The sequence below is a fragment of the Paraburkholderia sejongensis genome (assembly GCF_020880815.1).
GTDB classification, from domain to species: Bacteria; Pseudomonadota; Gammaproteobacteria; order Burkholderiales; family Burkholderiaceae; genus Paraburkholderia; species Paraburkholderia sejongensis.
On sequence record NZ_JAJITD010000004.1, the window covers coordinates 1 to 54,187 of the forward strand.

Annotated in this window: 58 protein-coding genes and 3 pseudogenes (1 of these 61 cut by a window edge); 35 read left to right on the plus strand and 26 right to left on the minus strand. The window is 63.0% G+C overall.

The annotated features are described in order from the left end of the window. Nucleotides 1-183: pseudogene (locus tag LJ656_RS34955) on the minus strand (IS3 family transposase); the annotation flags it as partial. 42 nt (nt 184-225) lie between these two features. Here LJ656_RS34955 and LJ656_RS08680 point away from each other — a divergent pair. The 5 genes and pseudogenes from LJ656_RS08680 to LJ656_RS08700 all read left to right on the plus strand — a co-directional run. Further along, nucleotides 226-585 (plus strand): annotated as a pseudogene (locus LJ656_RS08680) (hypothetical protein); the annotation flags it as partial. A gap of 119 nt (nt 586-704) precedes the next feature. Continuing rightward, on the plus strand, nt 705-926 hold the full coding sequence (locus LJ656_RS08685) for a hypothetical protein (RefSeq protein WP_230508880.1): 222 nt from the start codon (nt 705-707) through the stop codon (nt 924-926). A 358-nt stretch (nt 927-1,284) separates the two neighbouring features. Next, nucleotides 1,285-2,991, plus strand: a complete 1,707-nt coding sequence (locus LJ656_RS08690) for a purple acid phosphatase family protein (protein WP_230508881.1) — start codon at nt 1,285-1,287, stop codon at nt 2,989-2,991. A 306-nt stretch (nt 2,992-3,297) separates the two neighbouring features. Further along, a complete protein-coding gene (locus LJ656_RS08695) occupies nt 3,298-3,741 on the plus strand; it encodes a hypothetical protein (protein WP_230508882.1) in 444 nt (147 codons plus the stop codon). Between the two features lie 112 nt (nt 3,742-3,853). After that, nucleotides 3,854-5,350 (plus strand): argininosuccinate lyase, encoded by a 1,497-nt coding sequence (locus LJ656_RS08700; protein WP_230508883.1) that lies wholly within the window; start codon nt 3,854-3,856, stop codon nt 5,348-5,350. 65 nt (nt 5,351-5,415) lie between these two features. Here the strand turns inward: LJ656_RS08700 and LJ656_RS08705 are convergent, their stop codons facing one another. The 3 genes from LJ656_RS08705 to LJ656_RS08715 all read right to left on the minus strand — a co-directional run bounded on the left by LJ656_RS08705 (nt 5,416) and on the right by LJ656_RS08715 (nt 7,816). After that, nucleotides 5,416-6,582: a radical SAM protein gene (locus LJ656_RS08705; protein ID WP_230508884.1), complete on the minus strand. Its 1,167-nt coding sequence runs from the start codon at nt 6,580-6,582 to the stop codon at nt 5,416-5,418. A 79-nt stretch (nt 6,583-6,661) separates the two neighbouring features. Then, entirely contained in the window at nt 6,662-6,970 is a 309-nt protein-coding gene (locus tag LJ656_RS08710; RefSeq protein ID WP_230508885.1) for a DUF4148 domain-containing protein, read from the minus strand. Between the two features lie 237 nt (nt 6,971-7,207). After that, nucleotides 7,208-7,816, minus strand: a complete 609-nt coding sequence (locus tag LJ656_RS08715; protein WP_329958838.1) for a LysR substrate-binding domain-containing protein — start codon at nt 7,814-7,816, stop codon at nt 7,208-7,210. An 18-nt stretch (nt 7,817-7,834) separates the two neighbouring features. On the opposite strand from LJ656_RS08715, the pseudogene LJ656_RS08720 reads away from it, so the two are divergent. Both LJ656_RS08720 and LJ656_RS08725 read left to right on the plus strand, forming a co-directional pair. After that, nucleotides 7,835-8,107 (plus strand): annotated as a pseudogene (locus LJ656_RS08720) (zinc-binding dehydrogenase); the annotation flags it as partial. A gap of 156 nt (nt 8,108-8,263) precedes the next feature. Then, a complete protein-coding gene (locus tag LJ656_RS08725) occupies nt 8,264-8,557 on the plus strand; it encodes a DUF1330 domain-containing protein (RefSeq protein WP_230508887.1) in 294 nt (97 codons plus the stop codon). A gap of 52 nt (nt 8,558-8,609) precedes the next feature. Here the strand turns inward: LJ656_RS08725 and LJ656_RS08730 are convergent, their stop codons facing one another. The 3 genes from LJ656_RS08730 to LJ656_RS08740 all read right to left on the minus strand — a co-directional run bounded on the left by LJ656_RS08730 (nt 8,610) and on the right by LJ656_RS08740 (nt 11,743). Next, on the minus strand, nt 8,610-9,461 hold the full coding sequence (locus tag LJ656_RS08730; protein WP_230508888.1) for a carbohydrate ABC transporter permease: 852 nt from the start codon (nt 9,459-9,461) through the stop codon (nt 8,610-8,612). After that, nucleotides 9,458-10,348, minus strand: coding sequence for a carbohydrate ABC transporter permease (locus LJ656_RS08735; RefSeq protein ID WP_230508889.1), 891 nt, complete (start codon nt 10,346-10,348; stop codon nt 9,458-9,460). The genes LJ656_RS08730 and LJ656_RS08735 overlap by 4 nt, the downstream gene beginning before the upstream one ends. Nucleotides 10,349-10,510: 162 nt before the next feature. After that, nucleotides 10,511-11,743 carry an ABC transporter substrate-binding protein gene (locus tag LJ656_RS08740; protein ID WP_230508890.1) on the minus strand — a complete coding sequence of 411 codons (1,233 nt, stop codon included), beginning with the start codon at nt 11,741-11,743 and terminating at the stop codon, nt 10,511-10,513. Nucleotides 11,744-12,126: 383 nt separating this feature from the next. Here LJ656_RS08740 and LJ656_RS08745 point away from each other — a divergent pair, with 383 nt between their 5' ends. The 6 genes from LJ656_RS08745 (at nt 12,127) to LJ656_RS08770 (ending at nt 18,232) form a co-directional block, all read left to right on the plus strand. Further along, nucleotides 12,127-12,900 (plus strand): SDR family oxidoreductase, encoded by a 774-nt coding sequence (locus LJ656_RS08745; protein ID WP_230508891.1) that lies wholly within the window; start codon nt 12,127-12,129, stop codon nt 12,898-12,900. Between the two features lie 72 nt (nt 12,901-12,972). After that, nucleotides 12,973-14,055: an ABC transporter ATP-binding protein gene (locus tag LJ656_RS08750; protein WP_230508892.1), complete on the plus strand. Its 1,083-nt coding sequence runs from the start codon at nt 12,973-12,975 to the stop codon at nt 14,053-14,055. A gap of 109 nt (nt 14,056-14,164) precedes the next feature. Beyond that, nucleotides 14,165-15,025 carry a MurR/RpiR family transcriptional regulator gene (locus tag LJ656_RS08755; protein ID WP_230508893.1) on the plus strand — a complete coding sequence of 287 codons (861 nt, stop codon included), beginning with the start codon at nt 14,165-14,167 and terminating at the stop codon, nt 15,023-15,025. A 207-nt stretch (nt 15,026-15,232) separates the two neighbouring features. Continuing rightward, nucleotides 15,233-16,192 carry an MBL fold metallo-hydrolase gene (locus LJ656_RS08760; protein WP_230508894.1) on the plus strand — a complete coding sequence of 320 codons (960 nt, stop codon included), beginning with the start codon at nt 15,233-15,235 and terminating at the stop codon, nt 16,190-16,192. A gap of 25 nt (nt 16,193-16,217) precedes the next feature. Continuing rightward, nucleotides 16,218-17,999, plus strand: a complete 1,782-nt coding sequence (locus LJ656_RS08765) for an FAD-dependent oxidoreductase (protein ID WP_230508895.1) — start codon at nt 16,218-16,220, stop codon at nt 17,997-17,999. 23 nt (nt 18,000-18,022) lie between these two features. After that, nucleotides 18,023-18,232 carry a DUF2783 domain-containing protein gene (locus tag LJ656_RS08770; protein WP_230508896.1) on the plus strand — a complete coding sequence of 70 codons (210 nt, stop codon included), beginning with the start codon at nt 18,023-18,025 and terminating at the stop codon, nt 18,230-18,232. 13 nt (nt 18,233-18,245) lie between these two features. Here LJ656_RS08770 and LJ656_RS08775 read toward each other — a convergent pair whose 3' ends face one another. Further along, nucleotides 18,246-18,980: a 4'-phosphopantetheinyl transferase family protein gene (locus tag LJ656_RS08775; protein WP_230508897.1), complete on the minus strand. Its 735-nt coding sequence runs from the start codon at nt 18,978-18,980 to the stop codon at nt 18,246-18,248. A gap of 12 nt (nt 18,981-18,992) precedes the next feature. Beyond that, complete coding sequence (locus tag LJ656_RS08780) at nt 18,993-19,472, minus strand: hypothetical protein (protein WP_230508898.1); 480 nt, start codon at nt 19,470-19,472, stop codon at nt 18,993-18,995. A gap of 379 nt (nt 19,473-19,851) precedes the next feature. Between LJ656_RS08780 and LJ656_RS08785 the strand changes: the two genes are divergently transcribed. Then, nucleotides 19,852-21,090 (plus strand): YbfB/YjiJ family MFS transporter, encoded by a 1,239-nt coding sequence (locus LJ656_RS08785; protein WP_230508899.1) that lies wholly within the window; start codon nt 19,852-19,854, stop codon nt 21,088-21,090. A gap of 58 nt (nt 21,091-21,148) precedes the next feature. On the opposite strand, the gene LJ656_RS08790 is transcribed toward LJ656_RS08785, so the two are convergent. Genes LJ656_RS08790 through LJ656_RS08800 form a run of 3 tightly spaced genes read right to left on the minus strand, consistent with a single transcriptional unit; the run spans nt 21,149 to nt 24,289 of the window. Further along, nucleotides 21,149-21,901, minus strand: a complete 753-nt coding sequence (locus LJ656_RS08790; RefSeq protein ID WP_230508900.1) for a class I SAM-dependent methyltransferase — start codon at nt 21,899-21,901, stop codon at nt 21,149-21,151. A gap of 16 nt (nt 21,902-21,917) precedes the next feature. Next, complete coding sequence (locus LJ656_RS08795; RefSeq protein WP_230508901.1) at nt 21,918-22,979, minus strand: glycosyltransferase family 2 protein; 1,062 nt, start codon at nt 22,977-22,979, stop codon at nt 21,918-21,920. A gap of 35 nt (nt 22,980-23,014) precedes the next feature. Beyond that, nucleotides 23,015-24,289 (minus strand): glycosyltransferase family 87 protein, encoded by a 1,275-nt coding sequence (locus LJ656_RS08800; protein WP_230508902.1) that lies wholly within the window; start codon nt 24,287-24,289, stop codon nt 23,015-23,017. Between the two features lie 611 nt (nt 24,290-24,900). Between LJ656_RS08800 and LJ656_RS08805 the strand changes: the two genes are divergently transcribed. The 12 genes from LJ656_RS08805 (at nt 24,901) to LJ656_RS08860 (ending at nt 34,546) form a co-directional block, all read left to right on the plus strand. Further along, a complete protein-coding gene (locus LJ656_RS08805; protein WP_230508903.1) occupies nt 24,901-25,149 on the plus strand; it encodes a hypothetical protein in 249 nt (82 codons plus the stop codon). 96 nt (nt 25,150-25,245) lie between these two features. Continuing rightward, on the plus strand, nt 25,246-25,416 hold the full coding sequence (locus LJ656_RS08810; RefSeq protein ID WP_230508904.1) for a Flp family type IVb pilin: 171 nt from the start codon (nt 25,246-25,248) through the stop codon (nt 25,414-25,416). Between the two features lie 68 nt (nt 25,417-25,484). After that, on the plus strand, nt 25,485-25,655 hold the full coding sequence (locus LJ656_RS08815; RefSeq protein ID WP_230508905.1) for a Flp family type IVb pilin: 171 nt from the start codon (nt 25,485-25,487) through the stop codon (nt 25,653-25,655). Between the two features lie 69 nt (nt 25,656-25,724). Next, complete coding sequence (locus LJ656_RS08820) at nt 25,725-25,895, plus strand: Flp family type IVb pilin (protein WP_230508906.1); 171 nt, start codon at nt 25,725-25,727, stop codon at nt 25,893-25,895. A 40-nt stretch (nt 25,896-25,935) separates the two neighbouring features. Then, nucleotides 25,936-26,478, plus strand: a complete 543-nt coding sequence (locus LJ656_RS08825; protein ID WP_230508907.1) for an A24 family peptidase — start codon at nt 25,936-25,938, stop codon at nt 26,476-26,478. A gap of 33 nt (nt 26,479-26,511) precedes the next feature. Then, a complete protein-coding gene (cpaB, locus tag LJ656_RS08830) occupies nt 26,512-27,345 on the plus strand; it encodes a Flp pilus assembly protein CpaB (protein WP_230508908.1) in 834 nt (277 codons plus the stop codon). Between the two features lie 99 nt (nt 27,346-27,444). Beyond that, nucleotides 27,445-29,445: a type II and III secretion system protein family protein gene (locus LJ656_RS08835; RefSeq protein WP_230508909.1), complete on the plus strand. Its 2,001-nt coding sequence runs from the start codon at nt 27,445-27,447 to the stop codon at nt 29,443-29,445. 21 nt (nt 29,446-29,466) lie between these two features. Beyond that, a complete protein-coding gene (locus LJ656_RS08840; RefSeq protein ID WP_230508910.1) occupies nt 29,467-29,781 on the plus strand; it encodes a hypothetical protein in 315 nt (104 codons plus the stop codon). 108 nt (nt 29,782-29,889) lie between these two features. Beyond that, nucleotides 29,890-31,101, plus strand: coding sequence for a CpaE/TadZ family protein (locus LJ656_RS08845; RefSeq protein ID WP_230508911.1), 1,212 nt, complete (start codon nt 29,890-29,892; stop codon nt 31,099-31,101). A 56-nt stretch (nt 31,102-31,157) separates the two neighbouring features. Continuing rightward, entirely contained in the window at nt 31,158-32,525 is a 1,368-nt protein-coding gene (locus LJ656_RS08850) for a TadA family conjugal transfer-associated ATPase (RefSeq protein ID WP_230508912.1), read from the plus strand. A gap of 12 nt (nt 32,526-32,537) precedes the next feature. Further along, the gene (locus tag LJ656_RS08855) at nt 32,538-33,515 is read left to right on the plus strand and encodes a type II secretion system F family protein (protein WP_230508913.1); all 978 of its coding nucleotides are present in this window, start codon (nt 32,538-32,540) and stop codon (nt 33,513-33,515) included. 62 nt (nt 33,516-33,577) lie between these two features. Beyond that, a complete protein-coding gene (locus LJ656_RS08860) occupies nt 33,578-34,546 on the plus strand; it encodes a type II secretion system F family protein (protein ID WP_230508914.1) in 969 nt (322 codons plus the stop codon). Nucleotides 34,547-34,555: 9 nt separating this feature from the next. Here the strand turns inward: LJ656_RS08860 and LJ656_RS08865 are convergent, their stop codons facing one another. From LJ656_RS08865 to LJ656_RS08900, 8 genes are all read right to left on the minus strand, one after another. After that, nucleotides 34,556-35,200 carry a trimeric intracellular cation channel family protein gene (locus LJ656_RS08865; RefSeq protein WP_230508915.1) on the minus strand — a complete coding sequence of 215 codons (645 nt, stop codon included), beginning with the start codon at nt 35,198-35,200 and terminating at the stop codon, nt 34,556-34,558. Then, nucleotides 35,197-36,474 carry a M20 family metallopeptidase gene (locus LJ656_RS08870; RefSeq protein WP_230508916.1) on the minus strand — a complete coding sequence of 426 codons (1,278 nt, stop codon included), beginning with the start codon at nt 36,472-36,474 and terminating at the stop codon, nt 35,197-35,199. The genes LJ656_RS08865 and LJ656_RS08870 overlap by 4 nt, the downstream gene beginning before the upstream one ends. Before the next feature lie 64 nt (nt 36,475-36,538). Next, nucleotides 36,539-37,000, minus strand: a complete 462-nt coding sequence (locus LJ656_RS08875; protein ID WP_230508917.1) for a MarR family winged helix-turn-helix transcriptional regulator — start codon at nt 36,998-37,000, stop codon at nt 36,539-36,541. Between the two features lie 110 nt (nt 37,001-37,110). After that, the gene (locus tag LJ656_RS08880; protein ID WP_230508918.1) at nt 37,111-37,638 is read right to left on the minus strand and encodes a GNAT family N-acetyltransferase; all 528 of its coding nucleotides are present in this window, start codon (nt 37,636-37,638) and stop codon (nt 37,111-37,113) included. Continuing rightward, nucleotides 37,635-38,267: a helix-turn-helix domain-containing protein gene (locus LJ656_RS08885; protein WP_230509404.1), complete on the minus strand. Its 633-nt coding sequence runs from the start codon at nt 38,265-38,267 to the stop codon at nt 37,635-37,637. Before LJ656_RS08885 ends, LJ656_RS08880 begins: the two co-directional genes overlap by 4 nt. A gap of 153 nt (nt 38,268-38,420) precedes the next feature. Then, the gene (locus LJ656_RS08890; RefSeq protein ID WP_230509405.1) at nt 38,421-38,873 is read right to left on the minus strand and encodes a hypothetical protein; all 453 of its coding nucleotides are present in this window, start codon (nt 38,871-38,873) and stop codon (nt 38,421-38,423) included. 24 nt (nt 38,874-38,897) lie between these two features. Continuing rightward, on the minus strand, nt 38,898-39,299 hold the full coding sequence (locus tag LJ656_RS08895; protein WP_230508919.1) for a hypothetical protein: 402 nt from the start codon (nt 39,297-39,299) through the stop codon (nt 38,898-38,900). Further along, the gene (locus tag LJ656_RS08900) at nt 39,296-39,667 is read right to left on the minus strand and encodes a tlde1 domain-containing protein (RefSeq protein WP_230508920.1); all 372 of its coding nucleotides are present in this window, start codon (nt 39,665-39,667) and stop codon (nt 39,296-39,298) included. Before LJ656_RS08900 ends, LJ656_RS08895 begins: the two co-directional genes overlap by 4 nt. 684 nt (nt 39,668-40,351) lie before the next feature. On the opposite strand from LJ656_RS08900, the gene LJ656_RS08905 reads away from it, so the two are divergent. Further along, a complete protein-coding gene (locus LJ656_RS08905; RefSeq protein ID WP_230508921.1) occupies nt 40,352-42,568 on the plus strand; it encodes a beta-glucosidase in 2,217 nt (738 codons plus the stop codon). Between the two features lie 133 nt (nt 42,569-42,701). On the opposite strand, the gene LJ656_RS08910 is transcribed toward LJ656_RS08905, so the two are convergent. After that, nucleotides 42,702-44,024, minus strand: a complete 1,323-nt coding sequence (locus tag LJ656_RS08910) for a metal-dependent hydrolase family protein (protein WP_230508922.1) — start codon at nt 44,022-44,024, stop codon at nt 42,702-42,704. A gap of 550 nt (nt 44,025-44,574) precedes the next feature. Here LJ656_RS08910 and LJ656_RS08915 point away from each other — a divergent pair. After that, nucleotides 44,575-45,441: a MipA/OmpV family protein gene (locus tag LJ656_RS08915; RefSeq protein WP_230508923.1), complete on the plus strand. Its 867-nt coding sequence runs from the start codon at nt 44,575-44,577 to the stop codon at nt 45,439-45,441. Between the two features lie 117 nt (nt 45,442-45,558). Here LJ656_RS08915 and LJ656_RS08920 read toward each other — a convergent pair whose 3' ends face one another. After that, nucleotides 45,559-46,098, minus strand: a complete 540-nt coding sequence (locus LJ656_RS08920; protein ID WP_230508924.1) for a thioredoxin family protein — start codon at nt 46,096-46,098, stop codon at nt 45,559-45,561. A gap of 1 nt (nt 46,099) precedes the next feature. Continuing rightward, the gene (locus tag LJ656_RS08925) at nt 46,100-46,825 is read right to left on the minus strand and encodes a cytochrome c biogenesis CcdA family protein (RefSeq protein ID WP_230508925.1); all 726 of its coding nucleotides are present in this window, start codon (nt 46,823-46,825) and stop codon (nt 46,100-46,102) included. Between the two features lie 530 nt (nt 46,826-47,355). Here LJ656_RS08925 and LJ656_RS08930 point away from each other — a divergent pair. From LJ656_RS08930 to LJ656_RS08945, 4 genes are read left to right on the plus strand one after another with little or no spacing between them, the layout of a single operon-like run. Beyond that, nucleotides 47,356-47,574 carry a hypothetical protein gene (locus LJ656_RS08930; protein WP_230508926.1) on the plus strand — a complete coding sequence of 73 codons (219 nt, stop codon included), beginning with the start codon at nt 47,356-47,358 and terminating at the stop codon, nt 47,572-47,574. Beyond that, nucleotides 47,571-47,957 carry a M35 family metalloendopeptidase gene (locus LJ656_RS08935; RefSeq protein ID WP_230508927.1) on the plus strand — a complete coding sequence of 129 codons (387 nt, stop codon included), beginning with the start codon at nt 47,571-47,573 and terminating at the stop codon, nt 47,955-47,957. The genes LJ656_RS08930 and LJ656_RS08935 overlap by 4 nt, the downstream gene beginning before the upstream one ends. A gap of 4 nt (nt 47,958-47,961) precedes the next feature. After that, on the plus strand, nt 47,962-48,276 hold the full coding sequence (locus tag LJ656_RS08940; RefSeq protein WP_230508928.1) for a M35 family metallo-endopeptidase: 315 nt from the start codon (nt 47,962-47,964) through the stop codon (nt 48,274-48,276). Beyond that, complete coding sequence (locus LJ656_RS08945; protein WP_230508929.1) at nt 48,276-48,782, plus strand: OmpA family protein; 507 nt, start codon at nt 48,276-48,278, stop codon at nt 48,780-48,782. Before LJ656_RS08940 ends, LJ656_RS08945 begins: the two co-directional genes overlap by 1 nt. A 203-nt stretch (nt 48,783-48,985) precedes the next feature. Here LJ656_RS08945 and LJ656_RS08950 read toward each other — a convergent pair whose 3' ends face one another. After that, the gene (locus tag LJ656_RS08950; protein WP_230508930.1) at nt 48,986-49,975 is read right to left on the minus strand and encodes a LysR family transcriptional regulator; all 990 of its coding nucleotides are present in this window, start codon (nt 49,973-49,975) and stop codon (nt 48,986-48,988) included. A 188-nt stretch (nt 49,976-50,163) separates the two neighbouring features. Here LJ656_RS08950 and LJ656_RS08955 point away from each other — a divergent pair, with 188 nt between their 5' ends. The 3 genes from LJ656_RS08955 to LJ656_RS08965 all read left to right on the plus strand — a co-directional run bounded on the left by LJ656_RS08955 (nt 50,164) and on the right by LJ656_RS08965 (nt 52,764). Further along, entirely contained in the window at nt 50,164-51,198 is a 1,035-nt protein-coding gene (locus LJ656_RS08955) for an alpha/beta fold hydrolase (protein WP_230508931.1), read from the plus strand. A gap of 331 nt (nt 51,199-51,529) precedes the next feature. Next, entirely contained in the window at nt 51,530-51,880 is a 351-nt protein-coding gene (locus LJ656_RS08960; RefSeq protein WP_230508932.1) for a DUF4148 domain-containing protein, read from the plus strand. A 95-nt stretch (nt 51,881-51,975) separates the two neighbouring features. Further along, on the plus strand, nt 51,976-52,764 hold the full coding sequence (locus LJ656_RS08965) for an alpha/beta fold hydrolase (RefSeq protein WP_230508933.1): 789 nt from the start codon (nt 51,976-51,978) through the stop codon (nt 52,762-52,764). Nucleotides 52,765-52,851: 87 nt separating this feature from the next. Here LJ656_RS08965 and LJ656_RS08970 read toward each other — a convergent pair whose 3' ends face one another. Next, complete coding sequence (locus tag LJ656_RS08970) at nt 52,852-53,325, minus strand: Lrp/AsnC family transcriptional regulator (RefSeq protein ID WP_230508934.1); 474 nt, start codon at nt 53,323-53,325, stop codon at nt 52,852-52,854. A 794-nt stretch (nt 53,326-54,119) separates the two neighbouring features. Next, nucleotides 54,120-54,187 carry the 3' portion of an SDR family oxidoreductase gene (locus tag LJ656_RS08975; protein ID WP_230508935.1) on the minus strand. The gene runs 733 nt beyond the window's last position, so the window shows 68 of its 801 coding nt (coding positions 734-801); its start codon lies off the right edge, out of view; it ends in the stop codon at nt 54,120-54,122.

Here is a 54,187-nt window from a genome sequence, read left to right on the forward strand (position 1 = left end):
CGAATACCTTGGCGCGGCACGAACATAGCCAGCTCGCAAATCATGGCACCGTTCGTACTCGCGATGCCACGCCTTCAGCGAATTCTTTGTCGGGTAACCCAGCTGTCTGATGGTCGCCCTGATGCGCTTGCCCAACTTCAGATAGAGATGAACTGCTCGAATGCGGTCTTCGTACGAGTACACGGACTACCTCCAGGTAGTCCAGGATTTTGTCCGCACCCCCATCCGTCGGCCGCGGCCTGTCCCGCGCTCCGTGAGCTTTTGAATGCGCATTGTGCGACGCTCAAATGCCAGTTCGATGCATTCGCGGACTACGTGAGCGAAGCGGAGAAAACGGGCACTGAGAACTTTCCGCTGTATCAATGGACGCGGCAGACCATCGAGAACCCGGAGAAGAGACACAAGTATCTGCATTCATTCACGATCTACGTGAATGGCGACGAGGTGTATGGCAAGGAGGTCGCCGATGCATTGGAAGCCGGCTTATCGAAACTCGCGGATCGAAATGAAATAGTCAGCTTTTCCCGCTACGACACCAATCCCTCGAATAATCCGCAGCCGCCTGCGCAGCAGCTGCATAAATAGCTATTCGACTGCTTAATTGCCACTGGGTGGTGACTAATGTAAAACCCATTAACATTTAGCGACACCGCCGGAAGTTCGTGAGACGATGCGCTTTCACTTATTTTTTGTGGGAGCGCGTCATGGGACTTCTGGACGAAGTGGGCAAGATCGCGGGTGCGGTCGCAGCCGTTGAGGCAGCGGAAAAAGTCGACCCGGAAGCGGGGCTGCTGACCAAAGGTATCGCGGCGATCGCAGGTTTCGAAGGCGCCGGCAAGCTCGAATCGCTGGTGGAGAAGAAGGAAGAAGACAAGCAGGACGCCGACAGCGCACAAGCCGCGGACGATGCGGGCGCACAGGCCTAAAGTGTTGGTCGGGTAGTCGAGCCGGTTGCATGCGCGCAATGCAATAGTGCGATGCACCGGCCGCCCGACGGTTATTTTTTTCAAATACCCTTCAGTTTCACATCCCCTTCGGTTTTACATCTCTTCACGCAGATCGAAACAGAGCGCCGTTTCGGCTTCCGCATTAATTCATTCGTTTTCCTTTCATAGGCTGTCATTCAGATAATGGCAACCGAGTTCGCTCGCTCATTTTCTGTTCCGCAGTTTCATCGGGCTGTCATCGCCGCGCGGCTACGATCGTGCGTCTTCACCGTCCGCGCTCGCGCCGCGGCGCGTTGTTTTGCGCTGGCATTCTTCCACCTCAACGACAACACCGGACATGTCGAACAGAAAGAACACCAACGCTTCATCCGCCGATGAACAGGGCGCCTCGATCGTTTCGCGTCGCGGCTTTCTGAAATTCGCCGGCGTCTCGGGTCTCGCCTCGGCGGCAGGTGCGCTCGCATCGAGCGCGCGCGCTGCGAATAGCGGTGCGCCCGACGGCACGCCCGAACAGATCCATCTGACATGGGGCAACGATCCGACCAGCGAGGTGACGGTATCGTGGTCCTCGCTCGCGCCCGCGGTCAATCCGCAGGTGCGTGTGAGCGGCAACGGCCGCGACCACGGCCGGCACGTCGTGCACGCGGTGCAAAACACCTACACCGACGGTCTCAATGGCGAGGTCGTATTCAACTATCACGCGCGTCTGCGCGATCTGAAGCCCGACACGAACTACCAGTACGAAGTGACGGCCGATAACGACAGCAAAGCGTCGCAGCCTTTCAGCGCGAGTTTCCGCACCGCGCCGCGCGGCCGCATGCCGTTTCGCTGGACCAGCTACGGCGACCTCGCGACGCCGAATACCAACTGGGTGTTGTCGTCGCCGCAAAGCCGCTTCGCGGTGCAGGCGGTCGAACGCTTCCAGCCGCTGTTCCATCTGCTGAACGGCGACCTGTGCTACGCGAATCTGAATCCGCTGCAGCAACCGGAAGTGTGGCGCGACTTCGGCAACAACGCGCAGACTTCGGCGTCGATGCGGCCGTGGATGCCGTGTCCCGGCAATCATGAACTCGAGTTCAACAACGGCGAGCAGGGACTCGCGTCGTATCTGTCGCGCTATTCGCTGCCCGACAATCACACGCGTTTTCCGGGTCGCTGGTATAGCTTCCGGGTCGGCTCGGTGCTGTTCGTATCGCTCGACGCGGACGACGTCGTCTATCAGGATGCCGCAGCGTTCGTCGCGGGCCCCGCGCCGTTGACGCCGGTTGCGAGTACCGGCAATGCGCCGATTCCCGCTGGCACTTCGCTTTACGTGCGCGGCTATAGCAATGGCGAGCAGACGCGCTGGCTCGAAAAAGTACTGCAACACGCGGCGCACGATAACGACGTCGACTGGATCGTCGTGCAGATGCATCAGGACGCGCTCAGTTCGTCGCAGACCGGCAACGGTTCCGATAAAGGCATACGCGAAGCGTGGTTGCCGCTGTTCGATCGCTATGGCGTGGACCTCGTGGTGTGCGGCCACGATCACGATTACGAGCGCAGCTATCCGGTGCGCGGCTGCAATCACAACACGGGCGCGGACATCGCGACGGGCCGCCCGGTCGATACGCTGCAGCCGAAGCCGGTGATGTCGGCGGTATCGGCCGGTGCGTCGACGTTCGATACGAGTCACGGCACGATTCACCTGATCCTCGGCGGCGGCGGCACCAGCGCGCCGCTCGACGTGTACGGCGTCGATGCCGGCACGGGTCTGCCACAGGCGCGCATCTTCACGAAGCCGAATCGTCCGATACCGTCGACCACGGCTGCGGGGACGTTCGTGCGGGCCAGCGCCGATGCGGTCGAAGACGCAATCTGGTCCGCGCAACGCGACACCGGTACCGGCTACGGCATCGCAGTGTTCGACTACGATCCTGGCGAGCACGGCGGCGAGACCACGATCACGATGAGCTATTACCACGCGCCGGGCGCGGATCACACGCCGACGCCGGACTACGAGCTATTCGAGAAGATCGAGCTGAAAAAGAAGCGGCGCGGATGATAGCGCGTAGAGCAACTGAGCGATCTTTTGAGTGATCCGTATTGAGAGGCCGGCCGCATGATGCCGAGCCACAACTGACGTATAGAAACACGCAGCCATCTGCCGAAAAAGGCCACTCGCGATGAGTGGCCTTTTTCTTTTCGTTGTTTTCACGAGTACCAGCGGGCTGTTCCAAAACCGAAAAAATTACCGGCTCCGCTTCATTTTGTTACAGGTCTTACCGGCGTGGAATCGGCTGGTTACAGTCGGCTTTCGGATGCCCCGTTATACTCGGCGCCGTCTCACTCCAAAACACAAAGAGCCGATATGTCGAAGAAAATCATCCAGATGGTTGCCGTGGCTGCATTGACCGCCGCGGCGTCGTTGCCGGCACTGGCCGGCGATCTGAACAACATGCTTGGCGGCGCGGTCGGCGGTGTGGCCGGCGCGGCGCTCGGCGGCGCGGTCGGCGGCAGCACCGGCTCGGTGATCGGCGGCGCGATCGGCGGCGGCGCCGGCGGCGCGGTCACGTCGAATCGTCGCGAGCGTACCGGTGCGATCATCGGCGGCGCGCTGGGCGGCGGCGCGGGTACCGCGGCCGGCAATGCGATGGGCGGCCGGACCGGCGGCCTCGTCGGCGCGGCGCTCGGCGGCGGCGCGGGTTCGGCACTCGGCGGCAACATCTCGCGCTCGAACTCCTACGCGGACGACTACTCGCGCGGCTATCACGGCGGCAAGCGCCATCATAAGCATCGTCGCTACGACGACTAAAAGCGCTTTACAGCGGCGCTACGTGCTCGCGTCTGAATGACGAGCGGGTACGGGCGCCGCCTCTATAATCGGGCGTGTTCAATTCCAATAACGCGCATTCAATACGCCCGACATGAGACGTTCCTCCTCGCTTTTTTCCGCAGCAGTACTGCTGTGCGCATCTCCCGTTTTCGCCCAACAGGTCACGCCTCGCGACGAATTCTTCTGGCTCGGCGAAATCAACAAAGCCACCCTGGTCATCAATACCGACGAAGGTCTGCTCGATAAATCGATGGCGCCGCGGCTTGCCGCGGGTGTCGCGAAAGTCATTGCAGACGGTAATCAGCCCGGCGCGAAACGTCCGTCGACGGTGATTACGTTCGAACCGCTGTTGATCAAGGCGGCCGGTGAAGACGTCACGTTGCTGCACGCGGGACGTTCGAGCCAGGACATGCATGCCACGTATCGTTCGGCGATTCTGCGCGACGATCTGCTCAATCTCGCCGACCAGTTGAACAAGACCACCGCGACGCTGGTCTCTCTCGCGGACCGCTATTCGTCGACGGTCGTGCCGAACTATACGAACGGCGTCGCCGCGCAGCCGAACAGCTACGGCCACTATCTGCTCGGTTTCGCGGCCGGGCTCGACCGCGACGCGCAGCGCATTCGCGAAGCGTACGTGCGGGTCGATCGTTCGTCGATGGGGACGACGGTGCTGAACGGCACCAGCTGGCCGTTGAATCGCGAGCGCATGGCGCACTATCTCGGCTTCAATGCGATCGTCGACAACGCGTACGACGCGGCGCAGATTTCATCGGTCGACGAACCGGTCGAGGCGAGCGCACTTGTCACCAGCGTCGCGCTGCACACGGGCAGTTTCATTCAGGACGTGATGACGCAATACGCGCAATCGCGGCCATGGATTCTGTTGCAGGAAGGCGGCGCCAATACTTATGTGTCGAGCGCGATGCCGCAAAAGCGCAACCCCGGACTGCTGATTCGCACACGCTCGCAGGCGTCAACTGCGTTGTCGCAGGCCGAGGGCGTGGTGTTGCAGGCGCATAATCTGCCGCCGGGCATGGCCGACCCGAAAGACGAGAAGGCGAACACCGAGATGATCGACAGCGCGATCGCGGCGCTGAAGGATTGGCAAACGGTGATGAATGCGCTGGTCATCAATCCCGACCGCGCGCTCGAAGAACTCAATAGCGACTGGACCGCCTCGCAGGAGGTGGCCGATGTGTTGATGCGCAAGTACAAGCTGCCGTTCCGCGTCGGCCATCATTTCGCGTCGAACGTGGTCGAGTATGCGCGGCAGAAGGATATCAAGCCGCTCGATTTTCCATACGCGGACGCGCAGCGTATCTATCGCGAGACCGTCACGAATACACCGTATGCGGGTGAGTTGCCGATGAGCGAGGCCGAGTTCCGCTCGACGCTCGATCCGGCCGCGATCGTCAATCACCGCGCGACGGTGGGTGGGCCGCAGCCCGCGGAAATGGCGCGGATGTTGAAAGAAGCGAAGGCGCGTATTGCGCAACAGCAGAAGTGGATCGATGGGAATCGCCGGCATATTGACGACTCGCTTGCTAAGCTCGATGGCGATTTTAATCGGCAGTTGGGTCGCTGACGGGCGGGGTGGAAGAGCCGACGTCGGGCTGTTGCGTAAGGACGGCGATGTACCTTCGGCCTGAATTAGCGTGCTCGCAGAAAGTACCGGCGTCCGAAGGTCCGTCGGGCGAGCGATATAAGCGACGCTCGAGGCAATTGTTCAACTGACAACGCCCACAGCGAATACGCAACGCTGCGCTGGAATAACAAACCGACAGCGGCGCCAAGCTCGCCCCTGCCCAGCGCGTACGCCGAGTCAGTCACGGCGATGGCGCCGTGCATCAGAACGCTGGCATGTCGATAGCAGCCCATCATGCAGGCATTGCAGGGTTCGCGTTGATCGGGCAGGCGGTCGAGATCGAAGACCGAGCCCATCGGTTCGGGCCATGCCTCGCAACGCCAGACATCAAGATTCCAGTCGATGTAAAAATACTTGCTGCCGCCGATACACGGAATCAGCTGCGGTTCGTCGCGCACGAACCGGGCGACCTCGGCCAGCGCAGCACTTGGGTCCATGACACGAAAGCGTTTCTTGAGGCGCGCGATTGCGCCCAACGCTTCGAGCAGTTCGTCGGTGTTCAGATCGACGAGTGTCGAGTTTTCGTCGTAAACGAGCGATGTGGATCCGAACGCCTCGCGCCGCGGATAGGAAAAAACGACGGCATCGAAGCCAAGCTCGTTGAGCGTTTCGGGAAGCGCTTCGTAACGGACCAGACGGCTCACCGTAATCGACGCGCAGACCTCGATTCCAAAGGTATGCGCCTGAGCGATGCCCTCGCGAATGCGGGCCTCGAGACCGCGCAGGCCGCGATTGCGCTCGTGCTTGCTCATGTCCGCGCTATCGATGGAAATGAGCAGACGCTTGAGGCCAGCCGCCGCCAGTTGCTTGATGTGGCGGGGGAGAAACCAGCCGTTCGTGATCACGCCGCACTGGATGCCGGCGTTGGTCGCCGAAGCGACGAGCGATGCGATCTCCGGGTGAACTAGCGGCTCCCCGCCCTGCAGCGTCATGTAACGAATCCGGCGTCTGCGGAGAATCGGCAGTGCACGCGCAAATTCTTCAGGGTCGAGATAGCGACGTGGCCCCGCCAGATGCTTGTCGCGAGAGAACCCGCAGAAGTCGCATGCGGCATTGCAGACGTTCGTCACCGATACGTCACACACCGCAGGCAGCGGATTGCGCTGTTCGCTGCCGGCACTTTCGTCGTGCGGCCGATTGCGCCACTTGATGACCCGCTCTGACGCATCCATGGAACCCTCCCGGCCAGCCGACGAATTCGGCACGAGGCTTCTTAGGATACGCTCCATAAGCTGGCCGTGATCCATTGTGTTAACCGCGTGGCGGCGCGCACTCGACCCGATACCAGTAGTCGACCAGACGTTGCGCGGCTTGCAGATCGTCCGGATAGTACGGGTCGTACCACGGCGATGGGTCGTAGCCCGCGCGCCGCAGCGCGGCTAGTTCATTCGCGTTGCGTTGCATGGTGGGTGGGGCGTGTGCCTTGATCGCGGTGAGGTCGCGGCATTGCGCGTCGGTCAGGTTTCTGCCGGGATTGGGAGCGGGATACGTCGCGCACGCGCTGCACAATGCGGCGCCGATCAGCGCGGGCAGTAGCGCCCGGGAGCTTGATGCTTTCATGTTGTGCCTCTTTCCAACGATGCAGTGCAGCAGCGGCCTGCGGTGCAAGGTAGCCGCGGCGCAACTTGCGCAGCGGTGCTCGCGCTGTGAACAGTGAAAAGTCTGGCACAACGTGGGACGCCGCGCAGGCGCGCGAGAGGTTTTGCGCAGCGGTCAAGCCACCCCGTTTTCCCGTTGGGCGGTCGGCTCGAACGTCGGGGCAACCCTACCAGTGCACCAGAGCTCGAAGTCCGGATATCACTCGGCGGGTAACTGCGATGGCAAGGTAGATAGCAGCGCGTCGATCGTGACACGCATCTTGTATGGCAGGAACCGCATACGAGGCCATATCAGATGTAATGGTGTTCTCGCCGAAGGCACCTGCGTGAGTACGCGTACTAGTCGCCCATCGTCCAGGGCCTCGCGCACTCGCCATAAAGGCAGGTGCGCCAAGCCCTCACCGCGGATGGCTGCCTCCGCGATCGTGTCGATATCGTCGAATCCTAACTGACCGGAAAATGCGGGCTGCACTATGTCGCCCCGCTCATCCGTGAACGACCATGGCACCCTCCGTCCTGCATGCATGTAGTCGATACAGCGATGGGAGGTCAGGTCGGAGAGGGTGGACGGCGTGCCATGTGTCTCGAGGTAGGTGGTCGATGCGCAGACGGCCATCACCTGCATGCCCAAGGGCCGTGCTACCAGGGTGTCGCTTTCGGGCAAGGCGCCACTGCGCACCGCGAGGTCGATGCCTTCGTCGACAAAATCAGCCACTCGGTCCGAAAAACTAGCCTCGATCCGCAGGGCCGGATGGCGCCGCGCCAGATCGAGGAGCACCGGCGCGACATGGTGGCGCCCGAATACCACCGGGGCGCTGATGCGCAGGCGTCGGCGGCTCAGGGTGGACGCATATCGGTTATCGGTAATCTGCAAGGTGACGAGCTCCGCGGCAATGTCTACCCCGTTCTGCAAGGGCGCCTCACCATTCAGGGGATCGGTGTGTCGCACCGGCGCGCGCTGCAGGATCTCGTTCGAGCAGTAGACTGGCTTGAACTGAAACCGGTCATCGAGCACGAATATGGTTTCGACGAGGTGCCAGCCGCGCTGGATCACCTTGAGCGCGGCAGCTTTGGCAAGTTGGTGGTCCGGCAGGAATGACGCGAAGCTTCGATTGCGGACGTTGCCCCGACGATGCTGCGCTGCGGGTACGCGTAACCCGCATGCGGGTGCTGCAAGCGCACGAACGGCGAGCCTGTGTTTGCTACTATGTGAAACCCCAGCTGCACGGGCCTCACCAACACACAGGAGATTCGAATGAGCAAAGGTTATTGGGTATCGTCGTACCGCAAAACGAACGACCCGCAAAAACTCGCCGCTTACGCACAACTGGCGCCGGCCGCTGTCGCGGCGGCCGGCGGCAAGTTCATCGTGCGTGGCGTGGCGGACGAGGCTCGCGAGCAGGGTCTGAAAGAGCGCACCGTCGTGATCGAGTTTCCGAGTTACGAGGCGGCGGTCGCCGCTTACGAGAGCGACGAATATAAAAAGGCACTCGCCGCGTTGGGCGATGGCGTCGAGCGCGATCTGCGCATCGTGCGCGGCGTCGAATAACGCTCTCGCGCGGCGCCGCTTCCGCCGGCGCCGCGCGAATCTTCTCCGAAACTCACTTCACCGCGCCGAGCGCGAGTCCCTTGACCATATAGCGCTGCAACCACGCGAATACGACCGACACCGGCAACGTTGCGCACAGCGTCGCCGCCATCACCAGATGCCATTCGACCACGTATTTGCCGGCGACCATATCGGTTACCTGCACGGTCAGCGTTTTGTTTTCCGGCGAACGGATCAGCGTATAAACGACTGCGAATTCATTCCACGCATTGATGAACGTGAAGATCGCGGTCACGACGATGGCCGGCACCGTGAGCGGCAGAAATACCTTGAATACCGCGCGGGTGCGGCTGCAGCCTTCTAGCCACGCGGATTCTTCGAGATCTTGCGGGACGGTCTGAAAGTACGACGACAGCATCCACACCGCGAACGCGATATTGAACGCCGCATACGAGACGATCACGCCGATCTTCGAGTCGACCAGGTTGCCGTCGCCCCACGGGATCATCGCGGCCAGCCGGAACAAACCGACCACCAGCAGGATCGGCGAAAGCATCTGCGTGATCAGCAGAAACTGGCTATAGAGACCGCGTCCGCGAAACGGAAAGCGCGCGAGCGCATACGCGGCGGGCAAACTGACCGCGAGCGCGAGCAACGTGGACAGCGTGCTGATGATCACGCTGTTGCGCAGCGCGACGCCGAAATTGGCCGCGGTCCACATATCGATGAAATTGCGCCATTGCCAGTGCATCGGCAGCCAGCGCGCCGGATAAACGAAGATCTCGGAGGCTGGCTTCACTGCTGTGAAGAACATCACCGCGAACGGAAACAGCACGACGATCACCAGCGGCGTCAGTGCGAGCCAGCACCACAGCGAGCGTTTGGCTTTCGCGCTCAGACTCATGACGGCTCTCCTTGTTTCGCGCGTTGCGCACGCAGATAGGCGACCGAGAACACGAACAGCATCACCAGCATGATCAGCGACACCGCCGCCGCTTCGCCCGGACGGCCGAGCCGGAAGCCGAGTTCGTACAGATAGGTGACGAGAATGTGCGTGCTGTTGTCGGGGCCGCCTTGCGTCATGACCCAGATGATCGGAAACGAGTTGAACACGTAAATCACGTTCAGCAGGATCGCCATGTTGATGAACGGGCGCAGCAGCGGCATCGTCAATTGGCGGAATTGCTGCCACGCGCTGGCGCCGTCGATGCGCGCCGCTTCGTAGATATCGCCTGGCACCGACGAAAGGCCGCCGAGAAAGATCGTTACCGTGAACGGGATCGACACGAGGATGCCGACCCCGATTTCGACCGGAAACGCAAACTCCGGCGTCGCGAGCCAATGAATCGGACCACTGATCAACCCGAGCCGCTGCAACGTCACGTTGACCATCCCGTAGTCGTCGTTGAAGGCCCAGCGCCAGACCACGGCGGTCATCGTCAGCGACACCGACCACGGCAGCATCACGATCGTGCGGGCGATGCCGCGGCCATAAAAGTCCTGATTCAGAATCAGCGCGACAGGTACCGAGATCAGCACCGTGCCGCCGACCACGCACACGGTCCAGACGATCGTGCGGCGCGCGGAAGCGACGAACACCGGGTCCTGAAATACGTTGATGAAATTCTGCAGCCCGGTGAAATCGCGAATCGCGCCGAAGCGCGACACGTCGTGCAGCGATTGCCACACGATGTTGAAAATCGGGTAGCTGATGATGAACAGCGCGAGCACGAGGCTCGGCGCAATCAGCAACCAGGGCGTAAGCGGGCGCGTGGAAACGGAACGGCTCATGCGTGCTCGATCGTGAGACGCGCCTTCTCGAAGAGCGGGCGCGACGGAATGGGCGTCGGAGTACTTTCAGATAGAACCGGTATAGCGCGAAAACACGCGCACCGCCGTCGCAACGGCGGCGCGCGTCACGCCTTCAGACAGTCAGCGCTGATTCGCCGCCTATCAGTGCCCGAGCGACTTGTTCGCCTGCGTCGCCGCGGCATTCAACGCGTCGGCCGGTTGCGCCTTGCCGAGGTAGATCGCCTGCATCGAATCGGTCACGGCTTTCGCGGTGTCTTCCCAGCCGGTCACGGTCGGCGCGAAGTGCGCGGTCGGCAGCAGCGCGATAAACGCTTTGGTGTCCGGATCGTTGAATGCCGGGTCGCTCGCTTCGGCCTTGGTGGTCGGCAGGAACCCTTCGGTTTTGGTGAACTCCACGCGCGGTTCCTTCGTGAACAGATAGTCGAGGAACTTCCACGCGCTCTTCTTCACCTTCGAGTTCTTGAACATCACGATCGAGTCGGTGACCGCGTAAGTGGCGTGGGTGGTGCCCATCGGCACCGGGTCGATCCCGTACTTCAGGTTCGGTGCTTCCTTCGCGATCTGCTTGGCGAGGAACGGCGCCGAAATCACCATCGCGACGCGGCCCTGTTTGAACAGGTTCTGCACGTCTTCGCGGCTATAGCCGGTCACGCCCGGTTGCGTCAGACCCTGATCGATCATCTGCTTGTACATCGTCGCGGCCTTCACGCCGGCCGGCGAATTGAACGCGGCCTTGCCGTCCTTGCCGACCACGTCGCCGCCCATCGTCCACAGCGCGTAGTAATAGTAGACGTCGGTTTCGATTTCCTTGCCTTGCAGACCGAAGCCGGCGACACCCTGCGCTTTCAGCTTCTTCGATGCGTCGATGACTTCATTCCAGGTTTTCGGGCCGTCCGGATAGCCGACCTTCGTGAGCAGGTCCTTGTTGTAGTAGAGCGCGCGCGCGGATGCGGCGATCGGCAGCCCGTAGGTTTTGCCGTTGATCTGGCCCGGCGCGAGGAACGGCGCGATGAAACGGCCCTTGAAGTTCGCATCCATATAGCCGTCGAGCGGTTCGGCGACGTCGTCTTTCACGAAGTCGAGCAGCCAGCGCGTGCCGACGATTGCGAGGTCGGCGTTGGCATTGCCGGAGATATCCGTTTGCAGCTTCTGTTGCAGCGTGTCCCAGTTCACGTCTTCGATCTTGATGGTCGTGCCGGGATTGGCCTTCTCGAAGTTGCGGGCCATTCGTTCGAAGTACGGCGCGGTCGCGTCGCTGTAATGAGCGACGGTGACGCGGACCGTTTCGGCATGAGCCGAGACGGCGATACCAGCAAACGCGAGCGCCACGGCGACTTTGCCTAGCGCGAGGGAAGCACGGGCATGCAACGACATTTCTCTCTCTCCTGTGGGTGGTTGCCGCCGTCGCCGGCCGCCGGGGTGGAATTGTTTGAAAAAATCCTACATGACGAAAAATAGCTTGTCACGTAGGGTCTGCGATATTTTTTCTCGGGCGATTTTGTGCATAAGATGCTGTAAAACATGGAGTATTTCGCACTGCGTGATCGATCGAAAACCCACTCTTCGGGATTGAAAAGCAATTCGCATCGTCAGGTTTGTAGGAAATTTACAGCGCTGTGGTGTCGCGGAAGCGGGCGGCCGAACGCGACGGCAAGAAGTCCGAAGTAGCCGGGAAGCGCGCGCGACGCGGGCGAAAAACGGCGAGTAAAAGTCCGCCGCAGCGACGGGCGAGCGGCGGTCGAATCAGCGAGGCTCAGATGAATCGTGTGGTGTTGATAACGGGCGCATGCGGCGGAATCGGCAGCGTGCTGTGCAAGCGTTTTGTCAGCGAGGGCGACACGGTGCTCGCGCTCGACATCGATGCGGCCGCGTTGCAGTCGCTCGCCGCGCAGCTCGGCGCGGACAAGGTCACGCCGGTCGTCGCCGATCTCGGCGACGCCGCCGCGGTGCAGCAAGCGGTGGCCGCCGCGGTCGCGCGGCAAGGTCCGGTCGACGTGCTGGTCGCGAACGCGGGCGCCGCTTTCGGCACGACGCTCGCGAATACGGACGCGGCCAGCTGGCAGCGCGACGTCCATCTGAATCTGAACGGCACCTATCACACAGTCGAAGCGGTGCGCGCGTCGATGATCGAACGGCAACGCGGCGCGCTGGTATTGATCGGCTCGGTGAACGGCCTGGCCGCGCTCGGTCATCCGGCATACAGCGCGGCGAAAGCCGGTTTGATCAGTTATACGAAAGCATTGGCAGTCGAGCTGGGACGTTATGGGATTCGCGCCAACATCGTGTGTCCGGGCACCGTGAAGACTCAGGCGTGGCAGGCGCGTGTCGACAAGAACCCGCAAGTGTTCGAGGACCTGAAAAAGTGGTACCCGTTGCGCGACTTCGCGACACCCGACGATATCGCCGACGCGGTGCTGTTTCTCGCGTCGCCGATGGCGCGCGTGATCACCGGCGTCGCGTTGCCGGTGGACGGAGGCCTGATGGCCGGCAACCGGCTGATGGCGCAGGAGCTGACGCTCGAATCGCTGTGATCGCAAGCACGCTCGACCCGACGCACTCACCCGACGCCCCAACCCAATCCGCGGCAACACAATGAGGACAGCATGGCAGCAGTGCAACTGAGCGGCATCTTCAAACGCTATGGCGACACGCAGGTGGTGCACGGCATCGACCTCGACATCGACGACGGCGAGTTCGTCGTGCTGGTCGGACCGTCCGGTTGCGGCAAGAGCACGTTGATGCGGATGGTGGCCGGGCTCGAGGAGATCAGCGGCGGCGATCTGCTGATCGGCGGCACGCGCGCGAATGCGCTGCCGCCGCAGCAGCGCAATATCTCGATGGTGTTCCAGAGCTATGCGCTGTATCCGCATCTGACGGTCTACGACAACATCGCGTTCGGCCCGAAAATTCGTCGGGAATCCTCTGCGAGCTTCAAGCCGCGGATCGACGCCGCCGCGAAGATGCTGAATTTGAGCGGTTATCTGGACCGGCTGCCGCGCGCGCTGTCGGGCGGTCAACGGCAACGGGTCGCGATGGGCCGCGCGGTGGTGCGCGAGCCGTCGCTGTTCCTGTTCGACGAACCGTTGTCGAACCTCGACGCGAAGCTGCGCGTGCAGATGCGCACCGAGATCAAGGCGCTGCATCAGCGGCTGAAGAATACGGTGATCTACGTCACGCACGATCAGATCGAGGCGATGACGATGGCCGACCGCATCGTCGTGATGAACGCGGGGCGGATCGAACAGATCGGCCGGCCGCTGGAGCTGTACGACCGGCCGGCGAATCTGTTTGTCGCGAGCTTTCTCGGTTCGCCGTCGATGAACTTCGCCGAAGGGACGATCGTCAACCGTTCGCAGGGCCACGGTCTCGCGTTGAAACTGGCCGACGGCAGCGAGGTTGCGCTCGAGGGGGCGCCCGCGTCGGCGACGCCCGGCGCGAAAGTGACGCTCGGCGTGCGGCCCGAACACATCGAGATCACCACGCAGATTCCGGACGCGGAGCTCGAGGTCGAGGTGGTCGAGCCGACCGGCGCGGAGACGCACCTGTACGGGAAAATCGGCGGCACCACATGGTGCGCGACGACGCGCGAGCGCGCGAAGATCGAACCGGGGCAGCGGGTCGCGCTGCGTTTGCCGGCCGAACATATTCATCTGTTCGATACGGAGAGTGGGCGCAGGCTGGTCTGAACCGCGTGTTGCGGCGAGGTGACGACGCGAAGCGAGCGAAGTCGAAGCACGCCGCACAAACTGCGAGCAACGCGGATTCCATACCTAAACAGCCCCAAAGGAACACCGGGTGTCCGCACCGAACTTGATTCCCCACATCCGCGGCGCATTGACGAGTCTGCGGCCCGCCGAGCGCAAGGTCGCCGAGATGGTGCTGGCCGACGTCGACTTCGCGATGCGCGCGAGCATCACCGAACTCGCGCAGCGCGCCGACGTGTCCGAGCCTTCGGTCACGCGCTTTTGTCGCGCAATCGGCGCGCACGGGCTGCGCGACTTCAAGATGCGACTCGCGCAGAGCGTCGCGGGCGGACTGCCTTATGCATCGACCGCGGTCGCGCGCGACGACGATGTGCAGACGCTGATGGACAAGGTCGGCGAGGCAGCGATCGACGGCATCACGCATGCGCGCGGCGCGCTCGATCCCGCGGTGGTCGAGAGTGCGCTGGCCGCGTTGTCGAGCGCAAGGCGGGTGTTTTTCTTCGGCGTGGGCTCGGGTTCGGGGCTGGTCGCACAGGACGCGGCGCTGCGGTTTCTGCGCATCGACATTGCCGCCGCCGCGTTTACCGACGGTCATTTGCAGCGGCTTTACGCGGGGCTGATGGAACCCGGCGATGTCGCGTTCGCGATTTCGCATTCTGGCCGCAGCGTCGAAGTAAACGAAAGCATTCAGATCGCGAAGGAGCGCGGCGCGACGACGATCGCGCTGACCAATGTCGGCTCGCGGCTTGCGTGGCTTGTGGATATTCCGCTGCTGTTGCGGGTGCCGAGCCCGATCGATCCGAATACGCCGGGCGTGTCGCGGCTCGTGCATCTGTGCATCATGGATGCGCTGGCGATCGGCGTCGCGTTGAAGGCCGGGCCGCGGACGCTGGAGAAGATGCGGCACGCGAAAGCGAGGTTGTTGCCGCATGAGCCGGGGGGGACGGGGTAGGGGAAAACATCGCCGCCAATTTGCACATAACGACGTTTTTCGCTATTGACAAATAACCCGCCCCAGCCACACCATCCCTTAACCCCGCCATCGGCATCGCGACCAAACACAACGCGGGGCGAGACATCTCCCCCGGCATCGCCCGCGCTCCGCTGCAAAAGCGGCCCGGCCGTCTCGCCTCACGTCTTCACCCAGACGGAGACAGGCATGGCAAAAGCATTCGCATCGCAGGCAGATCTCGAAGAAAAGAAGATCACGTGGACCCAGCTATCGGAGAACGCATATGCGTACACCGCCGAGGGCGATCCGAACTCGGGCGTGATCGTCGGCGACGACGGCGTGCTGATCGTCGACACGACCGCGACGCCGGCAATGGCGCAGGACCTGATCGCGAAGATCCGCAGCGTCACCGACAAACCGATCAAATACGTGGTGCTGTCGCACTACCACGCGGTGCGCGTGCTCGGCGCGTCCGCGTATTTCGCCGAGGGCGCGCAGCAGATCATCGCGAGTCGCGGCACTTACGAAATGATCGTCGAGCGCGGCGAGCAGGACATGAAGTCGGAGATCGAGCGCTTTCCGCGCCTGTTTGCCGGCGTCGAAACGGTGCCGGGCCTGACGTGGCCGACGCTGGTGTTCGAAAAGGAAATCACGCTGTTTCTCGGCAAGCTCGAAGTACGAATCGCGCATCTCGGCGCCGGCCACACCAAGGGCGACACGGTCGTGTGGCTGCCGTCGCAGAAGGTGCTGTTTTCCGGCGACCTGGTCGAGTACGACGCGGCCTGCTATTGCGGTGACGCGCAACTCGAACAGTGGCCCGCGACACTCGAAGCGCTGCGCGCGCTGAACGCGGAAAAACTGGTGCCGGGCCGCGGCCCCGCGCTGCTATCGCCGGCCGAGGTGAACAAGGGCCTCGACTACACGAAGGATTTCGTCACGACGCTATTGCAGGCGGGCCGCGACGCGGTCGCCGAAAAGCTCGATCTGAAAGGCGCGATGGCGTTGACGCGCAAGTCGATGGACCCGAAGTTCGGTCACGTGTTCATCTACGAGCACTGTCTGCCGTTCGACGTGTCGCGCGCGTACGACGAAGCCAGCGGCCTCACGCATCCGCGTATCTGGACCGCGCAGCGCGACAAGGAGATGTGGGACGCGCTGCAGGCATAACGCCCCAGCGGGATGGAGACACGAAATGAGCATCGACTATCAGGCGCTGGCCTTCGAGTACCGGCCCTGCCGTGACCAGCAACCATCGCGCGACCCACGGCAAACCGGTCAAGCCGAGCCCGCGCGCTACCCGGTGATCGTGGTCGGTGCCGGACCCGTCGGCCTCGCCGCCGCGATCGATCTCGCGCAGCAGGACATCCCGGTGGTACTGGTCGACGACGATTGTTCGTTATCCAGAGGATCGCGCGCGATCTGCTTTTCGAAGCGCTCGCTCGATATCTTCGATCGCCTCGGCTGCGGGCAACGGATGGTCGATAAAGGCATCAGCTGGAACGTCGGCAAGGTGTTCCTCAAAAGCGAGCTGGTGTACACGTTCAATCTGCAGCCGGAGGCCGGCCATCACCGGCCGGCGTTCATCAATCTGCAGCAGTACTACGTGGAAGGTTTTCTGCTCGAACGCGCGCAGGAACTGCCGAATCTGGAAATCCGCTGGAAGAGCAAGGTAGTCGGCATTCGGCAGCAGGGCACGCCTGGCAGCGCCGACGCGAGCGTCACGCTGGATGTCGAAACGCCGGACGGCACCTATGCGCTGCGCGCCCGCTACGTGGTCGCCGCCGACGGCTCGCGCAGTGCGCTGCGCAAGCTGATGGGCCTCGACAGCAAGGGTGTCACGTTTCGCGACCGCTTCCTGATCGCCGACGTGAAGATGGAAGCGGACTTTCCGATCGAGCGCTGGTTCTGGTTCGATCCGCCGTTCCATCCGAATCAGTCGGTGTTGCTGCATCGTCAGCCGGACAACGTGTGGCGCATCGATTTCCAGCTCGGCTGGGACGCCGATCCGGTGCTTGAAAAAACGCCGGAGCGCGTGATGCCCCGCGTGCGCGCGTTGCTCGGCGCCGACGCGAAGTTCGAACTGGAATGGGTTAGCGTCTACACGTTCGCGTGCACGCGGATGGAGCGCTTCCGCCATGGCAACGTGCTGTTCGCCGGCGATGCCGCGCATGGCGTGTCGCCGTTCGGCGCGCGCGGCGCGAATAGCGGCGTGCAGGACGCGGAAAACCTCGCGTGGAAACTGGCGATGGTGCTCGATGGCCACGCGCCCGACGCGCTGCTCGACACCTACGCGAGCGAACGCGAATTCGCGGCCGATGAAAACATCCGCAACTCGACCCGTTCGACCGATTTCATCACGCCGAAGACGCAGGTCAGCCGCGTGTTTCGCGATGCCGTGCTGAAGCTGTCGCGACACTATCCGTTCGCGCGTCAGCTGACCAATAGCGGGCGGCTGTCGGTACCGGCGGTGTTGCGCGATTCGCCGCTCAATACGCCGGACTGCGCGCGTTTCGACGGTGCGATGGTGCCCGGCGCGGCCTGTGTCGATGCGCCGGTGCAACTCGACGACGAGCCGGGCTGGCTGCTGCGCCAGCTCGGCGAGCAGTTCACCGGTCTGCTGTTCTGCGATGAGCGTGGTATCGATCAGGCCACCCGTACCGCACTGAACGTGCTGCGCGCGGGGCCGCTGGCGCTGAAGCTGGTGGTCGTGTTGCAGGGCGCCGCCCGCGGCGGCAGGTTGACCAACATGCGGGTGGTGCGCGATATCGAAGGTCTGGCGAGCGCGCGCTATGACGCGACGCCCGGAACCTTCTATCTGATCCGTCCGGATCAGCACGTCTGCGCGCGTTGGCGGCAACTCGACGCGCGCGCGGTCGAGGATGCGCTCAGGCGCGCGTTATGTATCGACGCGGCGACCGCGGCGCTGTCCGTGAAGGCGGATGTGAGCGCAGCGGCAACGCCGGTCGCGCATTGACAGAAACCGCGCAGGAGACCGAAATGACAGCGACGCGACTGAACACCGAACCGAATCTCACGCGCCCCGACGATTTCTACGAGGCGCTGATCGACATGCATCGCGGCCTCGACGACGCGCAGAGCCAATCGGCCAACGCACAACTGATTCTGCTGCTGGCCAATCACATCGGCGATCACGAGACGCTATTGGAGGCGATGCGTTGCGCGCGCGACGGCGCGCTCGAAGCCTGACCGAACGCCGCGCCTACTGCATCGTCTTCTTCGGCCAGCCGATCAGCGACACCTCGCTCAACGGCTGCGCAACCGCGACGGCCGCGCGCAACTGGCCGTTCATCGGCAGATCGAGCATGTGCCATTCGCCGTATTGCGCGAGATCGAGCGTGAAGCAGGCGGGCCCGTCGAATGCGAGCACCGTGTGATCGAATTCCACGGGCGCATCGCGCAACGCGCTGCGCAGACTGTCGTGGCGCGCGCGCCGGCGCAGTCGTTGCGGCGTTTCGCCGGGCGCGATGCCCGGCGTCGGCATCACCACGCTCAAACCGAGCGCCGACGTCGCGATGCCGACTACGATCCAGATGCCGCCATACACGATGTCGATCGCGATGCCGCGGCCATCGCGCGGATGATGCGCGCGCAGCTTGTCGCCGCCGTCGTCGAACAGCCGGACCTCGCGCGGCTCGCACTCGAACAGATTCCCGACGATCCAGCGCACGACCACGCGCGCGCTGACGAAGCGCTTGCGTAGCGCGGCGTTCGGATGCAGCCGCGCGCGCTCGCGCTCGGATTTCGACAGCCACGTGTCGCCTTGCGGCACGGGCACCGGCAACCACTCGCAGCGAAAGCGCCACAGTTGCAGCTCGCCGGCGCGCGGCATCGCGGTGTGACGCGGAAAGCGTCGGCTCAACGGGACGGGAGTGAACGGCGGGGCGGCCCGTATTTCCGCAACCGCCGCCGCTTCGAGCTCCGGTTCCAATGACATCGGCGGGAATCCTCAGTGCATGTACGAGACCCGACGCGCCTGCACGTCGAGTTCGATGCCGGCGTCGAGCAGGTCGATCGCGAACCAGCGCAGCAGCTTCAGCACGCCGCTGACAGCGGGCGCGGGCAGCCACTCGGCGAGCATCCGCAACGCGGCACCGCTATGCGTTTTTTGCAGCAACGCGATGGTTTGCAGCACCACCGCCTCGTCCTTGCCGAGCTCGGTCGCGCAGCGGCAGCGCGTGTCGAGCGGACGGTACGACACGCGCATCAGCGAGCGCATCAGCAGATCGAAATGTTCGAGGCCGTCCTCGCGCAACCCGGCTTCGCTGAGAACTTCGCGCCAGTGCGAGCTGCCGCGCGCACTTTCGCACGACGGCCGCAGCCACGTGCGCACCGCGTTGAGCACGGTGCGATCGGGCGCGCTGTCGGTGTCGAACGGACGATCGTCGATCAATTCGGGGCGGCTGCCGTGTTGTGAGCGGAAGTTCATCGAGGCTCCTGAGCGGACACAGTCCGGGAAGTTGCGCCGGCCGGGTTGGACAGGGCCGCGTTGCAGGCCAGCGCATCACGCAGGCGACGGATCGGCGGGAACGCAGCGCGTGCGGCGCGAGGCGAAGGGTGGGTCGGGTGAGTTGCCATGCGCTGAATCATGGGGGAAATTCCGCCTTAATGCAAATCATTCTCATTTGCGATTTGTATGAGACGCCGGCAAAAGCCCTGCGCACCGCATCCCCCATCCGCGACTAACGCTAACAAACGCAACTAACTGTCAGTTCGGTTTAGCCCGGCCCAGCTATGATGGCGATCTGCATGCATCCGTTATCGACCCAACCGGCCAGCAGCGTTCTGGCCGCCGACATACCTCAGTCATGTCCTCCAGCTCGCTCGAGACCGCCCCGCATTCCCCCTCCGCCGCTTCGGCGCAGCGCCTGCCAACCCTGTTGCTCGCCGCCGCGCTGTCGCTCGGCAGCGCGATCGCGCTCGGTTTCGCGCGCTTCGCGTACGCGTTGCTGTTGCCGTCGATGAAGCTCGACCTCGGCTGGAGCTTCGCGCAGGCCGGCGCGATGAACACCGCCAACGCGCTCGGCTATCTGCTCGGCGCGCTGGTGTTTCCGCGCCTCGCGCGCCGTTGGTCGGCGGCCGCGCTGTTCGCCGCCGGCTGCGCGCTCACCGCGCTATTGATGGCGGGCAGCGGCCTGCTGGCCGACACGCATTCGCTGCTGATCGTGCGCGTGATCACCGGCGCGAGTAGCGCGGCGATCTTCATCAGCGGCGGGGTGCTGGCCGCGCGGCTCGCGTCGGCGCGGCCGCGCGACGCCGGCTTGATCCTCGGTCTGTATTACGGCGGCACCGGTTGGGGGATCGTCGCGTCGTCGCTGCTGGTGCCGGTGACGATTTTCAATGTCGTGCACGGCTGGGAGTTCGCGTGGTTCGCGCTCGCGGCCGCATGCGCGCTGTTCGCCGCGTTCGCGATCGGCGCGGCGCGCAGGATCGAACGCGCGCATGCGAGCGCGGTGTCAGCCGCGCGTGCTGCCGATAGCGCCGCCGACGTGCCCGCTTGGCCCCGTTTCGCCGCGGCGCTCGCGGGCTATGGGCTGTTCGGCGTCGGCTATATCGGCTACATGACGTTCATCGTCGCGCTGTTGCGCAACGCGGGGATGAGCGCGGCGGTCGTCACCGGCTTCTATCTGCTGCTCGGCGCGGCGACCGTGGTGTCGGCGCGCATCTGGTCGTCACTGCTCGACCGGATGCGCGGCGGCCAGGCGCTCGCGGTGCTCAACGGTTTGCTCGCGGTCGCGACGCTGCTGCCCGCGCTGTTCTCGCAGCCGTGGATCGCGTTCGTGTCGGGCACGCTGTTCGGCGCGACGTTCCTGTCGGCGGTTGCGTCGACCACAGCGTTCGTGCGCCACAACCTGCCGGCCAGCCATTGGACGAAGGGGATCAGCGCGTTCACGATCGTGTTCGCGTTCGGTCAGATCGTCGGGCCGGTAGTGATCGGCTGGGTGTCGGACGGCGCGGGGCTCGCGCGCGGCCTCGTGTATTCGGCGTTGCTGCTCGCGGCCGGCGCGTTGCTGGCCGCGTGTCAGAAGGCGTTACGCGCGGCCTGATCGACCCTAAGCGACGCCTGAGCGAAGCGCAGCGGCGTCGCCCATTCGAGCCGACGCATCACGACGCGCTAGCGCTGTCGCGCTTGCGCAGGATCGCGAACAGCGACACCCCATAGGGCAGCGGCGCCCGCGCGAGCCAGTGGCGTTCGGCACGGAAGATCCGGTACAGCGCGGCGTTCAGCGGCGCGGGCGGAATCGCGTCGCCGCTCGAACGCCGGCGCCGCAGCACTCGATCGGCCCAGCGCGCGGCGACCGCGAGCGGATACAGCAGCGTGTTGAAATAGCTGATGCGCTCCACCTCGTAGCCGGCCGCGGCCGCGCACTGCTGTAGCGACGCGCGGCTGTAGCGGCGGAAGTGGTGCAAAAACACATCGTGCGCACTCCAAAGCTTTTGCCCGGCCGGCACCGTCACGACGATGCGGCCGCCCGGCGTCAGCAGCGTCTGCATACGCGCGAGCGAAGCGGAATCGTCGGCGATATGTTCGAGGCAATCGAAGAAGCAGATCAGATCGAAGCGCTCGCGCTGGAATGGCACGTCGTCGGGACAATGGCCCGCGCGGATGTCGAACTGGCCGCCGGTCTTGCGCGCGCTGAGCGCGCGGGCGGTCGCATCCATTTCGAGGCCGCTGACGGTGCCGAAGCCGGCCAGCATCTCGAGGTTACCGCCGGTGCCCGAGCCGACTTCGAGCACGCGCGCATCGCGCGGCAGCGTCAAGCGATCGAGCAGCGTGCGCAACACGTCGCGGCGCGCGCGAAACCACCAGTGCGCGGCTTCGGTCTCGGCCATTTCGAGGTAGGCATCGGGAGACATGACGGACTCCTGATAGTCAATGACCGACCACGCGCACGCGCGGCGCGGGCCGCCGCCGGCTCAGCTCGACGCGGGCCGGATGCGGCGCCCGCAAGTCCTGGCGCACGCCCGGCAGCGTGCTGACCTTGCTTTTGGCCTGATAGCGGCGCCGGATCAGATAGACCGGCCGCTCTTTCGACTCGTAGTAGATGCGGCCGATATATTCGCCGACCACGCCCAGACCGATCAACTCGATCCCGCCGATGAACAGCATCACCGAGATCGTCGACGCATAACCGGGCACCGGATTGCCCGACCACAGCGTGCTGCCGATGATGTACCCGCCATACACGAACGCGAGCGTCGCGATCAGCAGTCCGATATAGGTCCAGCTGCGCAGCGGCACCGTGCTGAAGCTCGTGATGCCTTCGAGCGCGAAGTTCCACAGCCGCCAGCCGGAGAACTTCGAGTGCCCGGCGCTGCGCGGCTCGCGCTCGTATTCGACGATCACGGTGCGATAGCCGACCCACGCGAACAGCCCTTTCATGAAGCGACGCCGTTCCGGCAGACTGCGCAGCGCATTGACGACCTGGCGATCGATCAGCCGGAAATCGCCGACGTTTTCCGGCAGTTTCACTTCGGACAGCGCGTTGTGCACGCGGTAATAGAGCCCCGCGGCCGTACGTTTGGCGAAGCTGTCGCAGGCGCGATTGGTGCGTTTCGCGGCCACCACTTCGGCGCCCGCGCGCCAGTGTTCGACCATCACCGGAATCAGGGCCGGCGGATCCTGCAGGTCGGCATCGATCGGAATGACCGCGTCGCCGGACGCTTCGTCGATGCCGGCGGTCAGCGCCGCTTCCTTGCCGAAGTTGCGCGTCAGGTCGATCACCCGAATGCGCCGGTCGTGCGCGCTCGCCTCGAGCAGGCGCGCGAGCGTCGCGTCGGTGCTGCCGTCGTTGATGCAGACGATCTCGAAGCGGGTGCCGTCGATCGCTTCGAGCACCGGCACGACCGCCGCGAAAAAGCGCTCGACCGCGTCCTGTTCATTGTAGAAAGGCGCGACCAGCGAGAGCAGTGGTTTGTTGATATAAGCTGACATGACGCTTCCCCGTTAAGCCGATTGTTTTCGCCTGTTTATATTGCGTGCGAGTAGACGAGTGCTGTGCGTCCCGCGCGTGCATCGGCGCCGAGCCGCACGCGGCGCACGACGATCAGCAGCGTCAGCAGCAGAACGACCGGCCCGATCTGCGGCAACTCGGTGATGCGGTTGAACAACTCGTACACCGGCAGCAGCCACGCAAGCGCGATCACGGTCTGTTCGCCGCGCAGCCAGCCGGTGTCGAGGCCGCGAGCGATCAGGCAGGCGAGCGCGATGCCGAGCCACGCGAGTTCGTAATGCCAGACGTACGGATTGGCGAGCAGCGTCGCGACCATCAGGCCGGCCACGCGCAGACGCATGTCGCGGGTGCCGCGCCACACGTACCACGCCGCTGCGGCGGCGATCAGCGCGACGCTGGCCTGGCCGGCATAGGCCCCGGCGATCGGCACGCCGCTGTCGCGCAGCGCGGCGAATGTAGTGGGCGACGCGAGCCAGTAGGAGCGGCTTTGCTCCAGCAGCGTCGCGCGCGCGAGGCCGGTGTTGACCAGAAACTGCTGCGCCGTTTGCACGCCGCACACCAGCACGCTGAGCGCGCCGAAGAGCACCGCGCTGAGCGCGGCGGCGGCGAGCGTGCGCCACGCGCGCGCCGCGATCAGCACCAGCGGAAACAGCACCGCCATTTGCGGCTTGATCGCGAGCAGGCCGATGCACAAGCCGGCGCGCAGCGGCGCGCGGCGCAGCCAGTGCAACGCGAACACCGCGAGCGCGGCGGTCAGCAACGAGTTCTGACCGAAGATGGCCGGCACCAGTACGCACGGCGACGCGGCGACGATCAACCACGCGAAGCGCGAGCCCCGCAAGCTGCCGGTCAAACCCGACACGCGCAGCGTCCCCGCGCTGCACAGCACGAGGCCGCTGCCGACGAACACGAAATACATCGCGAGCGGCGGCAGCAGCGCGAGCGGCGACACGAACACCAGAAAGGTGGGCGGATACAGCCACGGCAACAGGTTGCTGCGATGCAGGTCATCGAACAGCCTGCGCTGCAGACCGTCGAACCACACATGGTCGTATACCTGCGCGGCCGAGCCATGCCATAGCCCGTACGACGCGGACCAGAAAATCGAAAAGTCGGTACCGGGGGCGGCGACGCCCCGTTCGGCGAATGCGTGGCTCGACCACGCCCATACCGCCATCATCACGATGAACAGCAGCAGCATGCCGACGCTGTAGAACACGATGCGCTCGGGCGTGAGCCAGTTACGAACCCGCTCGCCGGTGCCGCGCATGCGCAGTTGAGAAACGTCCATGATCCCCGCCCCCTGTGTGATCCGGATCGGGTCCGCTGGACCCGCCGTGCATCTGGTTTTTTGTTTCGGATTCTTAAGTTTCAGTGCGCGGCATCGAATGAAAACCTTGTGAGAAGAGTGCCGTTCGCGCTGAACCGGTCAGATCATTGTTGGCGGAAAAACAGCCGACTTTCAAGTTCGCGTTTTCCTGGGCGTTAGCCGCGCAGCGTCGATTTAGCCAAATAGCGGGTAAAACGGCCCGCCGTGTGTGGGCTAACACACCAAAGCGTCTCGCCGATGAGACGCTTTGGACCGCCTGGCCCCTCCGGCACCCGTCATTTACCGGAGATATTTCTTTTTTGCCGAATCAGGGAAATTCCTGGGAAAAAAATGCCGTGCCTACTGCGGCGGGCTTCTACGCGATTCGCGAAGTATTCGCTTAACAGCCCGCCACGTTGCGAAAGCAGCACATTCAGGGCGCATTGCGGGCAGTACGCTGCGACGGAGTTCGGCGAGACCCTTGTCGTTGCGAGATTCCCGCATTGCTGGCCTCGTCCTTGCGACAGGAAGAGCGCGCAAGTCGACGACACGATGACAGGACGCCTAAAAAAATTACGCAACACGGGGGATGTATGAACCATCAGCTCACGCTGCCGCGCGACACCAACCGGCACAAGCGCATCGCGCACCGTACGCTCACACTGCGCCAGCGCTTCGCGGCCACGCTGCTGCGGGTCGCGCGGCCGGCGCCGTTGCATACCGTGCACCTGACCGCTGCGCGGATGCCGCTGCACTCCACCTGTTTTCCTCCTTTCGTCTCGCCCAGCGTTTCGCTTGTGCGGATCAATCCGCGCCGCACCACGGCTGGACGGGCGAACTAGTCTTCTCCACGTAGTTCCCGCAGTACCCGCAGTGCCTTGCCTCGAGCCGATCCCGGCGAAGGGTTCAATTACTTAGCTATCCAAAGGGAGTCAATCATGAAGAAAATCATCGCTACCGCAAACCGTTTCGCACGCGACGAAGACGGCGTGACCGCCATCGAATACGGCCTGCTCGCGGGCCTCATCGCGCTGGTGATCATCGGCGCCGTCACGACGCTCGGCACCAACCTGAAAAACATTTTCACCAGCATCGGTAACTCGATTTAAGCGCCTGTCGTCGACGGACGAAGCACGCTCGAGGTCTGGATACCTGGCCATTCAAACGGAGTTCCATCATGAACAAAATCATTGCCACCGCAGCTTGTTTCGCGCGCGACGAAGACGGCGTCACCGCGATCGAATATGGGCTGCTCGCCGGCTTGATCGCACTGGTGATCATCGGTGCCGTCACGACACTCGGCACCAACCTGAAGAACATTTTCACCAGCATCGGCAATTCGGTCTAAGGGCCGTCCGTCGGCGGACGAACCGTGTGCTTCGTCCGTCGATCCTCATTCATCGAGAAGGAGTCTGTCATGAACAAACTGATTGCCCGCGCGGCACGTTTCGCTCGCGATGAACACGGCGTGACCGCGATCGAATACGGGCTGCTCGCAGGGCTGATCGCGCTCGTAATCATCGGTGCCGTCACGACGCTCGGCACGAATCTGAGTTCGCTCTTCACCAGTATCGCGTCGTCAGTCTGACGCGGCGCGCGCTCCAATCTTCGACCCTAGCGAGACCGCCATGACGCTTCCACTTTTACCGCCACATCCTGTACCGCTGTGCGTGATCGTGCTGGCGATCGTGGCGGCGAGCACGGACCTCACCGCGCGACGCATTCCGAACCGCCTGATCGCGCTCGGTCTCGCCGCCGCGCTGGCCGTGCAGATTTCGCTGCACGGCGCGCTCGCCGGCGCGCTCGCGTGGCTGGCCGGCGCCGCGTGCGGCTTCGCGCTGCTGCTGCCGTTCTATTTGCTGCGCGGGATGGCCGCCGGCGACGTCAAGCTGCTGATGACGATCGGCGCGTGGGTCGGCCCGGCGCTGAGTTGGCGGATCGCGCTCGCGACCTTTCTGATCGGCGGCGTCTGGTCGCTCGCGCAGGTGTTGTTGCACGGCCGTTTCGGCCGATTACTCGCGAATCTGCGTCAGCTGGCCTGCGGCTGGCTGATTGCGCCGCTCAGACCACCGGCGCTGCTCGATACGCAGTCCGAATCGGTCGGCACGCTGCCGTATGGTGTCGCGATCGCGGCGGGCACGCTCGGCATGCTGTTCGCGGCCGCGCTGTAGCCGTACGTTTCCACTGAATGCAGGAGTCTTGCCATGAAAAACAGTCGTGCTTTTGTGATGCTGGCGATCGCGGTACTGGCCGGCCTCGCGGCCGTAAGTTTCGCGTCGCGCTGGCTGTTGCAGACGTCGTCGAGCGCGATGACGTCGGTGGCGGTGGCGACGAGCGACATCAGTCTCGGCCAGCCGCTCAACCAGAACCTCGTGCATCTGGTCAACTGGCCGAACTCGAGCGTGCCGCCCGGTGCGTTCGCCGACGCGAAAGCGCTCGAAGGCCGCGTGCTGCTGACGAGTCTCGCGCCCGGCGAGCCGGTACTCGAAGCGAAGCTCGCGCCGCAGGGCACCAAGGGCGGCTTGTCCGCGGTGATCGGCGCAGGCCATCGCGCGATCACGGTGCGCGTGAACGACGTGGTGGGGGTAGCGGGTTTCGCGTTGCCGGGCAATTACGTCGACGTGATCGTCAACACGCAGCAGGCCAACAAGACCGACACGCAGCAGAGCATCTCGAAGATCGTGCTCGAAAAGATCCTCGTGCTGGCAGTCGCGCAGCAGGTCAGCCGCGACGACACCGCGCCGAAAGTGGTCAACGCGGTGACGCTCGAAGTCACGCCCGAGCAGGCCGAAAAACTCGACCTTGCGCGCAGCGTCGGCACCTTGTCGCTGGTATTGCGCAATCAGGTCGACAGGCAGACGCCGAATACCGGCGGCGCGACCAAGCTGACGCTGCTCGATCTGCCCGCCTCGGCGCCGGCGGTCGCGACACCCGAGCCGGTGCATCCGGTCCGCGCGCGCTATGCGGCGCGGCCGGCGCCGAAACGCGATTGCGTCGGCGTGCTGTCGGGGGTGACCGGCAGCGTCGAATGTTTCTAGCGCGGTCGCGGCGCGCCAATCCGAACGCGCCGCGAGCCGGATAACAAAGGCAACACAAAACGTCTCGGTTCATCCACATCGAGCGACGGGGGCAGCAACATGAAAACAGAACACGGGTTCTCATCCGGCGGCACGCGTTGCCGCGCGCTCGGCGGCACGATGCTCGCCGCGGCGCTGTGCGCCGGCTTGACGGTCGCGCAGAACGGCGCCGCGCAGAATATGGCGGGCGCGCCGATGCCGCAAGGCTGGGGCATGCAAGCGGCGCCGCTGCCGGCCGGCCGCGGCGCCGCGCCGATGCTGGTCAGCAACACGCCGGTTCCGGGCGGCGCGGGCGGCAGGTCGATCGCGCCCGCGCAACTGACCGGGCCGAACTGCAGCGGCGAGATTCGCGATCAGTCGAGCGTATCGGTCGCGGTCGGCAAGTCGGTGATCGTGCCGCTGATCGAACCGGCGCGCAACCGCACGCTCGGCAATCCGGTGATCGCGGAGGCGGCGCTGGTCTCGCAGCGCAGCCTCTACGTGGTCGGCATGACGGTGGGCACCACCAACATGATCGTGCAAGGCCGCAGCGGCGCCTGCCAGATCATCGACGTGAGCGTCACAGTGGACGGTGACGGGCTGCAGCGCGCGTTGCAGCAACTGCTGCCTAACGAGCGCGGCATTCGCGTGTCGAGCGCGGCCGGCAATCTGGTGCTCGCAGGGCGGGTGTCGAGCGCGCAAGCAGCTGCGCAGGCGATGGGGATCGCCAGCGCATATGCGGGCGCGCAGCCGACCCAGCAACAACAGAACAGCACCGCGAGCTTCGGCAACGGCGGCTCGGTGTCTCAGCAAAGCACGAGCATCAGTAAGGGATCCGAAGTCATCAATATGATGACAGTCGACTCGCCGCAGCAGGTGATGCTCGAAGTGAAGGTCGCCGAGGTGTCGAAGACGCTGCTCAATCAACTCGGCGCGGCGGTCAACATCCAGGGCGGCTTCGGTTCGTGGACCGGCGCCCTGGTGAGTACCCTGCTCGCCGGGGTCGGCAACGGCATCGCGCTCAGCAAAGCCAACAACAAGCCATTCAATCTGGCGATGGACGCACAAAAGAGCGACAGCCTCGGCAAGATCCTCGCCGAGCCGAACCTCGTCACGCTGAGCGGCCAGGAAGCGTCGTTCCTCGCGGGCGGCCGGGTCTTCATTCCGGTGCCGCAGAGCAACGGCACCGGCGGCTCGACGATCACGCTGCAGGAAGAAGAGTTCGGCGTCGGCCTGAAATTCACGCCGACCGTGCTCGCGGGCAGCCGCGTGAACCTGAAGGTCGCGCCGGAAGTGTCGGAGCTGTCGCCGACGGGTGTCACCGTGTCCGCGAGCGGCACCAGCGGCGTGACGGTGCTGCCGCTGATCACGACGCGCCGCGCGTCGACCACGGTGCAGATGAACGACGGCGAGAGCTTCGCGATCGGCGGCCTGATCCAGAACAACATCACCGGTGCGCTGAAAGCGTTGCCCGGGATCGGCGAAGTGCCGGTGCTCGGCGCGCTGTTTCGCAGCACGTCGTTCCAGCAGGATCGCACGGAACTGATCTTCATCATCACCGTGCATCTGGTGAAGCCGATGCCGTCAGGGACCGACTATCCGCTGCCGACCGACAGCTTTAATCAGACGTCCGAAGCAGCGGTCTACGCGACCGGCAACATGGAAGGCCGCCGGCCGGCCGTGCAGCCCGCCGCCGGCGCCGCCGATCCAAACGCGCCGCAGCCGCAAGTCCAGCCGCGGATGCAACCGCAGCCGCAACCCACGCAGCCGACACCGGCGCCCGCACCGACCGGCAGCACGAGCGCACCGGCCGCGCTGTTGCCGCGCGATACCCAGGCGGACCGGCACGCACCGGCGGCGGCACTGCCGAGCGGCGATAAAACCAGCGCCGTCATGCATCGGGGCAGCGGCGCGGCAACCCTGGCCGCTGTGAATACGGCAGCGGATGCCGCCGCCACCAGCGAGCGCGCGCTTGCCAAAGCCGACGCCGCGAGCCCGGCCACCTCGTCCGGCCCGGCGATGCCGGTCAACCCCGCCAATCCCGCCAACCCCGCCAATCCCGCCAACCTCGCCAACCCGTAATGCGCCGCGAAGGAGACTCTGATGAAACTCGAACTTTTTGTGATCACGCGCCGCGCGGCGTTGCTGGCGACGTTGGCGGCACTAGGGGGCGGCTCGCTGAGCGGCTGCATGTCCAGCTCGCCGATCTGGGATGCCCATGTCGGCGACGCGGTTCGCACCGTCACGCGGATGCAGATCATCAATCCGCATGCGGGCGAGGACAACCCGTCGACACCCGGCGTCGACGGCGTCGCCGCGGTGGCCGCGCAGGAGCAGTACGCGAAGTCGTTCCAGACGCCGGCCACCACGGTCAATCCGTTCGTGATCGGCATCGGCAGCAGCGGCGGCAGCCGATGAGTGCAAGCGGCAACGCGCGCGGTGCAGCATCACGCGCCGCGAGCACGTTGCGCCGGCGACGGACCGCCAGGTCCGCCGCCCAACCCCGATAGCTCGGTTGAGAACATCATGATCAACATCCTGGCTCTCTCTGAAGACGGCAAACGGCTCGCGCAGATCGCGCATCTGACCGGCGAATGCGGCGACTACCGGATCACCCGTGCGAGCGGCCGGCCGTCGCTGCTCGGCGAGCGCGGCGACAGTCTCGATGCGTTCGACGTGCTGATCGTCGATGCGGTGTCGCTGCAGGATGCGCAACCCGCGGTGGTCGAAGCACTGCACCGCGCGCACGGGCGGCTCACCTGCATCCTGCTGGTTCCCGACGCGTCGCCCGACACGCTGATCGCGGCGATGCGCGCGGGCTTTCGCGACGTGCTGAACTGGCCGCTCGATCCGCGCCAGTTCGGCGACGCGTTGCAGCGCGCACAGGCGCAAAGCCTGCAAGGCGGCCGCCGCGACACGCGGATTCTGTCGTTCATCTCGAGCAAGGGCGGCGCCGGCACCAGCTTCATCGCAGCGAACGTCGCGCACGCGATCGCAAGCCTCGCGCAGAAAAAGCGCGTACTCCTGATCGATCTGAACCAGCAATTCGCCGACGCCGCGTTTCTGGTCTCCGACCAGACCCCGCCGTCGACGCTGCCGCAAATCTGCGCGCAGATCGAGCGGATGGACGCGGCGTTTTTCGACACCAGCCTCGTGCACGTGACCGACAGCTTCCACATTCTCGCGGGCGCGGGCGATCCGGTGAAGGCGGCCGAGATCAAGGAAGAGCGTCTCGAGTGGCTGCTCGGCGTCGCCGCGCCGCATTACGACTTCGTGCTGTTCGATCTGGGCCAGACGCTGAACCGGCTGTCGATGCTCGCGCTCGATCGCAGCGACCACATTCACATCGTGTTGCAGGCGAGCATGGCGCACGTGCGCGCCGGTCGCCGGCTGCAGGAGATTCTTTGCTCGGTCGGCTTCGCGCAGGAGCAGATGCGGCTGATCCTGAACCGCTACTCGCGGCATGGCGAGCGGCCGCGCGCGGCGCTCGAAAGCGTGCTGGGGATGAGCGCGTATCAGGTGATTCCGGAGGATGCCGATACCGTCGCCGACGCGATGAACCAGGGGCTGCCGGTGTCGAAGACCGCGCGCGGCAGCGGCGTCGCGCGCAGTTTGCAGGCGCTCGCCGAAAACGTGGTGGCCGGCACCGCGACGCCGGGCCGGGGCCGAGCGAAAGGCGAGTCGCTGTTCGGCCGGCTGCTCGGCCGGCAAAACGCGCCGAAACTCGAAACGCTGTAACGCGCCGGCGGCGCAACGATCAGAATCATCGGAACCATCAAAACCAGGGGGACGTCATGTCGCTTCGTGAACAGATTTCCGCGCAACGCGTGCAGTCGTTGGGCGAGCGCCAGGGCCAGGATCCGGCGGGCGCCGGGATGATTCGCGGTGCTTATCAGAAACTGAAACGCGAGATTCATCTGACGGTGCTCGATCGCGTCGAACTCGAACGACTCGCGCGACTGCCGTCCGAGCAGGTCCGTCAGGAAATCGCCGCGCTGATCGCGCGCATTCTCGACGAGCGGAAAGCGCCGGCCAACGATATCGAGCGCAAGCAACTGGTGACCGACGTATACGACGAGATGTTCGGCTTCGGCCCGCTCGAAGCGCTGCTGCGCGACCCAACCATCTCCGACATTCTGGTGAATACGCATCGCCATACCTACGTCGAACGGCGCGGGCGGCTCGAGCAGACCGACGTCAGTTTCTATGACGATGCGCACCTGATGAAGGTGATCGAGAAGATCGTCTCGGGTGTCGGCCGCCATATTGACGAATCGAGCCCGATGGTCGACGCGCGGCTGCCGGACGGCTCGCGCGTGAACGCGATCATCAAGCCCTGCGCGATCGACGGACCGCTGCTGTCGATCCGGCGTTTCGCCACGAACCCGTTGCAGGTCGCCGACATGATCGAACTGCAAAGCATGACGCCGCCGATGGCCGAACTGCTCGACGCGCTCGCGCGCGCGAAGGTCAACATGCTGGTTTCGGGCGGCACCGGCAGCGGCAAGACCACGCTGCTGAACCTGCTGTCGGGCTTCATTCCGAACGACGAACGGATTGTCACGATCGAGGACGCGGCCGAACTGCAACTGCGCCAGGAGCATGTGCTGCGGCTCGAAACCCGTTCGCCGAACATCGAGGGACGCGGCGAGATCACCCAGCGCACGCTGGTGCGCAACGCGCTGCGGATGCGTCCCGACCGGATCATCCTCGGCGAAGTGCGCGGCGCCGAAGCGCTCGACATGCTCAACGCGATGAACACCGGCCACGAAGGCTCGCTGTCGACGATCCACGCGAACACGCCGCGCGATGCGCTGACCCGGCTCGAAAACATGATGACGCTCGGCGGCCTGCCGCTGCCGACCCGCACGATGCGTCAGCAGATTTCTTCGGCGATCTCGGTGATCGTGCAGGCCGCGCGGCTGACCGACGGGCGCCGCAAGATCATCAGCATCTCGGAGCTGACCGGGATGGAGGGCGACATGATCAACATGCAGGAGATCTTCGTGTTTCGCCGCACCGGCGTCGATTCGAAGGGCAACGTGCGCGGCCATTTCTGCGCGACCGGCGTGCGGCCGAAATTCGCCGAGCGTCTGCAGGCGTTCGGCGTCGCGCCGCCCGATCAGATCTACGATCCGGCGCGGCGCTTCGAAACGGCGTAGGGGGACATCGTCATGAATCCGATCTTCTATGCGTCGATCATTCTGCTGTTCGTCGCGGTGGTGCTCGCGACGGGCACCGTCTATGAATACTGGAACAGCCGCCACGGACCGGTCGCGCGGCGGGTCGAATCGCGGATTCGCGCGGTTTCGGCAGGCGGTCATGTGAACAAGGAGCGATTGTCGATTCTGAAATCGCGCATGATGGCCGAGTCGGAACTGTTCACGCGGGTGCTTCTGAAGATTCCGCGCGTGCATGCGCTCGACCTGTTTTTGCAGCAGTCGGGACTGAGCTGGTCGGTGGGCCGGCTTGTCGGCGTCTGCGCGGTGTTGCCGCCGTTCGTGCTGATCATCGGCGCCAGCCTCGCGCTGCCCTGGCACCTCACGGCCGGCGCCGCCGCACTGACGGCGCTGCTGCCGATCGTCTACGTGCAACGCCGCCGCAACAAGCGGATTCGCCAACTCGAACGGCAACTGCCCGATGTTTGCGACATGCTCTCGCGCGCTTTGCGCTCGGGCCATGCGTTCACCGGCGCGATCGATATGGTCGGCACCGAGTTCGCCGAGCCGATGAGCGGCGAATTTCGCATCGTATTCGACGAGATCAACTACGGCGTGTCGATTAGCGAGGCGCTCACCAATCTCGCGACGCGGGTGCCGATTCGCGATCTGCGCTACTTCGTGATCGCGGTGGTGATCCAGCGTGAGACCGGCGGCAATCTGGCCGAAGTACTCGACGGCATCACCGCGATGGTGCGCAACCGCTTCAAACTGTTCGACAAGATTCGCGTGCTGGCCGCCGAAGGCAAGCTGTCCGCGTGGGTGCTCGGCTTGCTGCCGTTCGGCATCGGCGCGGCGATGCTGGTGGTCAATCCCGAGTTCCTCAGCATTCTGTGGCAGGACCCGGCGGGGATGAAGATGGTCACGGTCGCGGCAGCGGGCATTCTGTCCGGGGTCCTGTGGATGCGGCGCATCGTCAGGATACGGGTCTGAGCGGCCGAGCGGCGGCGCGCTGAACCGCGCCGCGCCGCGAAAAATAACGACGAGGAGAGATCATGCAAACGCTGAACCTCACACAGATTCTGTTGCTGCTGGGTGTATTCGCGATCGTGTCCGTCGCCGCGTTCGGCGCGCTGCATCTGGCGACGCCACGCGATATGAGCCGCCGCATCGAACAGGCGGGCGGCCCGAACCTCGCGCCGGCGCTGGAGCAGGCGGGCGGCACCGCGGACACGCCGTGGTACGAAAAGCTGGTGGAAATCTCGCAGCCGATTTCGCGGCTGTCGGTGCCGAAAGAGGGCTGGGAACAGTCCGCGCTGCGGGTGCAACTGATGAATGCGGGCTGGCGCTCGGCCAATGCCGCGCCGGTCTATCTCGCGACCAAGACCGCGCTGGCCGTCGTGCTGCCGTTGCTGGCGCTGGTCGCGCTGTACGGCACCGCGCTGGCGACCACGCTGCTCGAACGGTCGATCGTGCTGATGGCGCTCGCCGCGCTCGGTTACTACCTGCCGAACGTGGTGCTGTCGCGCCGTATCGCAGCGCGCCAGCGCAGCGTCGTCGAGGACTTTCCGGATGCGCTCGATCTGCTGACCGTGTGCGTCGAAGCCGGCTTGAGTCTGGATGCCGCGTTGCTCAAAGTCGGCGAGGAGATCCGGATGCGCAGCGCGGTGGTGGCGAGCGAGCTTGAACTGATGCTGCTCGAAATGCGCTCGGGTTTCTCGAAGGAAAAGGCGCTGCGCAATTTCTCGTTGCGCACCGGCGTGGAAGACATCGATTCGTTCAGCTCGATGCTGATCCAGGCCGAGCGCTTCGGCACCGGGATCGGCGCGTCGCTGCGGGTGCTGTCCGATACGCTGCGCACGCGGCGGCGGATGCGCGCCGAGGAACGCGCGGCGAAGATTTCGCTGAAGCTGCTGTTTCCGCTGGTGTTCTGTATTTTCCCGGCGTTGCTGGTCGTGCTGATGGGACCGGCGATGATTCATATCTACCGCGAACTGTTGCCGAGCATGGCCGGCGGCGCGTGACGGTGGCGCTTACGGCGCGTCGCGCGTATCGGCGGCGCGCCGGCCCTTGAAGATCGGCAGACGCCAGCCGAAGCGCAGCGACGCGAGCCGCACCGCCACGCAGGCGAGCGTGGCGAACCACGGCGTCCACCAGTCGGTCCAGCCCGCATAGGAGAAACCCACTTGCACGGCCGCACCGAACAGCGCGGCCGATGCGTAAATCTCCCGTTCGAGAATTGCCGGCACGCGCGACAGCACGATGTCGCGCATCACGCCGCCGCCTACCGCACTGACGACGCCGAGCAGAATCGCGAGTTCGGCGTTGTGCCCATAGATCAGCGCCTTCTGCGCGCCGGATACCGCGAACAGACCGAGCCCGATCGCATCGAAGAACAGCACCGGCTGACGCAGCCGGCGTACCTGCGGATAGGCGAGAATCGTCACCGTCGACGCGGCCAGCGCGGTGGCCAGATAGCGCCAGTTCCACAGCCCGGCCGGCGGAATCGCGCCGATGCAGATATCGCGCACGATACCGCCGCCGCACGCAACCATGAACGCGATCACCGCGATCCCGAACAGGTCGAGGCGGCGCTGGCGCGCGGCCACCGCGCCGCTGATCGCGAACACGAAGGTGCCGATCAGATCGAGGATCGTATAGACGGCGTGCGAATTCACGGTGCGGGAGTAGCGTGGGCGGATTGATCGAGCCATACGCCGGCCGCGCACAGCATCGCTTCGAGGCCGGCGCGCAGCGTCGGATCGAGCACCGGGGCGAATTTCGGCGAATGGTTGCTGGGAATTTCGTTGAGCTTTTTGGCGGCCAGCGCGGCGCGGAATACTTCGGGGTCCGTACCGCCGACGAACCAGAACGAGTACGGCACGTTCCATTCGCGGCCGAACAGGCTGAAGTCTTCGCTGGCGGCGGCCGGTTGGGTTTCGTATGCGCGCTCGCCGAACTGCGCTTCGAACGCTTCGCGCAGACGTTCGGTGACCGGGTGGTCGTTGACCGTCAGCGGATAGCTCGACAACGTGGTGAACTCCGGCTCGCGCGGCGCGTTAGACGCCGCGCATTCGGCACAGCAGATGCGGCGGATCGCGCCGAGCATGTATTCGCGCACGTCGTCGTCGTAGGTGCGCATGTTGAGCTTCAGCGTCGCGTCGTCGGGGATGATGTTTTCCTTGGTGCCGGCCTGCAGCGAACCGATCGTCAGCACCGCGCTGTCGCGCGGCGAGATTTCGCGCGACACGATGGTTTGCAGCCGCAGCGTAGTCGAAGCGGCCATGATCACCGGATCGATCGAGGTTTGCGGCTGCGAGCCGTGCGAGCCGCGGCCGAACAGCTTGACCTTCAGACTGTCGCCGGCCGACAGGATCGTGCCGCTGCGATAGCCGATTGTGCCGGCCGCGCCGACCATCACGTGCTGGCCGAGAATCACGTCGGGTTTCGGAAAACGTGTGGTCATGCCGTCGTCGAGCATGCTGCGCGCGCCGCGGCCGACTTCTTCGCCGGGCTGGAACACCGCCATCAGCGTGCCGCGCCATGCGTCGCGATGTTCGGCCATCAGGCGCGCGACGCCGAGCAGCCACGTGACGTGCAGATCGTGACCGCACGAATGCGCAACGCCGACTTCGACGCCGTCCTCGTCCTTGGTCCGCACCGTGCTCGCGTAGGGCAGGCCGGTTGCTTCGGCCATCGGCAGCGCGTCCATGTCGGCGCGCAGCATCACGGTCGGACCGTCGCCGTTGCGCATCAACGCGACCACGCCTGTCACGCCGACTTCTCGGGTCACTTCGTAGCCGAGCTTCTCGACGTAATCCGCGACGATGCCGGCGGTGCGCACTTCCTGCATCGACAGCTCGGGGTTTTGGTGCAGATCCTTGTAGATCGCTTCGAGTTCGGGCAGCAGCGTGTCGATCGCAGGCGACAGCGTTTCAATCAGCTTCGACATGAATGGCTCCTTTGGGCGTGGGCGCTATGTAAGTCGGTCAGGTGGCGCGGCGGGGTCGGGTGGCTCAATGCGGCGGCTCGTTCGCACGCCCGCTTGCCGACTCGTTCGCCAGCAGGCTTTTCGACAGCTTGCCGAGCAGGCGTTCGAGGGTTTTGCGTTCGTTCGCGCTCAGGCCTTTCGCGAGTTCGACTTCCAGCGCGGATCCTAATGCTTCGGATGCCTGTGCAACTTCGAGACCGTTCGCGGTCGCGCGCAACGCGATGCTGCGGCGGTCCGATGGATGAGCGTTGCGGCTGATCAGCCCGCGCGTTTCAAGCTCGGCGAGTACTTTGGAGAGCAGCGTTTTTTCGATCAGCGCGCGCTGTGACACCGTTTTCGGGGTGATGTCGGGCTCGGCGCAGACGAGGCGCAATACGCGCAGCGCGCGTACGTCGAGATCCCAGCGCTCGCGATAGACCTCGTTCGCGCGGTTGATCAGCAGCGCACTGGTCAGATCGAGCCGGAAAGTGAGGAAGTCCGAGTACAAGATTGCTCCGCTGTCGTCTGCTACCCTGGGCGGGTAAGCACGCATTATAGGCATGTAGTTGAAATTTTCAACTACATGCGGCGGCAGCGGCGGCAGTGGCGGATGCGCGGTTAAAGCTGTTTGCAGTAAAACGTCGTGCCGCACGGGGCGCCGTCGGGCATCAGCGCGTAATTGGGCACGTGGCCGACGCGCTGCCAGCCGGCGCGTTGATAGAGCCGCTCGGCGTCGCCGCCGGTGACGGTATCGAGCAGCAGCACCGATTTGCGTTCGGCGCGCGCGAGGTGCTCGACCTCGCTGATCAGCGCGTGCGCGATGCCGCGCCGGCGCGCCTTGCGATGTACGAGCATCTTCGCGACGTCGGCGCGATGCGGCTGATTTTCCGGTTGCGCGGTAATCAACTGCACTGTGCCGACGATGTCGCCGCTTTGGTCACGCGCGACCAGCAGCGCGCGCTCGCCGCGCGCGACGCCGTCGCTGACGTTGCGCCAGAACTCGCGTGCGGTGTCGCGCGAGATCGGCAGCATGAAGCTGACCGAGGCGCCGCCTTCCACGCAGTCGATCAGCACGTCGGCCAGCGCTTCGATGCTGGCGGCGGCCTCTGCCGCGTCGATGCGCGCGATGGTTGCGGGTTCGTTCATCCGTTGCTCCGTTGGTTGATCTGATTTGCCCGGTTGCTCTGGTTGCCCTGGCTGCTTTGGTTGACCGGAAAGGTGGTCAGCGCCACCAGATAGCGCGCGTTTTTTCGGGTGGGATTGCGGAATGTGATCGGGCCATCGAGGCGCATCGCGAGACAGTCGCCGGATTTGAGCCGCCAACTGGTGTCGCCGGCGGTGATTTCCATCGATCCTTCGAGCAGCCAGACCTGCTGATGGATGTCCGCGTCGCGTGCGCCGGTTTCGAAGCTGACGCGCTGGCCGGCGGGGAAGTCGACCTCGACCAGTTGGAGCGCCGACGGCGCGGTGGGCGACAGATGCCGGCGCACGTAACCGGAGCTCGGATCGGTCCAGACGGGTTGGTCGGCTGCGCGGCTGACGGGCGATGTCACGACCGCCGGCGTGTCGTCCTGCTCGAATAGCGATGCCAGCGGCACGTTCAGCGCGGTCGCGAGTTTGTCGAGCACGGTCGCGGTGGGACTGCTTTGGCCGCGTTCGATCAGCGAGATGTTCGAGCGGCTTACTTTGCTGCGCTCGGCTAATGCGTCGAGCGACCAGTTTTGCGCGTCGCGCAATGCTCTGACACGTCGGGCGATCAGCGCGTTGATGTCCATGGGTTCCAGTTTTACGGAGGCGGTTTCCAGTAAACTAGAAGAGGACTTTTTTGTTGTCAAGTGGGGCGGTGAGGATGAGAAAGGCCCGCTGGTGGGAGGCGGGCCTTGGGTTTCATTCAACCTCACTTTGGGTTGGAGAGGTTAGGCGAGAAATTACTGCTTCGGGGAGTCGCCGAGTCCTTTAATCAGAGGTTCCAAAGGCTCCAGGTGTAGAGAAACGACAAACACTTCCACCTGACTCATCGAGCACTCTTCCCAGCCAGCGTCGTTCACAGTAATGACGCTTATCGGCTTCCCACTTTTTTCGTAGTAGGTGACGTGGTGAACCTGGCGATAAAGGTCTTTGTGGTAGAGCCGGTCCTTGCCGATCTTCTCCGACGATAGTCGTACGGCTCGAGTTTTCCTCCAATCCAGGTTTTCCCTTTCGAGCAGGCCTGCACGTATGAGCTGGCCGTCGGCTACGTTAATCGGCCAGCTTTCGCATGGAGGGGACTTCGCGAGACATAACGCGGGCAGCGATAACAACATGATGGCGAACGGATTTGCTCGCGCGTTACGCCGCACAAAGCGAGACAACCTTTTGAAGCGTGTCGCGGGTCGGGTCATGAGAATCAACGGGCTACTCCAGAATCAATGCTTCTTAGCGGGGTTGTAGAGTCCTTTAATCAGCGTTTCTGCCGGTCCCATGTGTTGAGAAACGACAAACACTTCAACTTGGCTCATCGAACATTCTTCCCAGCCGGCATCGTTGACGGTAATAACGCTGACTATCTGCTTGCCGCGTTTGTCGTAGTAGGTAATGTGGTAGACCTGACGATAAAGATCTTTGCCGTAAAGCTCGTCTTTACCAATCTTCTCCGACGATAGCCTCAGGGCCCGAGTTTTCGAATGATCGAGGTTTGCTCGCTCGATAAGACCCTCGTCCATCAACCAGCCTTCCGCAATATTGGTTGGCCATCTGTCGCATGGTGGGGGCTTCGCGAGACATAACGCGGGCAGCGATAGCACGAGGACTGCAACGGCGCGTTTCATGGATGCACCACCTTTAATACTCTGTCGCCACTGTTCCAGATTTTTTCCCGTATTCTCCCTGCTAAGACAAGGCAGCCTTTCGACGCGTTACCGGGGTCGCTGCGACTATCGCCGTGGATCATGAAACCACTGCGGCCGAAGGTATGTGTTCCGCTGATAGGGGTGAGACGCATTGAATAGGGTCCCGTATGAGCATGCCTGAACGGTGCCCCTATCTCATACTCGCCGACGGGGATCGGTCCGACGTCGCGCACGTGCTGCATGCTGTGGTTGTTCAGCCCATCGCCGTTTCCGGAATACCCTCGTTGGTCTATCAGAGTGTCGTTGTAATACAGCTTTTTGCTGGTGTGACCGTAAATCCACGCCATTGACTTTCCTCCTTGGTTGTACGAATTAACGACTACACCAGAGGAATGGATCTCATAAAACTTTAGAGATGTCAGATATTCGAGATAGTTAAAGTCAATAAATGGCTATAACGTCGGACGCGTCCGAAGCGCTGCGCGGGAAGTCCCGATAACACGGGGGTGTGAGGGCTGCGGCGACATACACGGCGCGGTGCATTCTCACGCTAAAAATTCTCCTGCCTTTGTCAACAAAGGTTGCAACGGCCACCGGTAGCCGTCAGCATCGGCGCTGCCGTCGCAGTGCAACGCGGCAGGTCAGCGAGCCTTCGCCCGCGCCGGAATTTCCATCAGCTACGCATAAGCAAAGCGAATTCGCCTAACTTTCCGAATTCAATGCAGCGGAATAAAAAATCGAATAAAAATTACGGCGCTATTTTTTATCCTTTCAATTAGCTTATGTAAGAAAAGCCTTACGGCCCATTACGCATAAAAACGCTCGTATTAGTAAAAACACCGATGCTGTAGTCAGACTACATTCTTACATTACTCACCACGGAAGAGTCGCTACAGCCTATCCAGCCGCGTCGATTCTTCTTTCAACAGGCAAACGTTTGCGGTCATCGCCGCCGGCCTGTTTTCGCGTCCGCTGTGCATCCCTTCGACGCGCTCGCAGCCCCACAAAAAGTCCATTTCGGAGAGACATCAATGCAAAAGAAACTTTGGCCGGCCGTCGCAATAGCGGCGGCCGTGAGCGCCGCCGCGCACGCGGAAATTCCCACTTCGGCGCTCGACTTTGCGCCGCTATCCACCGTGCTCAATGCGTTCGCGTCAGCGGCCGCGCATCGTCGCGCGGAATCCCTCGTCGAGAAAATGACGCTCGACGAGAAACTGCAGTTCATTCACTCGCAGTACGCAATGTCGTCGGTGCCGGGCGGCGGCGCGGGCTATATCCAGGGCGTGCCGCGTCTCGGCATCCCGGATCTGAACATGGCCGACTCGTCGACCGGCTCGGGTAGCACGAGCCAACCGTCGACCACCTTCCCGGCGACGATCGCGGTGGCGGCCAGTTGGGACCGTCAACTGGCGTCGAATTACGGCAAGCAGGTCGCGATCCAGTTGCGCGCCCAGGGCTTCGGCATGGGGCTCGGCGGCGGCACCAACCTCGCGCGCGAGCCGCGCGGCGGCCGTCTGTTCGAGTACCTCGGCGAAGACCCGATCCTCGCCGGCGAAATGCTCGCCGAGCGTACCGACGGCACGCAAAGCCAGAAGGTCATCGCGACGATCAAGCACTACATGGGCAACGAGCAGGAGCACGGCCGCGGCGGCGGCAACAGCCAGATCGACGAGCGCACGATGCGCGAGCTCTACCTGCTGCCGTTCGAAATCGCCGCACGCACCGCGCAGCCCGGCAACGTGATGTGTAGCTACAACCGCGTGAACGGCACCTATGCGTGCGAGAACTCGCACATCCTCAATGACGTGCTGAAGAACGAGTGGCATTTCGAAGGCCAGGTGCAGTCCGACTGGGGCGCGGCGCATAGCACCGCGCCTGCGATCAACGCCGGTCTCGACGAGGAAGAAGACGTCGGCTCGACCGTCTATCTGACGCCGGCTCTCGTCAAGCAGGCAATCGCGAACGGTTCGGTCTCGACCGCGCGTCTGAACGACATGGTCGAGCGCAAGCTGTACGTGATGATTCGCGACGGCGTGATGGACGACCCGGCCAAGGGCGGCAAGAGCATAAACTTCGCGGCTGCGAATGCGTTCACTCAATCGACCGCCGAGCAGTCGATGGTACTCCTGAAGAACGCCAGCAATCAGCTGCCGCTCGCGGCGGGTGCACTGTCGCGCATCGCGGTGATCGGCGGCCACGCGGACGCCGCGGTGCTGACGGGCGGCGGTTCCGGCAACACGCGCGATCCGGTGACGGGTGCGTTCTCGGGTTGTGGCGGCCTCACGTTCGGCACCTCGAGCGGTTGCAGCTGGTGGACCAATCCGTGGCTGAAGGTCGAGACGCCGATCGTCTCCGCGATCCAGGCGCTCGCGCCGCAGGCCAAGGTTACGTTCGCCGGCAACAGCGATCAGACCTCGCCGTTCCGCGCGTACACGCAACAGGAGATCAGCCAGGCGGCGACGCTCGCGGCCAACTCCGACGTCGCGGTGGTGGTCGTCGCGCAACCGGCCGGCGAAGACTTTGGCGATCTGCAAAGCCTGAGCCTCGCGAACCCGACCAACCAGGATGCGCTCATCGAAGCGGTCGCGGCGGCCAATCCGCACACGGTTGTCGTTGTCGAAAGCGGCAATCCGGTGCTGATGCCGTGGAAGGACAAGGTTTCGGCGATCGTCGAAGCGTGGTATCCGGGCGAAGCGGGCGGCAAGGCGATTGCGAATGTGCTGTTCGGCAAGGTCAATCCGTCCGGCAAACTGCCGGTCACGTTCCCGGCGCGCGATCAGGACACGCCGACGTGGGGCACGGACGGCTCGTTCCAGACCGATCCCGTCTACGCGGAAGGGCTCGACATGGGCTATCGCTGGTATGACGCGAAGAACATCACGCCGATGTTCGAGTTCGGCTACGGCCTGTCGTACACGCACTTCGGATATTCGGATCTGTCGGTCAAGCGCCTGCCGGGCGGTCTGACCGACGTGTCGTTCGATGTGCGTAACGATGGCCGCGTGGCTGGCGCCGAAGTACCGCAGGTGTATCTGGGCGTGCCGTATCAGGGCGAACCGCCGCGCCGTCTGGTGGGCTGGGACAAGGTTGCGCTGAACCCGGGCCAGTCGCGTCACGTGCACGTGGTCGTCACGCCGCGCATGCAGAGCGTCTGGGATACGACGCACAGCCGGTGGCAATATGTCCCGGGCAGCTCGGTGTACGTTGGGGCGTCGTCGCGCGATATTCGTCTGCAGGGTCGCAGCTAACCGGCTGACGGAGTCGGCGGACCGGGCGCGGCAACTTGCGCGCCCGGACGCCGGAAGTAAAGCAGTTGACCTAACTATTAGGCCGGGAGTATGCCGACGTTGTTGCGCGGCATGCTCCCGGCCTGATTGTTTATCACGCGTTGAGCGTGTTCTTGTAGAACTTCCCGTCCTTCATCACGATGCGCAGGTTCTGCTCCGGATTCGCGATCAGATCGAGATTATCGAGCGGATTGCCGTCGATCAACAGCAGGTCCGCATACGCGCCTTCCTCCAGTACGCCGAGTTTGCGCGGATACGGATTGCGATGACCGGACATCGCTAGCAACTGGCCGTTGGCGCCGGTCGCCATATTCAGTGCTTCCGCGGCGGAGTACCAGCGCTTCAGGTGCGCGAGCATCGTGCCCTGACGCGTTGCCAGCGTCTGCGAAAAAATCAGGTCGGTGCCGAACGCTACCTTCAGTCCGTGCTTGCGCGCGAGCTTGTAGGTGTTATCGGTGCCCGCGGTCACTTCGAGGAATTTTTCGCGGCTCGGGCCGGCCAGCGGCCCGACGTCCTCTTCGCTGAGGAACGGTTGCGTGCTCAACCACGTACCGTGTTTCGCCAATAGCGCGGCGGTTTTGTCGTCCATCAAATGACCGTGCTCGACGCACTGCACGCCAGCGGCGACCGAGCGTTGAACCGATTCGGGTGTATACGCGTGCGCCAGAACGTATGTGCCCCAGTCCGCCGCGGTTTCGACTGCCGCGCGCATCTGCTCTTCGGTAAAAGTGAGCATGTCGAGCGGACTGCGCGGAGTCGACACGCCGCCGCCGCCGACCATCTTGATCTGCGTCGCGCCCTGGATGAACTGCTCGCGCACCCGCATCCGCACTTCGTCTGCGGTGTCCGCGATTGCATTGGCGCCGTCGCGTTCCGCCTGACTGACCTGGTTGGCGGTGCGCGGTAGTTCGGCGAGCGAACGAAAATCGCCGTGACCGCCGGTGGTGGTGATCATCGCACCGGACGGATAGATGCGCGGCCCCGAAATCATGCCGCTGTCGATCGCCTGCTTCAGCGCGAACGACGGGCCGCCCGCGTCGCGTATCGTCGTAAAGCCGCGCAATAGCGTGCGTTCCGCTTCTGCGCTCGCGGCCAGGTGAACGAATGCGATATCGGCCTGGAGAATCACCTGAATCGGCAATGCGGCGAGCAGCGAATGCCAGTGCATGTCGATCAGGCCTGGCATGATCACCTTGCCGCCGCAATCGACGACGGTCTTGCCCTCGCTCGACGCCGGCTGGCCCTGGCCGATCTGGCTGATCGTATTACCCTCGACCACCATAAAGAGGCCGTCGCGCAGCGTCGACGATTTGCCGTCGAACAGACGGAAGTTGGTGAACAGTACCGGTTTGGCTGGTGCCGGCGGCGGTTGGGTGGTTTGCGCGTGACCGACTCCGGGCAGCACGAGGCTTAGCATCGAGGCTGCGAGACCGGCAACGAAACCGCGACGCGACAAGTCAGCACTGATACGGCGGTTCGCGTACTGCGCTTGAGACTTGTCACAGAGACACGAAAACGACGGACTGTCGGTTTTCTTGCCGAGATACTTTCCTGAAGCCATAGCTCACCCGTAAGGTAGATCACTGTGCATCGAAAGCCGCCGCCCGCTTATTGCCGGCGACGATGAAAGTCAAGCCTGCAAAGATTATCGTTTGCGACCGCGAATGGCAAATCCTGGCTATTGGGTAGGGCGGCGTTGGATTCGCGCCACCATTGCGACAATTGCCTGCCTCGAGTTCGCATTTAACAAAAATATGCTTGCGACCGCCGAAATAAACCGGCTATGCTCAAACCACCTTTTGCCATTGCATTTTTCGCAATAGAGCCGATAAGCCAAACCGGTTGGCGAGAGAGAAATGGCGGTGATCTTCGCGGCATTCAGTAATACGGCAGTATCGGTAGTCCCGAATAAACGGCTAGACCGGCGCAATTGCGCGTGGGCTAATCATTTGCCACGGAGAAGCGGAATGATCGATGTATCGAATCCCCGAATGATCAAGGTACTGATGGGCTCCGCGTTGTCGCTGTTCGCGCTCGCCGCGATGGCGGACGACACCCTCGGCCTGTCCGAAGGCCTGTATTCGGTTGGCGCGCCGGAGGTCACTCAGGGGACGGGCGTGAGCACGAGCCCGTGGCGATTCGCGCTGGGCGCCGGCGTCGTGAACATGCCGAAATACCCGGGCGCGAGCGGGACCAAATGGGAAGTAGTGCCCGCCGTGAGCGTGAATTACGACCGCTTCTTTCTCGGCGCGAATCCGGATGCCGCTTCGGTGCTGGCGCTCGGCGCCTATCTGTATCGCGACAGTAACTGGCGCGTGGGCGCCGCGATCACTTATGACTTCATCGAGCCGCGCAGCGAGTCGGACGATGCGCGGCTGCATGGACTCGGCGACGTCAAGCGGACCGCGCATGCCGAACTGTTCGGCGTATATACCTATCAGTTCGTGACCGCGCGCGCGAGCGTGCTGACCGATATCGCCGGCAACGATCGCGGCACCGTGGCGACGTTCGATCTGCTCGGCCGCTACGAGCCGATTCCGCAACTGACGCTGAGCGCCGGTCCGGGTCTGACGTGGGCCAGCAGCAAGTACAACGAAACCTATTTCGGCGTGACGTCGGAGCAAAGCGCCCGTTCTGGCTTGCCGACCTATTCGGCCGGTTCCGGTCTGAATCAGGTGCGCTTCTCGATCAACGGCGTATACCGAATCGCGGCGCGTTGGAATGTCGGCGCGAGCGCTTCGTTCGCGTGGCTGCGCGGCGATGCGACGGACAGTCCGATTACGCAAAAGACCAGTCAGATCACCTACGGTCTGTTCGCCAATTATCTGTTTTAAGCGGATGATTTAAAGCGGTACGAAATTACCGTGTGAAAGCCGGCTCCGCAATAAAAAACCCATCCGAACCTGATTGCTCAGGTGCGGGTGGGTTTTTTTTATAACAGGTACCGCGCTTCAATCTTTTTGCGCGAGCAGTGCCTGAATCTTCGCTTCGGTTTGGGCGTACTCGCCTTCGCCGAAGTGTGAATAGACGATCCGCCCTTTTTTGTCGATCAGGTAAAACGCAGGCCAATACTGGTTGTTATAGGCATTCCACGTCGCGTACTGATTGTCTTGCGCGACCGGATAGGTGATGCCGAGCCGTTTGATCGCCGTCTTGACGTTGCCGGTGTCGCGCTCGAACGGATACTCGGGGGTATGCACGCCGATCACTGTCAGCCCCTGATCCTTGTACTTCTGGTTCCAGCTTTTCACATACGGCAGCGTGTTCGCGCAATTGATGCAGCTATAGGTCCAGAAATCCACCAGTACGACTTTGCCGCGCAATTGCTGCAACTTCAGCGGTTCGCTATTGAGCCATTGCGAAATGCCGGTGAATTCCGGCGCCGTCGACGCGTCGACCTGGGGTGCGGCGAGCGCGGCGGTGCTCGCCGCCATCACGGCGCAGGCGGCGAAGGCCGTAGACAGCACGAATGTCTTGAGTTGGGTAGTCATGTCAAAGTCCTTTCAGTGAAGGGAAAAAAGCGGCGAGCCGGGCGTACAGCAGCACGTCGTATTGCAGATAGATGGCGAGTGCGGTCAGCATCACCAGTACACCGAATACCTGTTGGAGACGTTCCGCGTGGCGCGACACGGCGCGCACGTGGCGAGTTACGTAATGGCCGCCGTAGATGATCGCGAGCATCGGAATCGCTGCGCCGATTGCATACAGCGTGAGCAGCAGCGCCGACCAGCCGAGGTCCTGAGCTTTCACCACCAGCACGAGGATAGATGCCAGCACCGGTCCGGCGCACGGTGTCCACACCGCGCCCAGCGACATCCCGAGCACGAAGCCGCCAGCGTTGCCGGTGCCGGGTTGGCCGCCGGACGAGCCCGGCGTGATCGCCGCGCCGATCCGTTCGAGCGGCGCCTGCAGCTGCGCGACGAGCCAGTCATAAGGACGCGGCCATACGCGCATCAGCCCGGACAGCGCGAGTAACGCGATGCCGGTATTGCGCAGCACCTGCTGCGCGACGTGCACGGTGCTCGATACCGTACCCAGCAGCAGCGCGAACGACGCAAAAGTCAGAATAAAGCCGGCGACGATGAACAGCGGCCGCGTGCGGCTCGGCTGTTCGACGGACGTGCCGAGCAGGATCGGCATGACCGGCAGCACGCAGGGCGAAGCAATTGTCAGCAGCCCGGCGAGCAAGGCGAGTGGCGTTTCGAGAGTACTGTGCATGGTGTGCGCTCCGTTGGCTGGTATGGCCGTATTGGAACGCTCGCGCGTATCTGGTTTATGTCGGCGAGTGGGTTGGTGTGCAAGGTTCTGTGTATCGGGGGCCGGTTGATACATTGCGACACAATTTGCCCGGCGCGTGGACGGCTTGAGTGGTGTAGCAGGCCAGGGGGCGATCTCTTCCCGCGCCAATGTCTGGCCGTGCCCTCGTGAGGCGCGCAGCGGAAAGCGCGAAGTCCATTCAAGTACTTCCTATAACGGGCAGCCTGAGTAACACAATCCCCGAATGCTTTAAGGCCAGTCGACACTGGCATGATGTCGGCCCTGTTTTATTGAGAAGAATGCTAATTCCTTTTTCGGATTAGTCAGAGAGACGCGCGCGCTAATTCTCCGCTACGTTCTGCAAGCAGTCAGACGATTAGGAGGAGAAAACATATGCCGGAGAGGATGCGGCCCGCAGCGGAGATCGTTGCGGAAATGAAAAGGCAATTCGCAGAAGCGTTCGAGGGCTCCGCGGGGCGGGAGTGTCATCGATGCCGCGTGACGTTCGGGATATTCAAGGGATTTCCGGATGTGTCGTACGCACAGACGTCAAGGATGACGAGGGCAATCCGGTCTCAAACGTGCCGTACCGCATTCTCGATAGTGGCAAGCCGATTCAGTCCGGAGTGACGAATTCACAAGGCATGACCGAGCGCATCGAAACCTCGCGATTAGAGCATGTAACTTTGGAATTGGAGAATGAGTTATGAATAAAAATGAGTACGGCTTCAGAGTTCCGACCGAAGTGGAAGATGACGATGGGGTCGTTGTTCATCCTGGGTCATGGACAAACGCGAACCCCAATTCATTGGTGGAAGTGGTCATCAATACTACGCTGATCTGCCCAAACATGAGCAATAAGGTGTTCAGAAAAGAAGTCATGAGGGCACGCGATGTCGGCGTTAGTTTGGTCAAACAACGCATCAAGGCTGTGGCACTCTGGGAAGAAAAGGAGCAGGAGCGCGCGCAAACCTACTTCGGTCGCTCCGATATAGCGCTACGAAATTATCTCGGCGAGAGACTGCCGCGGCTTTTAAAAGCGATGCAGGAGTTGGAGCCCGAAAATCATTCGGTGGGACAGCAGAACAGGTAAGCCGATGTCATGTAGCCTGAGGCCAAGCAAGCCGGAAACCCAAGCCTCGGTGTGCAAGCCAGATTCGGAAAAGCGGATTATTGCGATTCATTCGGCTTTTTGTGGCAGCCCATTTGGTAAGTTGGATGACGCTTGTAAAGTAAAAACGATAATTCACGAATGCACCCACTTTAATGACACATTTGAATCGGAGGATCATATGTATGGAGATAGGGAAAGAGGGATCAGCATATGGGCCCAGCGCGAGCCCCATAAGGCAATCGAGAACGCCGATAGTATCACCGGATACGTAGCAACCTTCGATAGGGTAGTGTCGTAATGAAACGAGGGACGAATTATTGGCGCGTTGCGGTGATTTTCGCATTAGTCATATTCCCCGCCTTCTTCGATGCTGCATACGCTGACCGATCGGATGGCAAGTCCATGCCGTCAACCGCATGCCGCTTCCTGAAGAATATGGGATTTGAGTTGCCGTTCAACACTATTGAACTCACAAAAGAAGATATGGTGATAATTGCAGATGCCGTCGAAGATACAAAGACATGGCCGTCGCCCGCCGTGGGGATTCAGGCAACCGTAAGCGCGGGGGCATATATTGGCGAACGCGATCTGGACGTGTTGAAGAAGCGCCGTGGTGACGCGATAAAAGCATATCTGATGGAGCTTGGCATCCCAAGTAGAAATATCTATGTGGATCCTGTCGTTATGACGGACGATGTCGTGTTCAGGCGTGCTGACGGTGGACTTGCCGTTCAGCAAATAGCGATTGAGCTAGCCCCGATTTGCAAAGGTGGCAGTTGCGCCTGGATGTGTGGCCCTCTGTAACAGAATGGGGCAGAAATGAGAGGGAGCGAGGCGCTCCGCCGGAATCCCTCTCACTTCCGTGACGTTCAGCCGTTCTGGTCGTCCGTTTCATTCAGGCCGTGCGTCGGACGGTCTTCCTTGTTTTTCCGTGTCTTTCTTCGTGCGCGACTTCCCGCAGGCGGGCGAACAGGATAGAGAAGCGAGAACAGAAGATTTGCCCGGAATCAACCGTTGCTGCGCTGACGCTGACGTTTGCGCCCAGCAGACCCCCTGCCGCCCGCCGTTCCAGCCCCTTTCACAACAGGCTGCGCAAACATCGGCATCCTCTCCTGAATCCACCGCAGCAATTCCAACGGACCCGGCGCGAGCGGCCGGTCGGTCTTCACCAGCACGCGTGCCTGCGCGCCGGCAAATAGCGGATGCGCGATAGGTACCGTCGTCAATTCTCCGCTGGCGATTTCGCGGTACGCGGCGAATTCGCCGATCAGCGTCATGAAGTTGTCGACCGTCACGAAGCGCTTCAGCGCGCTAAGCGAGTTGGTCGTCAACGTCGCGCGAATCGAGATGTTTTCGGCCAACTCCGTCATCTTGACGACGTGACCGATTCCGAAGGCGGGCGGCATCAGCGCAAGCGGATAGGCACGCAGATCGTCGAGCGTGGCGGGTCGCCTTTTCCTCGCGAGCGGATGGTCGCTGCGCAGCAACAGTACGACAGGCTGCGGTGAACTCGCGCGATACTCGAGCCGCGCGTGCGGCGGCGGGTTGTACGCGAGCCCGATATGCGCACGGCTTTCCGCCACTTCGTGCTGGATCGCATCGACCGCGAGCATGTCCATGCCAATTTCGAGTTCCGGATATTGCGCGCAGAAAGGCACGAGCACATCGTCGACCAGCGTGTCGACGAAACCCTCGCTGACCGCGAGCCGAATCTGCCCGCGTTGCAGGCCTTTCAGTGCGTGCAGCTGGTCTTCGAGCTTTTCCTGTTGCGAACGATAGCCACGCCAGAATTCGAGCAGATGCGCGGCCGCCTCGGTCGGCTTGACGCCGCGCGGCTGTCGCTCGAACAGCACCGCGCCGAGTTCGTCTTCGAGCAGTTTGATCTGCCGCGTAATGACCGACGGCGACGTATTGATGCTTTCGGCGGCGCCGCGAATGGTGCCGTGCGTGAGCACTTCGTTGAAGTAGCGCAGGCGTTGCTGATTGATCTCTCGCATGTGATAACCCCGACGGCGATTGCCTGTTGCTTATAAGGCAACGAAACGTGAACTTAGTTGCTCTTGCCGATAGTACCTGACGCTGTCACTATTCGCTCCAGATGTTGCGACAGCGTTCACCGCGCGTTGCCGCGCATCCGTAGATCAGGATTAAACCGGCGTCACCGCCGCGCTCAAGGAGAATCAGCATGTCGGATCAGATCAATAGCCGGCGCCGTCGCTTTCTGGGTACGACCGTCGCGGGTGTCAGCCTGCTCGAACTGGGTTTGAGCGGGCTCGCAAAGGCACAGTCGACCGGCACCGCAAACGCGGCCACTCGCATAACCTCGTTCGAGAACATTCGCTCGATCAACGCCGGCACGCTCAACATCAGTTACGCGGAAGCGGGCCCGCAAAACGGCCCGGTCGTGATTTTGCTGCATGGCTGGCCGTACGACATCCATAGCTTCGCCGAAGTGACGCCGTTGCTCGCGGCCGCGGGTTATCGGGTGATCGTCCCTTATCTGCGCGGCTACGGCGGTACGCGTTTCCTGTCGGCAGACACGCCGCGCAACGGCCAGCAGGCGGTGGTCGCGGTCGACATCATCAATCTGATGGATGCGCTGAAAATCGATAAGGCGGTGCTCGGCGGTTTCGACTGGGGCGCGCGCACCGTGAACATCATCGCGGCATTGTGGCCGCAACGCTGCAAGGCGATGGTGTCGGTGAGTGGTTATCTGATCGGCAGTCAGGAAGCGAATCGCGCGCCATTGCCGCCGAAGGCCGAACTTACCTGGTGGTATCAGTTCTATTTCGCCACCGAGCGCGGCCGTGCGGGTTACGAGGCGAACCGTCACGACTTCAACAAACTGATCTGGCACACCGCGTCGCCGCAATGGAATTTCGACGACGTCACTTTCGAGCGGACCGCCGAATCGTTCAATAACCCGGATCACGTCGCGGTGGTCATTCATAACTATCGCTGGCGCCTGGGGCTCGTGCAAGGCGAGCCGCAATACGATGAGCTTGAAAAACGCCTGGCTGCCGCCCCGACCATCGCGGTCCCGACGATCACGATGGAAGGCGACGCGAACGGCGCCGCGCATCCGGACCCGGCTGCTTATGCGAAGAAGTTCACCGGCAAGTACCAGCATCGCAATCTGACCGGCGGCATTGGTCACAACCTGCCGCAGGAAGCGCCGACGGCATTCGCACAGGCGATCCTTGACGTCGTGCGGCTCTGAGCGAAGGGCCGGCTAAGCCGGCTTCCCGCTGCACTCGAAACCCCAGCAATCGGGCATCCGACGGCTGGGGTTTTTTACGCCCGCAATAAATCGCAAAGCGCGTTTGTATCGCAATGTGTCAATTCCCTACACAGACAAACATGCTTGCATAAATAGGGGGTAACGAAAACATTGCAGATACGCTCGCGGGTTCAAATGTAGTCATGCAAGGTTGATTCACAACGTTGCGTTGAAGCAGGCGGGACCCGAGCACTTATCGGCTTTGAACGGTCCTCCGCATGAACTGCTGAATCCCTGATCCCTGAATGCTTTTGATAACCGGAGAAGACTCATGAAACTCGTTCAATCGTTGCTCGTCGCTGCCCTCGTTGCTGCTCCCGTTGCATCGTTCGCTCAATCGCAAACGCAGCACGCGCTCTCGCGTGCCGATGTGCGCGCGGAATTGATCCAGCTGGAGAAGGCGGGCTACAGCCCGGCAAGCGACAACACCCAGTACCCGCAGAACATCCAGGCGGCCGAGGCGCGAGTCAGCGCCGCCAACGATGTGGCTGCCAGCGCCTATGGCGGTGTCGCGCAGCAAGCTTCGGCGACGGGCTCGCGCGCGCCGATCAAGCACGTGCTGGCTCCGCGCGCGGACGACTCGAACGTCGTCGGTCTCGGCTCGATCTACGCGCACTCGTGATCGATGCGACCCGCAGGCCGTCCGCGCGTAAATGCACGGACGGCCGAGCCTGAATAAACGTAAAACGCTATCGCCAACCTGTCGAGACGAACACCATGACCACACTGCTGAAAAAAATCCTCGGGTCCGCATTGCTGCTGGGCGGACTGTTCACGTTGCAGGCGACACAGCTCGCGCAGGCCGCGCCGGGCGACGACCTTCAGGGCAAGAACGTCGTGCTGGTACACGGCGCATTCGCCGACGGCTCCAGTTGGGACAAAGTCATTCCCCTGCTCGAAGCGCGTGGTTTGCACGTGGTCGCCGTGCAAAACCCGCTGAGTTCGCTGGCCGACGACGTCGCGGCCACGCGTCGCGTGATCGAACAGCAGCACGGACCGGTGATTCTGGTCGGTCATTCGTGGGGCGGCGTCGTGGTCAGCGAGGCCGGTAATGACGACAAGGTGAAGAGCCTCGTGTACGTGGCGGCGTTTGCGCCGGACAACGGCCAGTCGATTGCCGACATCACGAAGGGCAAGCCGGCGCCGGTCTGGGCGAGCCAGTTGCAGAAGGACTCGGCCGGCTATCTGACACTGTCGACGCAAGCGATCCTCGACGATTTCGCGCAAGACCTGCCGACCCCGCAAAAACGCCTGATTGCGGCGACCCAAGGGCCATGGGCCGCGAGTTGTATCGATGACAAGGTGAGCAAAGCCGCATGGCACGACAAGCCGTCGTATTTCGTGGTGTCGGGCCGCGACCGGATGATCGATCCGGCTTTGCAACTGGAAATGGCGAAGAACATCGACGCGAAGGTCACACGGGTCGACACCAGCCACGTCGCAATGCTCAGTCAGCCGCAGGCGGTGGCCAATGCGATCATCGCCGCTTCAAAGGCCGCGCATTGAGCGGCAGATAAGAGAATCGCGACGCGAGTTGGCAGATAGAGGGAGCGCCGCAACACAGGGCGCTCTATTCGATGCAGTGCGTGAAAGTCAGATCGCAATCGACGGAATGCTTTTCATACAGCGCAGCGCGAACATCGAGCGGCTATGGCGAATGCCGGCGACCTTGTAGAGCTTTTCGCGCAGAAAACGTTCGTAGCCCGCGGTGCCGTCTACCGCGACCTTCACCAGATAGTCGTAATCGCCCGATACCAGGTACGCTTCGAGTACTTCGCTGAGCGTCGCGAGTTCGGCGCCGAAGCGCGCGAGCGCGTCGTCGTCGTGGCGATCCAGCGTGACTTCCAGCAGCACCACGTCGGCGAAACCGAGCTTCTGCTGATCGAGCAGCGCAACATAGCCGCGAATATAGCCTTCGTTTTCGAGCTGACGGGTACGGTTCCAGCACGCGGTGGTCGACATGCCGACCAGATCGGCGAGTTCCGCGTTGCTGAGGCGGGCGTTCTTTTGCAGCGCGCGCATGATCTTGCGATCGAGCGCGTCGAGCGGGCGGGGTCGGGTAGTCATCGGCGGGCTCGGAAAGTTATTTTGTAGAAACGAATTATAGGTGTAGATAATTCCGCTGCAAGTGGGCTGGCGTCTATCTTTAAGAAGCCTATCCGGCGTGGCTGTCGGTATATTTTCAGTATGCATTCATGCCCGGGACAACCGTCCGGACCGAAGCTATCCAGCCTGCCGGTCTCTTGCAGCCAAAAGCTGCTCGGCGGTGTCTCGCCGTCTTCACAGGAAGAAGCACGCGGGCGGATTCCGGCGTTACCCGCGCCGGGACACGCGCTCGCCGGGCGTGGACGCATGTCTCTCGTATGTCTAGCTCGGCCCTGTGCTTTTTTGCACTTCTGACCGTTGCTTTGCCGGTGCCGATCAAGCTACTTTTGCGGTGGTCATTGCGTTGGGCGTCGCGTTGACGGCGTTCTTTTTTTCACCGGCTGCGAACGGTCCTGTAGCGGCCGACGCGGCTACGCGCGGTGAACCGCCGGATGGGGACTCTGCTGGTGGGATGGGCACGTTAATGGCGGCGGTCCGCTGATTTGAAACCAGCCGGATACCGCCGCCGGAACAACGAATGATTCCAGCCTCCGCGCACCCTCAATGGAAAATCAGATACAGAATCACGAGTACGATCAACGGAACGCCAAGCAGCCAGCCGATCAGATAAGGCATGATGTGTTCTCCTTCGTATCGAATTGGAATACGACGGAGATTCAGCAGTTCGCGTGCCTGAGGGACGTGAAGCGCTCACGTGGCAACGGCGCCTTGCGTCTGACGAAACTAATTGAAGGCGGCCCGGTGAAGCAACTCGCTTAGCCGTTATCCGCAAAGCCCGGATACAGAGTCATTCCACCATCGACGAACAGCGTCGTTCCCACCA

Bases quoted from the DNA above. Each gene is read 5' to 3' on its own strand.
- LJ656_RS08775 (WP_230508897.1), bottom strand. From the start codon at position 18,980: ATGTCATTGGAACCGGAGCTCGAAGCGGCGGCGGTTGCGGAAATACGG.
- LJ656_RS08685 (WP_230508880.1), top strand. From the start codon at position 705: ATGGGACTTCTGGACGAAGTGGGCAAGATCGCGGGTGCGGTCGCAGCC.
- LJ656_RS08860 (WP_230508914.1), top strand. From the start codon at position 33,578: ATGCAAACGCTGAACCTCACACAGATTCTGTTGCTGCTGGGTGTATTC.
- LJ656_RS08845 (WP_230508911.1), top strand. From the start codon at position 29,890: ATGATCAACATCCTGGCTCTCTCTGAAGACGGCAAACGGCTCGCGCAG.
- LJ656_RS08850 (WP_230508912.1), top strand. From the start codon at position 31,158: ATGTCGCTTCGTGAACAGATTTCCGCGCAACGCGTGCAGTCGTTGGGC.
- LJ656_RS08750 (WP_230508892.1), top strand. From the start codon at position 12,973: ATGGCAGCAGTGCAACTGAGCGGCATCTTCAAACGCTATGGCGACACG.
- LJ656_RS08880 (WP_230508918.1), bottom strand. From the start codon at position 37,638: ATGAACGAACCCGCAACCATCGCGCGCATCGACGCGGCAGAGGCCGCC.
- LJ656_RS08855 (WP_230508913.1), top strand. From the start codon at position 32,538: ATGAATCCGATCTTCTATGCGTCGATCATTCTGCTGTTCGTCGCGGTG.
- LJ656_RS08740 (WP_230508890.1), bottom strand. From the start codon at position 11,743: ATGTCGTTGCATGCCCGTGCTTCCCTCGCGCTAGGCAAAGTCGCCGTG.
- LJ656_RS08780 (WP_230508898.1), bottom strand. From the start codon at position 19,472: ATGAACTTCCGCTCACAACACGGCAGCCGCCCCGAATTGATCGACGAT.
- LJ656_RS08955 (WP_230508931.1), top strand. From the start codon at position 50,164: ATGTCGGATCAGATCAATAGCCGGCGCCGTCGCTTTCTGGGTACGACC.
- LJ656_RS08970 (WP_230508934.1), bottom strand. From the start codon at position 53,325: ATGACTACCCGACCCCGCCCGCTCGACGCGCTCGATCGCAAGATCATG.
- LJ656_RS08960 (WP_230508932.1), top strand. From the start codon at position 51,530: ATGAAACTCGTTCAATCGTTGCTCGTCGCTGCCCTCGTTGCTGCTCCC.
- LJ656_RS08810 (WP_230508904.1), top strand. From the start codon at position 25,246: ATGAAGAAAATCATCGCTACCGCAAACCGTTTCGCACGCGACGAAGAC.
- LJ656_RS08790 (WP_230508900.1), bottom strand. From the start codon at position 21,901: ATGTCTCCCGATGCCTACCTCGAAATGGCCGAGACCGAAGCCGCGCAC.
- LJ656_RS08945 (WP_230508929.1), top strand. From the start codon at position 48,276: ATGAAACGAGGGACGAATTATTGGCGCGTTGCGGTGATTTTCGCATTA.
- LJ656_RS08920 (WP_230508924.1), bottom strand. From the start codon at position 46,098: ATGACTACCCAACTCAAGACATTCGTGCTGTCTACGGCCTTCGCCGCC.
- LJ656_RS08765 (WP_230508895.1), top strand. From the start codon at position 16,218: ATGAGCATCGACTATCAGGCGCTGGCCTTCGAGTACCGGCCCTGCCGT.
- LJ656_RS08690 (WP_230508881.1), top strand. From the start codon at position 1,285: ATGTCGAACAGAAAGAACACCAACGCTTCATCCGCCGATGAACAGGGC.
- LJ656_RS08895 (WP_230508919.1), bottom strand. From the start codon at position 39,299: ATGAAACGCGCCGTTGCAGTCCTCGTGCTATCGCTGCCCGCGTTATGT.
- LJ656_RS08800 (WP_230508902.1), bottom strand. From the start codon at position 24,289: ATGGACGTTTCTCAACTGCGCATGCGCGGCACCGGCGAGCGGGTTCGT.
- LJ656_RS08835 (WP_230508909.1), top strand. From the start codon at position 27,445: ATGAAAACAGAACACGGGTTCTCATCCGGCGGCACGCGTTGCCGCGCG.
- LJ656_RS08905 (WP_230508921.1), top strand. From the start codon at position 40,352: ATGCAAAAGAAACTTTGGCCGGCCGTCGCAATAGCGGCGGCCGTGAGC.
- LJ656_RS08900 (WP_230508920.1), bottom strand. From the start codon at position 39,667: ATGGCGTGGATTTACGGTCACACCAGCAAAAAGCTGTATTACAACGAC.
- LJ656_RS08820 (WP_230508906.1), top strand. From the start codon at position 25,725: ATGAACAAACTGATTGCCCGCGCGGCACGTTTCGCTCGCGATGAACAC.
- LJ656_RS08890 (WP_230509405.1), bottom strand. From the start codon at position 38,873: ATGACCCGACCCGCGACACGCTTCAAAAGGTTGTCTCGCTTTGTGCGG.
- cpaB (WP_230508908.1), top strand. From the start codon at position 26,512: ATGAAAAACAGTCGTGCTTTTGTGATGCTGGCGATCGCGGTACTGGCC.
- LJ656_RS08815 (WP_230508905.1), top strand. From the start codon at position 25,485: ATGAACAAAATCATTGCCACCGCAGCTTGTTTCGCGCGCGACGAAGAC.
- LJ656_RS08770 (WP_230508896.1), top strand. From the start codon at position 18,023: ATGACAGCGACGCGACTGAACACCGAACCGAATCTCACGCGCCCCGAC.
- LJ656_RS08700 (WP_230508883.1), top strand. From the start codon at position 3,854: ATGAGACGTTCCTCCTCGCTTTTTTCCGCAGCAGTACTGCTGTGCGCA.
- LJ656_RS08940 (WP_230508928.1), top strand. From the start codon at position 47,962: ATGTCATGTAGCCTGAGGCCAAGCAAGCCGGAAACCCAAGCCTCGGTG.
- LJ656_RS08745 (WP_230508891.1), top strand. From the start codon at position 12,127: ATGAATCGTGTGGTGTTGATAACGGGCGCATGCGGCGGAATCGGCAGC.
- LJ656_RS08925 (WP_230508925.1), bottom strand. From the start codon at position 46,825: ATGCACAGTACTCTCGAAACGCCACTCGCCTTGCTCGCCGGGCTGCTG.
- LJ656_RS08950 (WP_230508930.1), bottom strand. From the start codon at position 49,975: ATGCGAGAGATCAATCAGCAACGCCTGCGCTACTTCAACGAAGTGCTC.
- LJ656_RS08930 (WP_230508926.1), top strand. From the start codon at position 47,356: ATGCCGCGTGACGTTCGGGATATTCAAGGGATTTCCGGATGTGTCGTA.
- LJ656_RS08885 (WP_230509404.1), bottom strand. From the start codon at position 38,267: ATGGACATCAACGCGCTGATCGCCCGACGTGTCAGAGCATTGCGCGAC.
- LJ656_RS08840 (WP_230508910.1), top strand. From the start codon at position 29,467: ATGAAACTCGAACTTTTTGTGATCACGCGCCGCGCGGCGTTGCTGGCG.
- LJ656_RS08805 (WP_230508903.1), top strand. From the start codon at position 24,901: ATGAACCATCAGCTCACGCTGCCGCGCGACACCAACCGGCACAAGCGC.
- LJ656_RS08795 (WP_230508901.1), bottom strand. From the start codon at position 22,979: ATGTCAGCTTATATCAACAAACCACTGCTCTCGCTGGTCGCGCCTTTC.
- LJ656_RS08915 (WP_230508923.1), top strand. From the start codon at position 44,575: ATGATCGATGTATCGAATCCCCGAATGATCAAGGTACTGATGGGCTCC.
- LJ656_RS08710 (WP_230508885.1), bottom strand. From the start codon at position 6,970: ATGAAAGCATCAAGCTCCCGGGCGCTACTGCCCGCGCTGATCGGCGCC.
- LJ656_RS08870 (WP_230508916.1), bottom strand. From the start codon at position 36,474: ATGTCGAAGCTGATTGAAACGCTGTCGCCTGCGATCGACACGCTGCTG.
- LJ656_RS08910 (WP_230508922.1), bottom strand. From the start codon at position 44,024: ATGCTAAGCCTCGTGCTGCCCGGAGTCGGTCACGCGCAAACCACCCAA.
- LJ656_RS08760 (WP_230508894.1), top strand. From the start codon at position 15,233: ATGGCAAAAGCATTCGCATCGCAGGCAGATCTCGAAGAAAAGAAGATC.
- LJ656_RS08825 (WP_230508907.1), top strand. From the start codon at position 25,936: ATGACGCTTCCACTTTTACCGCCACATCCTGTACCGCTGTGCGTGATC.
- LJ656_RS08735 (WP_230508889.1), bottom strand. From the start codon at position 10,348: ATGAGCCGTTCCGTTTCCACGCGCCCGCTTACGCCCTGGTTGCTGATT.
- LJ656_RS08730 (WP_230508888.1), bottom strand. From the start codon at position 9,461: ATGAGTCTGAGCGCGAAAGCCAAACGCTCGCTGTGGTGCTGGCTCGCA.
- LJ656_RS08705 (WP_230508884.1), bottom strand. From the start codon at position 6,582: ATGGATGCGTCAGAGCGGGTCATCAAGTGGCGCAATCGGCCGCACGAC.
- LJ656_RS08935 (WP_230508927.1), top strand. From the start codon at position 47,571: ATGAATAAAAATGAGTACGGCTTCAGAGTTCCGACCGAAGTGGAAGAT.
- LJ656_RS08725 (WP_230508887.1), top strand. From the start codon at position 8,264: ATGAGCAAAGGTTATTGGGTATCGTCGTACCGCAAAACGAACGACCCG.
- LJ656_RS08695 (WP_230508882.1), top strand. From the start codon at position 3,298: ATGTCGAAGAAAATCATCCAGATGGTTGCCGTGGCTGCATTGACCGCC.
- LJ656_RS08965 (WP_230508933.1), top strand. From the start codon at position 51,976: ATGACCACACTGCTGAAAAAAATCCTCGGGTCCGCATTGCTGCTGGGC.
- LJ656_RS08785 (WP_230508899.1), top strand. From the start codon at position 19,852: ATGTCCTCCAGCTCGCTCGAGACCGCCCCGCATTCCCCCTCCGCCGCT.